Below are 57018 nucleotides of genomic sequence, written 5' to 3'. Positions count from 1 at the left end.
AATCACTCGACCCGACCCCGTACTGTGGGACCCGTGACCGTGAACGCTGATTCCCAAGCCGTCGCCGCCCAGGCGAGCTGGCGAGACCTGCCCGCGGCGCAGCAGCCCGAGTACCCCGACGCCGAGGCGCTGCGCAAGGTTGTCGCGGAGCTTGAGTCGTATCCGCCGCTCGTCTTCGCCGGCGAGTGCGACCAACTGCGCAGCCGGCTGGCGGCCGTCGCCAAGGGGGAGGCGTTCCTCCTCCAGGGCGGCGACTGCGCCGAGGCGTTCGACGCCGTGGGCGCCGAGCAGATCCGCGCCAAGCTGAAGACGCTGCTCCAGATGGGCGCCGTCCTCACCTACGCGGCGTCGGTGCCGGTCGTGAAGGTCGGCCGGATCGCCGGGCAGTACTCCAAGCCCCGCTCGAAGCCGACCGAGACCCGCGACGGCGTGACCCTGCCGACGTACCGGGGCGACTCGGTCAACGGCTTCGACTTCACCGAGGCGTCCCGCGTCCCGGACCCCGAGCGCCTCAAGCGGATGTACAACGCGTCCGCCTCGACGCTGAACCTGGTGCGCGCCTTCACCACCGGCGGGTACGCGGACCTGCGCCAGGTGCACGCCTGGAACCAGGACTTCGTCAAGTCCTCCCCGTCCGGCCAGCGTTACGAGCAGCTGGCGCGCGAGATCGACAACGCCCTGAACTTCATGCGGGCCTGCGGGACCGACCCGGAGGAGTTCAAGACGGTCGAGTTCTACGCCTCGCACGAGGCGCTGCTCCTGGACTACGAGTCCGCGCTCACCCGCGTCGACTCCCGCACGGGCCGGCTGTACGACGTCTCCGGGCACATGGTGTGGATCGGCGAGCGCACCCGCCAACTGGACCACGCGCACATCGAGTTCGCCTCGAAGATCCGCAACCCGATCGGCATCAAGCTCGGTCCGACGACGACGGCGGAAGAGGCGCTCCAGTACGTCGAGCGGCTCGACCCCGACCGCGAGCCGGGCCGGCTGACGTTCATCGTCCGCATGGGCGCCGACAAGGTCCGCGACAAGCTGCCGGAGCTGGTCGAGAAGGTGACCGCGTCCGGTGCCGTCGTGGCGTGGGTGACCGACCCGATGCACGGCAACACCTTCGAGGCGGCCTCCGGCCACAAGACGCGCCGCTTCGACGACGTCCTGGACGAGGTGAAGGGCTTCTTCGAGGTCCACAAGGGGCTCGGCACGCACCCCGGCGGCATCCACGTCGAGCTGACCGGTGACGATGTCACCGAGTGTGTGGGCGGCGGGGACGAGATCTTCGTCGACGATCTGCACCAGCGGTACGAGACCGCCTGTGACCCTCGGCTGAACCGGAGCCAGTCGCTCGACCTGGCGTTCCTGGTGGCGGAGATGTACCGGGACCAGTAGATCTTGCGGGTCTTGCCGAGCGGGGCTCGGCTTGACCGGTTGGCTTGAGCGCGGTTGGGGCGCGGTTGGGGCGCGGATCACACGATCCGCGCCCCTTCGCCCTTTTGCGCCACCTGGCCGACGGGTAAGGTTAGGTTAGCCTCACCGATTCTGCGGGACGGCTTCAGCTAACGATCCCGTCGGGAGGTGTGTCCGCGTGTATGTGTGCAGCTGCTTCGGGGTGACCGAGGCGCAGGTCAAGCAGCATGCTGCGGACGGTGCCTGCACTCCCCGCCAGATCGCCTCCGCCTGCAAGGCGGGGACGGACTGCGGGTCCTGTGTGCGCCGGATCCAGGCGCTGCTGGGGCGGGGGGCCTGTCCGCGGCGGGAGATGGCGGAGGAGGGGCGGGCGGTGCTGTCGGCTCTTGAGCCGCTTGAGCCGCTTGAGCCGCTTGAATCTCTTGAGTCGCTTGAGGAAGCGGCTTAGACCGGCCTGGTCCGACAATCAGCTTTCCGGCTGCTCGATGAGCTGCGCGAGGTAAAGGGCCTCACCGAGCTTCTCGACCAGTTCCAGCTGGGTGTCGAGGTAGTCGATGTGGTGCTCCTCGTCCTCCAGGATCGACTCGAAGATGTTCGCGGACGTGATGTCGCCCTTCTCGCGCATCACCTTGATGCCCCGCTTCAGCCGGTCGATCGCCTCGACCTCGACCTGCCGGTCCGCCTCGAACATCTCCTTCACGGTCTGCCCGACCCGGACATGGAACAGCCGCTGATAGTTCGGCAGCCCGTCCAGGAAAAGAATCCGGTCGGTGAGCACTTCCGCGTGCTTCATCTCGTCGAACGACTCGTGCCGGGTGTACTTCGCGAGCTTCGTCCAGCCGAAGTTCTCCTGCATCTTCGCGTGCAGAAAGTACTGGTTGATGGCGGTCAGCTCACCCGTGAGCTGCTCGTTGAGGAATTCGATGACTTCCGGGTCGCCCTGCATCGTCAAGGCTCCTTCCGTACGGATATGGGGGGGGAGGTCCTGCGGCGGCATGATTGCACCGGTGTGGAAGATCGTCCAGTAAGTGCGGGCTTAGTAAGTAAGTGCACACTTAGCGGAATTTGCCGGAATTGGCAGAAGTCGTGGTGGTCGATTCGGGTGCACCCTTCCCGGTCTGTCAGGATGGGCGGGTGGAGCGGGAATCAGCAGAGGGGTCCGGGCTGCCGCCGGGGCAGCGGCTCCAGCGGGGCTGGCCGGTCACGCATTACGGACCCGTCCCCAAGTTCCGCCCCGACCGCTGGGACTTCCGCGTCTTCGGCGCCACCGCCGACGGGGAGAAACACAGCTGGACCCACGAGGAGTTCACGGCGCTGCCGTACGCGAGCGTCGTCGCCGACCTCCACTGCGTGACCAAATTCAGCATGCTCGGCGCGGAGTGGGGCGGCGTACCGTCGTCGGTCCTGCTGGACCTGGCGCCGCCGGCCGGACCGGTCACCCACGTCATGATCTGGGCGGAGTACGGCTACAGCGCGAACATCCGGCTGGCCGACTTCACCTCCGACCGCACACTTTTCGCCACCCACAAGGACGGCGAACTCCTGACCGCCGAACACGGGTTCCCGCTCCGGCTGATCGTTCCCCACCTGTACGCGTGGAAGGGCCCGAAGTGGGTCCGGGGCATCGAGTACATGACGGCGGACCGGCGGGGGTTCTGGGAGGAGCGGGGCTACCACAATGTGGGCGACCCGTGGAAGGAGCAGCGGTATTCGTACCAGGAGGGGGTGGGGGAGGGGCCGGAGCTGTAGTTGTGTGGGGGGCTTTTCTGAAAAGTCAGCCGTCCCGCAGCTTCTTCAGCCGGGCCACGTCCCCCGCGTGCCCTTCCTTCCCGCCCGGGGTCTCGATGATCAGCGGTACGCCCTCGGTGGCGGGGTGGGTCATCAGCAGCCGGAAGGGGTCCTCGCCGATGTGACCGGTGCCGATGTTCTCGTGCCGGTCCTTGTGCGCGCCGACGACGTCCTTGGAGTCGTTGGCATGGATCAGTTTCAGCCGCCCCTCACCGACCGTCCCGACCAGCAGATCGAGGGTCTGGTGCATCCCGTCGGGGCCGGTGAGGTCGTGCCCGGCGGCGAAGATGTGGCACGTGTCGAGACAGACCCCGAGCTTCGGATGGGCGTCCAGCGCCTCGAAGTACGGCCCGAAGTCCCAGGTCCGCGAGCACAGCGAGGAGCCCTGCCCGGCCGTCGACTCCAGCAGCAGGAACGGGTCGTCGTCGTGCGTCAGCTCCTCCAGCAGCGGCAGCATGTGCGTGCGCACCTGCTCCAGCGCCACCTTCCGCTCCCGGCCGCCGGTCGCGCTGCCGGTGTGGACGACGACCCCGAGCGCCCCGATGTCCCGCGCCCGGCGCAGCGAGTGCCGCAGCGACTCCACCGACTTCTCCACGGTCGCCTCGGTGTGCGAGCCGAAGTTGATCAGGTAGGGCGCGTGGACGTAGGCGGGGATGCCCCGCTCGGCGCACGCGGCCCGGAACGCCTCGTCCTGGGCCGGGTTCCCGGCCGGCGTGGCCCATCCGCGCGGGTTCGCGACGAAGACCTGCACGGTCTCGGCGGCCAGCTCGTCGGCGTACGAAAGACCGACGGAGTGCAGCCCGCCGGCCACGGGGACATGACCGCCTACGGGGTTACGGGAGGGGAGGTTCACGCTGTTCAGGGTGTCATGCCGGGGGAGGGGGGCCGGACACCGGTCCCTCGGCGGACGGTCCCGTACCGGAGGGTGCCGCTCACCGGATGGTGATCGTGATCGTCGACCCCTTGGGCGCGCTGTCCCCGGCCTTCACCGACTGGCTCTTGACCGTGTCGCCGAAGAGGCCCAGCAGGCCGCGGTCCTCCTTGACCTTGAAGCCGGACTGCTCCAGGAGGGACTTGGCGTCGTCGACGTTCGCGCCGACCACGTTGGGGACCTCGACCTGTTCGGGGCCCTTGGAGAGGGTCAGGGTGACGGTGTCGCCCTCGGCGGCCTGCGTGCCGGCCTCGACGGACTGGGCGGCGACCTGGCCCTTGTCGAACGCGGAGTTGACCTGCTCGGCGGAGACGGTGACCTTCAGCCCGGCGTCCTGGAGCTGCTGCGTCGCGGCGTCGAGGTCCTGGCCGGTGACGTCGGGGACCTCGATGGGGCTGCCCTTGCTGACGACCAGCGCGACGGCGGAGTCCGCGTGCCGCTCGCTGCCCGCCTCCGGCGCCGTACGGATCACCATGCCCTTGCCGACGAGGGTGCTGAACTCGGAGGTCACGGCGCCGGGGGAGAGGCCGGCGGCGGTGAGCTGCTGTTTGGCCTGGGCCAGCGTGCGGCCGGTGACGTCGGGGACCTGGACGGTCTGGGGGCCGTCGGAGACGGTCAGGGTCACCGAGTCGTTCTTGCGGATGCGCTTGCCGGGCTCGGGGTCGGTGGCGATGACCGTGCCCCGCTTCACCGTGTCGCTGTACGCGTGGTCCACCGACTTCACGGCGAGCCCGGCGTCCTTCAGCCGCTCCTTGGCCGTCGCCTCGGTCTGCGCCAGCACCGTCGGGACCGTCGTGAACTGGCCGGAGTTGATGTACCAGATGCCCGTACCGGCGCCGAGGAGCAGCAGCACGCCGAGGACGGCGCCGAACAGCCCGCGCCGCCGCCGGGCCGCGGACCGGCGCGGGGGCGCCTCGAAGCGGGCGGTGTGGTGGTCGTCGTCGTTCACCGGCAGCAGGCGCGGCACGGTCAGCGACCGGGGGATGACACTCGTACGGTCGCCCGCGTGGTCGTGGTCCGCCGCGCGGGACTGCGGCGGCACCGCGTCGAGCTGCGCCTCGCTGAGCGCCGCGCGGGCGGTGCGGGTCTGCCCGAGGAGGGCCACGGCGTCGTGGGGGCGCACATCAGGGGTGCGCGCGGTCGCCGACGCGACCAGTTCGTCCAGCTCGTACGCGAGGCCCGGGACAGCCGCCGAGGGCGGGGGCACGTCCTCGTGGAGGTGCTTGTACAGGACGATCGCCGGGGACTCGCCCTCGTGCGGCTGGCGGCCGGTGAGCATCTCGTACAGCAGGACGCCGCACGCGTACACGTCCACGCGCGCGTCGGCGCCCTGCTGCTCGATCTGCTCCGGGGCCAGGTAGGCGACGGTGCCGAGGACGGCGCCGCTGTCCTGGGTGGCGGAGTCGACGGAGCGGACCAGTCCGAAGTCGGCGACCTTGACCCGGCCGTCGTCCCCTATCAGGACGTTCTCCGGCTTCATGTCGCGGTGCACGAACCCCGCGCGGTGCGCGGCGCCGAGCGCGGCCAGGACGGGTTCGAGGATGTCGAGCGCGGCCCGGGGCTGGAGGGCGCCCCGGTCGCGCAGCACGTCCCGCAGGGTGCAGCCGGCGACGTACTCCATCGCCAGATAGACGTACGGGCCGTCGGCCCCCTGGTCGAAGACCTGCACCACATTGGGGTGCGCGAGCCGCGCGACGGACTTGGCCTCGCGGATGAACCGCTCGACGAAGTTGCCGTCGGCGGCGAGCGCCGGGTGCATCACCTTGACGGCGAGCACCCGGTCAAGACGCATGTCCACGGCCCGGTAGACCGTGGCCATCCCGCCGACCGCGATCCGTGCGTCGACGCGATAACGCCCGTCGAGCACCTGCCCGACGAGAGGGTCCTGAAGGGTCGTATCCACACCGCCGAGTCTACGAGGCCCCACTGACACCACGAGGCCTGGTCAGAAGACTGAGGGGTGGCTGTGACGCGCCGGTGACGGGGAGGGGGCCGGGGAGTCTTCTCGCGGCGGCGGTCCGGCTCAGAAGGCCGGGCGCTCCGGGTCCAGCTCCGCCATCCCTTCCGTCGGGGAGGACGCCTCCGCGTAGTACCGGCGTGGCATCCGGCCCGCCAGCCGTGCCAGGCGGCCCGCCTCCACGCCCGCGCGCATGGCGGACGCCATCCGCTCCGGGTCGTGCGCCCGGGTCACCGCCGAGGCGAGCATCACACCGGCGCAGCCCAGCTCCATCGCCAGGGCGACATCGGAGGCGGTGCCCGCGCCGGCGTCCAGGATCACCGGCACGTTGGATCGTTCAACGATCAGCTGGAAGTTGTGCGGGTTCCTGATGCCGAGGCCGGAGCCGATCGGCGACCCCAGGGGCATGATCGCGGCGCAGCCGGCGTCCTCCAGACGGCGGGCCAGGACCGGGTCGTCGTTGGTGAACGGCAGCACGGTGAAGCCGTCGTCCACCAGGATCTCCGCCGCCTCCAGGAGTTCGACCGCGTCCGGCAGGAGGGTCCGTTCGTCGGCGATCACCTCCAGCTTGATCACCGACGTCCCCAGGGCCTCGCGCGCCAGCCGCGCGGTCAGCACGGCCTCCCCGGCGGTGAAGCAGCCGGCCGTGTTGGGCAGCACCTTGATGCCCAGCCGGTCCAGGACCGACAGCACCGACCCCTGGGTCTCGGGCTTCACCCGCCGCATGGCGACCGTGGTCAGCTCGGTCCCCGAGGCGACCAGGGCCCGCTCCAGGACGTCGAGGCTGGGCGCGCCCCCGGTGCCCATGATCAGCCGGGAGGAGAACGTCGTACCGGCGAGCAGAAACGGATCGTCAGCCATGGTTCAGCCTCCCTGGACGGCGGTGAGGATCTCGACGCGGTCGCCTTCCGCCAGCGCGGTCGCGGACCAACGCGCGCGCGGGACGACGGTCTCGTTGAGGGCGGCGGCGACCCCGGAAGGGGCGGCCGTCAGGGTGCGCACGACGCCGTCGAGCGCCGTCCCTGCGGCGAACTCGCGCCGCTCGCCGTTGACCGAGATGTTCATGCGTGCGGCTCCACGAGTACGGCGGCGCCGAAGCGCCGGGGGGTGAAGGGGCGGGCCTCTTCGGGCAGTTCGCCGGTGGTCAGCGCGTGCGCGAGGGCGTCGCCGGTGACGGGCGTCAGCAGGACGCCGTTGCGGTGGTGGCCGGTGGCCAGGAGGAGCCCGTCCAGACCGGACGGGCCGAGGAGGGGCGCGTTGTCGGGGGAGCCGGGGCGAAGTCCCGCGCGGGTCTCCGTCAGCGGCAGCTCGGTGATCCCGGGCACCAGCTCGTGCGCGTCGCGCAGCAGCTCGTACACGCCGCCCGCCGTGACCGTCGTGTCGAAGCCCTGCTCCTCGCTGGTCGCGCCGACGACGAGCTCCCCGTCGGCGCGCGGCACGAGGTACACATGGCTGCCGCGCACGACCGCCCGGACCGTGCGGCTCAGGAACGGCGCGTAAGGGCCCGGGACGGCCAGCCGCAGCACCTGGCCCTTCACGGGCCGCACAGGCGGCCGTACGGCCTCTGGGACCCCTTCCAGGTGCCCGCTGAGACTGCCGGCGGCCAGCACGGTCTGGCCCGCGCCGAGGAAGGCGCCGCTGTCGGTGTGCACGCCGGTGGCCCGCGCCCCGGCGACCTCCAGGCGCGCCGCCCGCTCCCGGTGCAGGACCACCCCGGTCCGCTCGCAGGCCACGACCAGGGCGGCGGCCAGCTTGCGCGGGTCGATCTGGTGGTCGCCGTCCACCCGCAGCCCGCCGCGCACCCCGGGCGCCAGCATCGGCTCCAGACGCCGGCACTCCCGCCCCGACAGCCACTCCGAGGACAGCCCCGACTGCCGGTGCAGGGCGTGCAGTTCGCGCAGGTGCGCGCGGTCGTCGGCGTCCAGGGCGACCGCGAGGGTGCCGCAGCGCCGGTAGCCGAGGTCGTGCCCGGTCAGCTCCCCCAGCTCCGCCGCGAACGCCGGATAGCGCCGCGCGGAGGCCAGGTTCAGCCCCAACAGGGTCTGTTCCCCGTGATGCAGTTCGGTGACGGCGGCCAGCATCCCGGCGGCCACCTGTGCGGCCCCGCCGCCGGGCACGGGATCCAACAGGGCCGTTCTGAGCCCCCGTTGGGCAGCCCGCCAAGCGGTCACCAGCCCGATGATCCCGCCCCCCACGACGAGGACGTCTGACGTACGCGCAGGCATGGGCGTCCAGCCCCTCCCTTCGCCGGCATGACCCGGATCAGGTTCGTACGGTCGGAGGCCGCCCAGCCTCCCTCTCAGCCCGGTGCGTCCGGGCTCCCGCGGTTGCTTTACGTTGACGGCCACCCTAGCCCGCCGCACCCGTCCGCCGTAAGAGAGCCTCTGCCAGGCGCCTTTGCCGGGCCGCCCTGAAGGCGCGCTGTGGAGCAGGTCACGGCCCGGTGCCCCTGACTGACCGAGCGTCACGTGTCTATGGTGATCGAGTGAGCGAGCAGACACCGGGATCAGGGGCGGGCCAAGGGCGGCGCGTGGTCGTCGTCGGGGCGGGGATGGCCGGCGTGCAGACCGCCGTCGCCCTGCGCGAACAAGGGTTCACGGGAACCGTCACCGTCATCGGCGCCGAACCCCACCAGCCCTACGACCGGCCCCCGCTCTCCAAGGCCGTCCTGCTCGGCAAGTCCGAGGGCTCCGCCTTCGACATCGACTTCGAGTCCCTCGGCATCGACCTGGCACTCGGCCGCGAGGCCCTGGCGGTACGCCCCGGGGACCACGTCCTGGACACCGACGCGGGCCCGGAGGCGTACGACGTCCTGGTGCTCGCGACCGGCGCGCGGCCCTTGCTGCTGCCGGGCACCGAGGGCGTCCCCGGAGTGCACCTGCTGCGCACCCTGGACGACGCCGAACGCCTGCGGCCCGTCCTCGCCGCCCAGCACGACATCGTCGTCGTCGGCGCCGGCTGGATCGGCGCCGAGTTCGCGACCGCCGCGCGGGAGGCGGGCTGCGCGGTGACGGTCGTCGAGGCCGCCGACCGCCCCCTGGCGGGCGCCCTGCCCGCCGACGTCGCCGGCCGCATGACCGCCTGGTACGCCGACAACGGCGTCGAACTGCGCACCCACGCGCGCGTGGAGCGCGTCGACCCCGGGGAGGTCGTCCTCGCGGACGGCACCCGGCTCCCCGCCGGCGCGGTCGTCGTCGGCATCGGCGCCCGTCCGGCGACGTCCTGGCTGACGGGCTCCGGGATCGAACTGGGGCACCAGGGGGACGTCGTGACGGACGCCTGCCTGCGGACGTCGGCGGCCGACGTGTACGCGGTCGGCGACTGCGCGTCCTTCCCGTCGGCCCGCTACGCCGAACGCCTCCTGGTCCACCACTGGGACAACGCCCTCCAGGGGCCGCGCACGGTCGCCGCGAACATCGTCGGCGCCGCCACCGGCGAACCCCCGGTGGTCTACGACCCGGTCCCGTACTTCTGGTCCGAGCAGTTCGGCCGGTTCGTCCAGTACGCCGGGCACCACGCGCACGCGGACACCACCGTCTGGCGCGGCGACCCCTCAGGATCGGCCTGGTCGGTGTGCTGGCTGCTGGAGGGGCGCCTGGTGGCCCTGCTGGCGGTCGGCCGGCCCCGGGACCTGGCCCAGGGACGGCGGCTGATCGAGGCGGGGGCGGTGATGGACGCGGGGCTGCTGGAGGACGCGGGGAGGCCGCTGAAGGGGGCTACGGCGGGGTAGGGGGCAGTCGCGGGGCGGGGGCTTGCGGGGGGTTTTCCGGGGGCTCGGCGTCCCGTTCTCAGGGTCGGATCAGGGGTCGGTCAGGGACCGGTCCGGGTGGTCCCGGCTTCCGAGTGTCAGTCCCAGGTGGCAGGCTTGTTCCCGTGACCGAGATTGACACCAACACCGACGCTCTTGTCCCCGCATGGCTGACCCTGCCCGACATCGCCGAGCAGATGGACGTGGAGGTGACCCGCGTCCGGCAGCTCGTCAAGGACGGCCAGCTGATCGCCGTACGCCGCGGCGAGAACCGCGCGCTGCACGTACCGGCGGCCTTCATCGACGGCGACAAGGTCGTCAAGGGCCTCGCCGGACTCCTGACGCTCCTGCGGGACGACGGCTTCACCGACGAAGAGATGCTCGAATGGCTCTTCACCCCCGACCCGACCCTCCCCGGCACCCCGGCCCAGGCCCTCGTCGAGAACCGGGGCACGGAGGTGAAGCGCCGGGCCCAGGCGCTCGCGGTCTGAGGCCGGCGGTGAGGTGAGACACCGACGGTGATGGGTGGCCGTACGGCCGTGGCCCGGGAGGTTCGCCGGGGCGTGGCCGTCCGGCTCCGGGGGCCGGGAGGTTCCGCCGGGGCGCGGGTTCGTCCGGCTTCGAGGCGGCGCCGGCTTCAGGGCGGCGCCGGCTCCGGTAACGGCGGCTTGCGGACCAGGGCCCTCTGTCCCGGCACCCCTCACCCACGTACCGTTCCCTTCGCCAGCGCCCCACCAGCACCCGCACCCTCACCCTCACCTGAAGGGAACCCCATGCCCCCCACCCCCCGCGCCCTCCTCGCCGACGCCCGGCTCTACCTCTGTGTGGACGCCCGGAAGCGGCAGGGCGACCTCCCGGAGTTCCTGGACGCGGTGCTGGGCGGCGGGGTGGACATCGTGCAGCTGCGGGACAAGGGCATGGAGGCGGCCGAGGAGCTGGAGCACCTTGAGGTGTTCGCCGAGGCCTGCGCGCGGCACGGCAAGCTGCTCGCGGTGAATGATCGCGCGGACGTGGCGCACGCGTCCGGCGCCGGAGTGCTGCACCTCGGACAGGGCGACCTCCCGGTCCCGGCGGCGAGGGCGATTCTCGGCCAGGATGTGCTGATCGGACGGTCGACCCACGCGGACGCGGAAGCCGCCGCAGCGGCCGTACAGGAAGGCGTCGACTACTTCTGCACCGGACCCTGCTGGCCCACCCCCACCAAGCCGGGCCGGCCCGCCCCCGGACTCGACCTGGTCCGTCACACAGCGTCACTGAAGACGGGCCGTCCGTGGTTCGCGATCGGCGGCATCGACCTCGGCAACCTCGACCAGGTCCTGGCGGCGGGCGCCCGCCGCGCGGTCGTCGTACGCGCCATAGCCGACGCCGACGACCCGGGCGCGGCCGCGGCGGAGTTCACCAAACGGCTGCGCGCCGCCTAGCGGCCCGCCCCCCTTTCCGCCGTCCGATAGCTGGACACCGCACTGGGAAAACCGGGCAAATGTCCGGCGCTCTGTTGGGGTGGCGCCCCCACCCTGGCTAACCTGCGGGTATGGCCCTCGGAACCGCATCCATCAGGACCGACCGCGCGCGGACCGTGCGCGACATCCTGGCGACCGGCAAGACCACCTACTCCTTCGAGTTCTCCGCGCCCAAGACCCCCAAGGGGGAACAGCTCCTGTGGAGCGCGCTGCGCAGGATCGAGGCGGTCGCGCCGGACTTCGTCTCGGTGACCTACGGCGCGGGCGGCTCGACCCGCGCGGGCACGGTCAAGGAGACCCAGCAGATAGTCGCCGACACGACCCTCACCCCGGTCGCCCACCTGACCGCGGTGAACCACTCGATCGCCGAACTGCGCAACATCATCGGCCAGTACGCCGACGCCGGCATCCGCAACATGCTCGCCGTCCGCGGCGACCCGCCCGGCGACCCCATGGGCGAGTGGATCGCGCACCCCGAGGGGCTGACGTACGCCGCCGAACTCGTCGCGCTCATCAAGGAGTCGGGCGACTTCTGCGTCGGCGTCGCCGCCTTCCCGGAGCTGCACCCGCGCTCCCCGGGCTGGGACGAGGACGTCGCGCACTTCGTCGCCAAGTGCCGGGCCGGCGCCGACTACGCGATCACCCAGATGTTCTTCCAGCCGGAGTCCTACCTCCGGCTGCGCGACAAGGTCGCCGCCGCCGGCTGCGACACGCCGGTCATCCCGGAGATCATGCCGGTCACCACCGTCCGCATGCTGGAGCGGCTTCCGCAGCTCAGCAACGCCGCGATCCCCGCCGGGCTGAAAGAGCGCATCCTCACAGCGAAAGACGATCCGGCCGCTGTACGCTCCATTGGCATCGAATGCGCCACGGAGTTCTGCGCGCGGCTGCTCGCCGAGGGAGTGCCCGGTCTGCACTTCATCACGCTCAACAACTCCACGGCTTCGCTGGAAATCTACGAGAACCTGGGCCTGCATCACCCCCCGCAGGCCTAGACCGGTCGCCCCGTAATAGGACACACTGCGTAGCGGCCACTGGGAGAGGGGCGTACATGGGCTGGACGGTCCTCTACATCGCGTTCGGCGTCGTCGCGCTCTGGCTGCTCGGCGAAGTGCTGTTGCAGTACAAGGCGCGGCTGCGCTGGCGGCTGCTCGCGTTCGCCGGGTTCCTGGGCGTCGTCTTCGGTGTCCTGATTCCATCGGTCCCCGTCATCGCCGTCGGCGCGATCGCCTTCGCGATCGGCCAGACCTACGTGACGCTGTCCTTCCGCCGCGGCTTCGAGGCCGGCTGGGCGGTCAGCCGCCCCGGCGAGGGCGAGGAGGAACCCGGCGGCTTCGCGGGCAAGTTCGGCAAGGGCAAGCTCGCCAAGCGGCGCGGCAAGGGCGACGACGCCCCCGAGCCCGGCAGCGCCGCCGCGGCCCTCGGCGAGACCGCCGCCTTCGCGGCCGTCACCCCCGACGGCTTCGCCCCGGACGGCTTCCCGGCGGGCGGCCCCGACGGCTTCGCCCAGGACCCCGCCTACGGCCACGAGTCCGACCCCGCCTACGACGCGGCGGCCACCGCGGCCTACCAGCGGGCGAGCGCCCCCTACGACGACGACTACGACCGCGACGACGTCTTCACCCCCGCCCGTCCCATGGCGTCCACCGACGGCACGGGCGCGGTCTACGAACCCCAGCCGATGCCCGACGAGACCGGCACCTACGGCGTCTACAGCGACACCGCCTACGCCACCGCCGCCGGCCAGCCCCAGGACCAGTACGCCACCCAGGGCACCGACGGCTACGGCTACGACTACGCCGCCTACGGCCAGCAGGCCTACGGCTACGACGCCACCGGCGAGCAGCAGTACGCTGCCTACTCCGACCCGTACATCGGCACCCAGACCTACGGCGGCGGCACCTACGACCCCCCGTACGACCAGCAGTACCCGCAGCAGCAGTACCCCCAGGAGTACGGCACGGGCACCTACGGCGAGACGCCGCCCGGCGGGGTGTGGGTCCCCCAGCAGCGCAACACCGACGACCCGAACGACCCGTCGTACTACCAGGGCGGCGGGCAGCCGCCGGCGAACAATGGGTACGACGAGCAGCAGTACCGGTTCTGAACGGGTGAACGGGGCTTCGGCGCAGGGGAGTTGCGGGCCGGGCCGGGGTTCAGCCGTCGCTCAGCGCGCTCTCACTGGGACCCCCTGAACTCCGGGCCCTCCACGATCAGGCCGGTCGTCAGGGCGCCCGACATGCCCGCGTGGGGGAGGCCGCCGCCGGGGTGCGCCCAGCCGCCCGCCGTGAACAGGCCTTGCAGGGCTGTGGAGTTGGCCGGGTGCAGCAGCCGTCCTGCCGCGCCCGCGAGGGACGGCGCCGGCACCGCGCCGCCCGGCGCGCCCGTCGTCCGCGCCACGTCGGCCGGGGTGCGGACCTCCCGCCACAGAACGCGCTCACGCAAGCCCGGGACGGCACGTTCGGCGGCGCTGAGGACGGCTTCGACGTGCGCGTCCTGGATGTCGGCCCCGGAAGGGACGGTCGCCGTCAGGACCACCGCCTCGTGTCCGTCGTCCGGGACCAAGGTGGGGTCGCCGGGGCGCAGGACGGTCACCGTGGGGGCCGTGACCTCACCTCGGCTTCCGCTTCCGCCGTCCCCGAAGAGAGCGGTCAGCTCGGCCTCGCGGTCCTGAGTGTGGACGACGGTCCGGTGCGCCGTGCCCTCGGGGCGTCCGCCGCGCAGGGCCAGCAGGACCGACAGGCGGCTGGGCAATGCCTGTTGGGGCCGGACCTCACCGGGGGCGGGCGCGGGGACACCGGCGAGGCCGGGGGCGGCGCCGGAGACCACGAAGTCGGCCTCGACGAAGCTGCCCCCATCGGAGCCGGAAGCCCCCTCGGCCAGCTCCACCCCCACCGCCCGGCCGTCCTTCTCCACCACCCGCACGACCTCCGCGCCGAACACGAACTCGACCCGCCGCGCGAGACACCGCTCGTACACCGCGCGCGCCAGCTCCCGCAGCCCGCCGCGGACGTACCACGTGCCGAACGCGTGCTCCATGTACGGCAGGACGGCCGCCGCCGCGGGGGCCGTACGGGGGTCGAGGCCGTACGCCAGCGCGTGGCTCTCCAGCAGCGCCGTCAGCCGCGCGTCCCGCAGCTCCCAGGCGCCGACCTCCGCCAGCGTGCCCGCCCGGCGCGTGCGCAGCAGCCGCTTGTGCGGCACCGACGGGTACGGCTCCCGGTCGGCCAGCACCCGCCAGTTCGGCCACAGCGGCTCCTCCAGCAACGGCCGCCGGGTCCGGTCCCAGGCCTCGCGGGCCCGGACCAGGAAGTCACCCCAGCGCGCGCCCGCGCCCGCGCCGAGCGCTTCGTCCAGCGCCGAGACGACGCCCGCGCGCGAGGCGTTCGGCAACAGGGCCTCGGTGCCGTCCGCGAACACGTGCCGGGCCGACGGGTCGACCTGGACCAGCTCGACGCAGGACTCCAGCGGCTCCTTGCCGGTCTTGAGGAACAGGTCCCGCCACACCGCCGGCAGCGTCAGCACCCCGGGCCCCGAGTCGAACCCGAACCCGTCCCGCTCGACCCGCCGCAACGCCCCCCCGTACGTCTCCCCCCGCTCGTACACCACGACCCGATGCCCGGCGACCCCCAACCGCGCCGCCGCCGCCATCGCGCCCATCCCGGCGCCGATCACCACGATCCGTCCCATGCCCGCGACTTTATCGGCCGGGACTGACAACGCCGGTGGGGCGGGGGTGGGGGTGCCGGGGGAGGGAGCCTGGCGGCTGGGCGAGGTGGGCGAGCGGCGGTGCGTGGTCGCTGTCGCGCTCCGGGGCCCGGGCGCTCAACCCGCCGGGCCCTGCCGGGTGTTCTCAGCCGCCCCTGCCCGCCGGGTGCGCTCAGCCCCCGCCCCTCCCCGCCAGCCTGCGTTCCTCCCGGCGCTGTGCTCTGCGGCGCAGGAAGCGGCGGATGCGGGAGGCCAGGAAGAGCAGGGTGGCCGCGCCCAGGAGCAGGAGGGCGGCCGCGATCGCCGCCGCCGCTCCGGGGTGGAACATCGCGAAGGTGACGATCCCGCCGACGCCCAAGTCCTCCGCCAGGCTGACGATCAGGTTGGAGAAGGGCTCGGGGGAGGTGTTGACGGCCATCCGGGTGCCGGCCTTGACCGTGTGGCTCGCCAGCGCCGTCGAACCGCCCAGGAGAGCCGCCGCCATGTCGGAGACCGAACCGCTCTGACCGGCCAGCAGGGCGCCCACCCACGCGCCCGCGAGCGGACGGATCACCGTATGGACGGCGTCCCACACGGAGTCGACGTACGGGATCTTGTCCGCGACCGTGTCGCACAGGAACAGCACACCCGCGATGACCAGCACCTCGGGGCGCTGCAAGGTCTGCGGGACCTCGTCGCTCCAGCCGGCCGCGCCGAACAGGCCGAGCAGCAGCACCACCGCGTAGGAGTTGATGCCGCTGGCCCAGCCGGTGCTGAAGACCAAGGGGAGTACGGACACGCCCGCGATCGTAACCACTCGCCCGCGCGCGGGCCTGGGGATGAGCGCGCTGCCTTGAGTATCCGTACCTAGCCACGGAGATGAGTACGCGCGCGGATGGGGGCCGACCTGCGCGGACGGGAGAGTAGGGGCACGGAAAAGGGGCCCGGCACCGGCACCGCCGACACGGGGCGGCGGAACGGCACCGGCCCCCGGACCGCTCCTTCCGCCGGCCTGGTCGGCGGGAGCGAGGCACGGGGGACCCCACGGGGGGACGACCGTACGGGGGACCATCGGGGGAAACAGGGGGACAGGGAGCGCCGGTTCGACGGTGGCCCGCGGGGGACGCGGCCACCTCGGACCGGCGCTCCCGCTGTCTGCGTACCCGCGCGGGAGCCCCTACCTCCCCCCGCTCACCCTCCCCTGCAACAGCCGTGACAGCGCCGCGTGGACCTCGTCCAGGGAGCGCTCCGGCTGGAACGCCTTCCAGTCCAGGGCGGCCACCAGGACCATGCCCACGAGGGCCGCGGCGGTCAGCTGGACGTCGATCTCGGTGCTGAACTCGCCGCCCTCGATGCCGGTGCGCAGCACGCCCTCGACGACGGCCACCGCCTCTTGGCGGACGACCAGGAGGGTGGACTGCCAGGCGCGGTTGGTGCGCCACAGCTCGGCCACGTAGAGCTGGGTGAACGCCGGGTAGCGGTCGATGAAGACGAGGCCCGCGCGGATCATCGCGTCCAGGGCGTCGACCTTGCTGCCGCCCTCCCGCGCGGTGCGCTCCGCCGCCTGGCTCAGGGAGGCGGTCAGGAGACCCACGCCGTGCCGCAGCAGCTCCTCGAAGAGGACGGACTTGCTGGCGAAGTTGTAGTAGACGGTCCCCTTCGCGACGCCGGCCCGTTCGGCGATCTCGTCCACCGTGGTGGCGGAGAAGCCCTGTTCGGCGATGAGGGTGACGGCCGCCTCGTAGAGCTTCTGCCGTGTGGCCTCGCGGCGGGTGCCGTAGCCCGGCGTGGTGCTGCTTTCCATGCGGACGATTCTCACAGCATCCGGCCCGCCGAACGGCCGTTCCGCAGAGGGTGGGAGATCTCGTCCATGAACGCCGGATCGAACCCATGATCGACGTAAAAGGCCAGGTCAGGACGGATTGTCAGTGCCGTGCCCCATGATGTGCCCATACGGCGACCGCGCTGAGGGGGGCGCGGAGGCCGGGGGTACGGGGAAGGGCGGCGTCGGCGACTTGGTCCCTGCCCAGGCCATAGGCTGGACCCGCTTGATGGCTCCCCTCCGGTCGGGGTGGGAGGCAGCCCGTTCGCTCCGTCGTGGAAAGGCGGGGCCGCGTTGAGGAGTCAGCTCGTGTCGGACCCGTTGCGCCCCCGTGCCTCTCTGCGTACCGCCGTGGTCTGGGAGGTGCTCCAGGAGGCGCTGGAGCGCCGGGTGAAGGCCACGGGGCGGGACGTCCTCGATGTGCTCGACAGCGGGGGCGGCAGCGGCAACTTCGCGGTGCCCGTCGCCCGGCTCGGCCACCGGGTCACCGTGGTCGACCCCAGCCCCAACGCCCTGTTCGCCCTGGAGCGCCGCGCCGCCGAAGCCGGCGTCGCCGAGCGGGTGCGCGGGGTGCAGGGCGACGCCGGCGGGCTGTTCGACGTCGTCGAGCGGGGCGGCTACGACGCCGTCCTGTGCCACGGCGTCCTGGAGTACGTCGACGAACCCGCCGCCGCCCTGCGCAACGCCGTCGCCGCCCTGCGCGGTGAAGGCGTCGTCAGCCTCCTCGCCGCCGGTCTCGGCGGAGCCGTCCTCGCGCGGGCCCTCGCCGGGCACTTCAAGGAGGCCCGGCACGCCCTCGGCGACCCCAGCGGCCGGTGGGGCGACGGCGACCCCGTCCCCCGGCGCTTCACCGCCGAACAGCTCACCGGGCTCGTCGAGGAGGCGGGGCTCGGCGTGACCTCCGTGCACGGGGTGCGGGTTTTCGCAGACCTCGTCCCGGGCGTCCTCGTCGACACCGAGCCCGGCGCCCTGGAGGCCCTGCTCAAGCTGGAGGAGGCGGCGGCGCAGCTGCCCGCGTTCCACTCCGTGGCGACCCAGCTGCACGTATTGGGTGAGACCCGGGTGGGCTGAGCGGCCCACGAAGCCTTCTGCGGCGCTGGCTTGATCATGGTCCTGGGCGTGATGGAGTACGCCACAGGCCCTCCGTTCGGGCGCTGTCCGCCGTATGATCGAGGGAGACCGTCCGGCATGACGGGCCGGTCGCTGGGGAATGGAAGCCTCAGCGAGCCGGAGCGTTCATGACGGGTTCCGGTTGGCCAATTGGCGTAGAGGGGCGGGTTTCACGGGGGCGATTCCCTGCCTATCCTGAAGGGACCCCCCGGGTCGCCCCGGCGACTGCACGATGAGGAGGACGCCGTGCCGCTCTCGGAGCACGAGCAGCGAATGCTTGAGCAGATGGAGCGAGCGCTGTACGCCGAAGACCCCAAGTTCGCGACAGCGCTTGAGGGAAACGGGCTGCGGACGTACACCCGACGTCGGGTCTACCAGGCGGTCGCGGGCTTCCTCGCGGGTATCGCGCTCCTCATGTCCGGCATGGTCGCCCAGCAGGTGTGGCTCAGCGTCGTGGGTTTCCTCGTGATGCTGGGGTGTGCCGTGCTCGCCGTGACCGGCTGGCGCAAGGCCCCCAAGCCGGGTGAACGCCCCGCGAGCGGCGGCCAGCCCCGGCAGCAGCCGCGCCGCTCGATGATGGACCGCATCGAACAGCGCTGGCAGCGCCGCCGCGACGAGCAGCAGGGCCAGTGAGGCCCACCGCTTGAGGCCTCGCGGCCACTGAAGGACAGACGAGACGTACGAGAGAGGGGACCGCCCAGGTGGGCGGTCCCCTCTCTCGTACGTCGGCCCCCGCAGAGCCCGGCCCCCGCAGAGCCTGCCCCAGCAGAGCCGGCCCCCGTGAGAGCCGGCCCCGCAGGGCTCACCCCTGCTGCCGCCAAGGCATCCGCCCCCGAGGCAGCCGTCGTTCCACCCCGGCCCAGCGCTGGGTCCAGCCCGCCTTCGTGGCCGTCCAGCGGTCCATCAGGTCCCACACCGCCCGTACGGCCGAACGCGGTGCCACCAGCGCCCGCAGCCGGACCGCGCGGCCCGCCCGGTCCCGCAGCGCCGCCCGGACCGCCCGCACCTCGTCCGGGAGCCCCGCCTCCGCGCGCGGCTCCGGCGCGTACAGCACCTGCTCGACCGCCCCGGCCACCCGGTGCACCGACCGGGCCGCCGCCTCCTCCAGCTCCCCGAGCCGTACGATCCGCTCGGCCGCCCGGCGCGGGGTCAGCGCCTCGTCCGGCGCGACGCCGTAGTCCCAGGCGGTGTCGGTCAGCTCGCGCCACACCGCCAGCACATGCCCGGCGGCGGCCTCACCGGCGTCCGCCGCCGACTCCAGCACCACCGCACCCTGCGGACCAGACCGCTCCCCGGAAGCACCGGCCGAACCGGCCGCGCCAGAAGCACCAGCCCCGGCCGCCCCCGCGACACTGTGCCGCCCCGACGCCAGCCGTACCGACCGCCGCCGTATCCGCCACAGCATCGGCAGCAGCGGCACCGCCACCGCCAGCAGCCCCAGCAGCGTCCACCAGGCCGCCCGGTACCACGCGGTGCCCCCGGCGCCGCCCTGCGCCTGGTCGACGGGGAGCGCGTTCGCGCAGCCGCCGTCGTCCTTCATCTGCTGCGCCGAGCAGCTCGCGTTCGACGAAGGCGCCGCCGTGGGCGCCGCGCCCGCCGAGGACGGCGACTCGGGCTGGGCCGGCACGGTCGTGCTCGACGTGTCCGGGACGGTGTACGACGGGGTCGAGCCGCGCGTCGGGGTCGGCTCGAAGCGGGTCCAGCCGACGCCCTCGAAGTACAGCTCAGGCCAGGCGTGGGCGTCCTTCAGGGTGACCGCCACCGAGCCGTCGCCCTGCGCGGTGCCCGGCGCGAAACCGACCGCGACACGGGCCGGGATGCCCAGCGTGCGCGCCATGGCCGCCATCGCGAACGAGTAGTGCACGCAGAAGCCCCGCTTGTCCCGCAGGAAGCGGGCGATCGCGTCCGGGCCCGTGCCGGCGTCGACCTGGGTGTCGTACTGGAAGCCGCCCGTCACCGCGAAGTAGTCCTGGAGCGCGACCGCCTTCGCGTAGTCCGTGTCCGCGCCCCGGGTGATCCGGCGGGCCTGCTGGGCCACCACGGCGGGCAGGGAGGCGGGGACCTTCGTGTACGTGCGGCGGATGGACAGGGGGGCCTGCGGGGCGTCGGCCAGCTGCTCGGCCGTCGGCTGCACGTTCAGGCTGCGCACCTGGTAGGTCAGGCCCCGGGTGTTCTGGCCGTGGTCGCCGACGAGGGTCATGCCCTCCGGCTCGTACCGCCAGTTCCCCCTGATCGACACGTCGCTCGGCGGGTACGGCATCGGCAGCCAGTCCTGCGCGTACCACTCGGCCGCCGACACCCGCGTGGTGATCTGCGCGCGCTTCACGTCCGAGCGCAGGCCCGCCGGGGCCGGCAGGGCGTCCGGGACGGCCTGGATACGGCGCTTGGAGGGGCGCCACGTCGTGCCGTCGAAGTCGTCCAGGGAGACGATCCGCAGGTACAGGTCGGAGACGTCCGTGGAGTCCGTGCGCAGCGTCAGCGCCGTGCGGTCCTGGTCGACGTTCAGGCTGTCGCGCAGGGACACCAGCGGGTTGACCGCCGAGATCGTGCCCCCGCCGCCGCCTCCCGCGCCCACCCCGCCCGTCGCGCTCGCCAGCAGGCCGCCCTCGATCGCGGGCAGCGGCAGCAGCGGGACGACCAGGGCGACGCCCAGCGCGGCCAGGCCGATCCTGCGGCCCGTGCGCACCGGCGCCACCGGGCCCTCCGGGCCGCCCGGCACCCGCGCGGGGCCGCCGAAGACCCGGCCCCACTGGGAGAGCCGCTCCCGGCCCTCGGCGAGCAGCAGCATCAGATAGCCGGCCGCGGCGGCCAGGAACCACATCCAGTCCGTACCGCCGTCCGACAGGCCCGCCGCCACCGAGTACAGCGCCAGCAGCGGCAGCCCGGCCGGGGCCGCGTTGCGGAACGTCACCGCCAGCGTGTCCACCAGCAGGCCGATGACCAGGACCCCGCCGATCAGCATCAGCCGGATGCCGTCGGACAGCGGGGCCGGGATCGCGTACTGCCCCACGTCGTCACCGCCCGCGCGCAGCAGCAGCGCGAACCGTTCGAAGACGTCAGGGCCCGGGACGAACCCCGCCAGTGCCTGCTCGCGGGCGAAGGCCAGCGTCAGCAGGAGCAGCAGCGCCACCGCCTGCACGGCCACCGTCACCGGCCGGGCCAGCGGCACCCGGCGGGCCACCGCGCCCACCGCGCACTGCACGCCCAGCAGGAACGCCGCCTGCACGAACCAGCTGCCCGGCTCGACCAGCGGCAACAGCGCGGTCGCCGCCAGCAGCGTGGCCACCATCGACCACAACGTCAGCCTCAGCCTCCCGCTCACCGCCCCGCCCTCCCGTCCGGTCGCCGTCCGCCGATCGCCCCGCCGGACCCCGCCCGGCGGCCGAGAAGTCCCGCACCCGCTCGCCTCCCGCTCACCGCCAAGCCCTCCCCTCGCCCGGTGCCCTTCGCCTCATCGCCCCGCACCCCCGCCCGCCGCGACCACCCCGGACCGGTCCCGGTCCGCCTGGCGCCACAGCTCCTCCAGGGAAGCCCCGCGTGTCACGCTCACCGCCGTCCAGCCCCCGTCCCGCAGCATCCTCAGCCGCTCCTCCTGACCCCTCATCGGATCGGACCCGCCCATCGGTTCACGGCCGTGCGCACCGGCTTCCCGGCTCCACGAGTCGTTGTCGATCAGGAACGCCACCGCCGCCCCGCCGCGCCGGCGCACCTTCGCCGCCACCGCCGCCTGCTCCTCGTCGAGATCCCCGAGGAACGCCACCAGCAGCCCCTCGTTCCCGCCCCGCAGCGCGTCGTACGCCCGCGAGAAGCCCGCCCCGTCGGAGTGGTCGACGACGGCCAGGGTGTCCATCATCAGGCCCGCCGCCTCCGCCGAGCCCTGGCCGGCGGCCGAGAAGCCGTCGCCGCCCTCGCCGGGCACCGAACTGCCGGTGTCGGTCAGCAGCCGCACCGAGAAACCGCGCTCCAGCATGTGCGTCAGCACCGACGCGGCGCCCGACACCGCCCACTCGAAGGGCGCGTCGGGGCCGACGCCGTCGTAGGCGATGCCCCGGGTGTCCAGCAGGACCGTGCACCGCGCGCGCTGGGGCTGTTCCTCGCGGCGGACCATCAGCTCGCCGTAGCGGGCCGTCGAACGCCAGTGGACGCGGCGCAGGTCGTCGCCGTAGCGGTAGCCGCGCGGGATCACGTCGTCGTCCCCCGCCAGCGCCAGCGAACGCTGCCGGCCGTCGCCGTACCCCTTGGCCTCGCCGCTGAAGCGGACCGGGGGGAGCGGGTCGACGCGGGGGATCACCGTCAGGGTGTCGTACGAGGAGAAGGACCGGGTCAGTTCGCACATGCCGAAGGGGTCGGACAGGCGCAGCTGGAGGGGGCCCAGGGGGTAGCGGCCCCGCAGGTCGGAGCGGACCCGGTAGGAGACCTCGCGCCGGCCGCCCGCCTCGACGCGGTCCAGGACGAAGCGGGGGCGCGGACCCAGGACGTACGGCACCCGGTCCTGGAGCATCAGCAGGCCGGTCGGCATCCGGGAGACGTTGTCCATGCGCAGGTGCACGCGCGCCTCGCTGCCGGCCGGTACGCGCGCGGGCGCGAGCCGGCGGCTGCCGGCCACCCGGTAGCGCGTGCGGTACAGCACCGCCGCGCAGATCAGCGGCAGCACCGCCAGCAGCAGCCCCACCCGCAGGAGGTCCGGCTGGCCGAGGACGTACGCGCAGACCGCGGCGGCGATCCCGGCGGCCAGGAAGGACCGCCCCCGGGTCGTCAGCCCCGCCAACGCGGTCCGCACGGCCCCCTTGCCGTCCTGCCCGCCCTCGGCGGCGGGCCCGGCGGCCCCGGAAGAACCGGCGGCCCCCGCAGAGCCCCCCTCCCCGCTCATCACACCCCCCGAGGCTGGCGCCCGAACGCCTGCCCGTATCCCTGCTGCTGCGGGGTCGCCGGGACCGGTGTGCGCTGGAGGATCTCCTCGACCACCTGTTCCGACGTGCGGCGGTTCAGCTGGGCCTGGGCCGTGGGCAGGAGGCGGTGGGAGAGGACGGCGATGGCGAGGTTCTGGACGTCGTCGGGGAGCGCGTAGTCCCGTCCCGCGAGGGCCGCGGACGCCTTCGCCGCGCGCAGCAGATGCAGCGTCGCGCGCGGGGAGGCGCCGAGTCTGAGGTCGGTGTGGGTGCGGGTGGCCGAGACGAGGTCGACGGCGTAGCGCCGCACCGACTCGGCGACATGCACCCCGCGCACGGCCTCGACGAGCTTCACGATCTCGTGCGCGTGCGCGACCGGCTGGAGGTCGTCCAGCGGGCTCGCCCCGCCGTGCACGTCGAGCATCTGCAACTCGGCCTCGGGGCTCGGATAGCCCATGGAGACCCGGGCCATGAAGCGGTCGCGCTGCGCCTCCGGCAGCGGATAGGTGCCCTCCATCTCGACCGGGTTCTGGGTCGCGACGACCATGAAGGGGCTCGGCAGCTCGTAGCTCTGCCCGTCGATGGTGACCTGCCGCTCCTCCATGGACTCCAGCAGCGCGGACTGCGTCTTCGGCGAGGCGCGGTTGATCTCGTCGCCGATCACGATCTGGGCGAAGATCGCGCCCGGCTTGAACTCGAAGTCCCGGCGCTGCTGGTCCCAGATGGACACGCCGGTGATGTCCGACGGCAGCAGGTCGGGCGTGAACTGGATGCGCCGCACCGAACAGTCCACCGACTTCGCCAGCGTCTTGGCGAGCATCGTCTTGCCGACGCCCGGGACATCCTCGATCAGAAGATGCCCCTCGGCGAGCAGGACGGTCAGCGCCAGCCGTACGACCTCCGGCTTGCCCTCGATCACGCTCTCCACCGAATCGCGGACCCTGTCCGCGATGGCGGTCAGATCTGTCAGGCTCGCTCGTTCGTCATAGGTGGTCACCCGGCCCTCCTCGGCCCCTGCGTTTCCGGGCCGCCGCGCTGTTCCGCGAGACCGGCCCACCCCGAATCAACGGACGCCGTCCGCGGAATGTTCGCGGTCTTCAGTACGGCGTCCTCACCGCATTCTTGCCGCCGTTACCGATTCGTGTCACTCGGGTGCGGGTAACTGCCCGCGATAAGCCGGGGTTTGCGGCTTATGCCGGGTCGATCTCCCGCAGCAGACCCGTCCTGACGTCGAAGACGAAACCCCGTACGTCGTCGCTGTGCAGCAGGAACGGCGAGGTCCGCACCCGCTGCATGGACTGGCGGACGTCCTGGTCGACGTCCCGGAACGCCTCGACCGCCCACGCCGGGCGCTGGCCGACCTCGTCCTCCAGCTCGGTGCGGAAATCCTCTGTGATCTGCTCGAGGCCGCAGTTGGTGTGGTGGATCAGGACGATCGAGCGGGTGCCCAGCTTGCGCTGGCTGATGGTGAGCGAGCGGATCACGTCGTCGGTGACCACACCGCCCGCGTTGCGGATGGTGTGGCAGTCGCCCAGCTCCAGGCCGAGCGCCGCGTGCAGGTCGAGGCGGGCGTCCATGCAGGCGACCACGGCGACGCGCAGGACGGGCTTGGCGTCCATGCCGGGATCGGTGAACTCGGCGGCGTACTGCCCGTTCGCCGCGACCAGCCGGTCGGTGACGGTGCCGCCGGTTATGGCGCCCTGGGACTCGACGGGTACGGATGCAGAAGTCGTCATATTGACGACGGTACTGGTCACGGCCGTTCCGGTCCCGTCGTGAGGAGGGAAAAAGACCGCCATCACGTCCCCCGTGTGAGGTAACCCACACGGGTGAAGTGCAAGCCGCTGAACGAGCGGTTTCCGGGGTGTGACGATCGCGCGCGCGGGCCGGGCCGCGCCGCGCAGTCCGGTTGATTGACCGCGGGACAGCGTGCATTAAAGTGACGCGAAGCGGGAGGCGCGGTGGTACTCCCCGCTGGACATCCCGTGAGACCCCCGGCGTGGCCGCCGGAGGTCTCCCCGCGTGCGCGGCGCGTACGTACGGCTCGGCCTCCTCCCGCTCCCGGTCGGCTGACGCCTCTGGCGCCGGCGGACCCCCTATTTCCCGGCGGGCGGTGACCCGGCGCGTACGGACGGGCCCGCCGGTATCTGAGAGGGCCCCTTGAGCGACAGCGGCAGCCGACACGTCCCCGTGATGCTCCGGCGGTGCCTGGACCTCCTGGCACCCGCCCTGAAGGAGCCGGGCGCGGTCGTCGTCGACTGCACGCTCGGGCTCGGCGGGCACAGCGAGGCCCTGCTCACCGAGTTCCCCGAGGCCCGCCTCGTCGCCCTCGACCGCGACAAGGAGGCCCTGCGGCTCTCCGGCGAACGCCTCGCGCCCTTCGGCGAGCGCGCCACCCTCGTCCACGCCGTCTACGACGAACTCCCCGAAGTCCTCGCCCGCCTCGGCCACCCCCGCGTCCAGGGCGTCCTCTTCGACCTCGGCGTCTCCTCCATGCAGCTCGACGAGGCCGGCCGCGGCTTCGCCTACGCCCAGGACGCGCCCCTCGACATGCGCATGGACCAGACGACCGGCATCAGCGCCGCCGAGGTCCTCAACACCTACCCCGCCGGGGAGTTGGTGCGCATCCTGCGCGCGTACGGCGAGGAGAAGCAGGCCAAGCGGATCGTCTCGGCGATCGTGCGCGAACGCGCCAAGGAGCCGTTCGGCAACAGCGCGCGGCTCGTCGAACTGATCCGGGACGCGCTGCCGCAGGCCGCCAAGCGGACCGGCGGCAACCCCGCCAAGCGGACCTTCCAGGCGCTGCGCATCGAGGTCAACGGCGAGCTGTCGGTGCTGGAACGGGCGATCCCGGCCGCCGTCAAGGCACTTGCCGTCGGCGGGCGGATCGCCGTCCTGTCGTACCACTCGCTGGAGGACCGGCTGGTCAAGCAGGTTCTCGCGGCCGGGGCCGCCACCACCGCGCCGCCCGGGCTGCCCGTCGTGCCCGAGCGGTACCAGCCGCGGCTCAAGCTGCTCACGCGGGGTGCCGAACTTCCCACCGAGGAAGAGATCGCCGAGAACCGCAGGGCGGCCCCCGCCAGGCTGCGGGGCGCGGAGCGGATCAGGGAGAGCATCGAGTGACAGAGCGTGAACGGAGGGGCAGTGGGCGATAAACCCCAACTCGCCGCCCGGCTGGCCCGGTTCCTGCCGAACACGGGCGGGGGGCAGGCCGCGCGGGCACCGTTCGTGCTGCTCGTCGTCCTGCTGCTGGGCGGCGGACTGATCGGACTGCTCGTGCTCAACTCGGCGGTCAGCGAAGGGTCGTTCAAGATGGACGACTACCAGAAGGAGACCAAGAGTCTCACCGACGAACAGCAGGCGCTCCAGCGGGACATCGACTCCTACTCGGCGCCGGACGCCCTTCAGCGCCGGGCCCGGGAACTCGGCATGGTCCCCGGCGGCGACCCCGCCTTCCTCGCCCCCGACGGCACCGTCAAGGGCGTCCCCTCCCCGGCCGAACAGTCCGCCGCCCGCAAGGACACCGTCGTGCGGCCGCCCGAGGCGATCACGCTCTCGCAGACCATGCACGGGAGCCCGAGCGCCCCGCCGGCCCCCCGGCACAGCACATCCCCCTCCCCGACGACCCCCGGCAGGTGACGGAAGTGTCCGACAGGGAACCGCCCCGCCGCCGGGTGCCAGGGCCCGCCCGGCAGGCCCGGCCCGCCGCCCGGCAGGCACCGCGCAAACCCGCCCCCGCCCGCCCGGCGCGCCGCCCCGCCCCCGCGCCCAAGGCCCTCAAGCTCGGCAGCCCCCGCCCCCGGCTGCGCCTGGTCGGCGTCGCCTTCGCGCTGGTCCTCGCCGCGTTCGTGGTCCGCCTCCTCCAGGTCCAGGCCGTCGACGCGAGCACCTACACCGCGAAGGCTGAACAGAACCGCTACGTCGGACAGGTCCTGGCCGCCGAACGCGGCGAGATCACCGACCGCTCCGGCATCGCCCTGGCGACCAGCGAGGACGCCTACGACATCACCGCCGACCCGACGATGTTCTCCGCCGCCCAGCTCAAGGTCGACGACGGCCCCGAGCAGGCCGCCGCGCTGCTCGCGCCGATCCTCGGCCAGGACCAGGCCGGCCTGGTGAAGAAGCTGCGGCCGAAGAACCCCCAGTCCCGCTACGCCAAGCTGGCCTCCCGGCAGACCCCGCAGGTCTGGAAGCAGATCCGCGACCTGCGCGCCACCCTCGCGACCAAGGCGAGCGCCGACAAGACGACCGTCAACCCGCTCGCCGGGGTCTTCGCGGTCCCCAGCAGCAAGCGCGTGTACCCCAACGGCGACCTCGCCGCCGGGATACTGGGCTGGGTCAACGCCGAGGGCAAGGGCGGCGGCGGGGTCGAGCAGCAGCTCAACACCCTCCTCGCGGGCAAGGACGGCAAGATCCGCTACGCCCAGTCCGGCGGCCGGCAGGTCCCGACCGCCGGGTCCACCGAGACGCCCGCCGTGCCCGGCACCGACGTCGAGCTGACGATCGACCGCGACATCCAGTGGGCCGCGCAGAACGCGATCACCGAACAGGTCCAGAAGTCCAAGGCCGACCGGGGCTACGTCATCGTCCAGGACACCCGCACCGGCGAGATCCTCGCCATGGCCAACTCGCCCGGCTTCGACCCCAACGACCTCTCCTCGGCCGTCCCGGCGAACCTCGGCAACCCGGCCGTCCAGGACGCCTACGAGCCCGGCTCCACCGCCAAGGTGATCTCCATGGCGGCGATCCTCCAGGAGAACGCGGCGACCGCGCTGACCCGGGTCACCGTCCCCAACCGCCTCCACCGGGGCGACCGGCTCTTCCAGGACGACATCGACCACCCCACCTGGTACCTCACCCTCAACGGCGTCCTCGCCAAGTCGTCCAACATCGGCACCATCCTCGCCGCCGGACAGCTCGGCAAGACCCAGCCCGAGGCCAACCAGGTCCTCTACACCTACCTCCGCAGGTTCGGCATCGGCAGCCCGACCGGGCTCGGCTTCCCCGGCGAGACCCCGGGCATCCTCGCCCCCGCCGCCAAGTGGTCCACCTCGCAGCAGTACACGATCCCCTTCGGCCAGGGCATGTCCGTCAGCGCCCTCCAGGCCGCCTCCGTGTACTCGACGATCGCCAACGGCGGCGTACGCGTCGAACCCACGCTGGTGCGCGGCACCAAGGGCCCCGACGGCCGCTTCACCCCCGCCGAGACCCCGCCCGGCACCCGGGTCGTCAGCGCGCAGACCGCCAGGACGCTGAGCCAGATGCTGGAGTCGGTCGTCGACGACCAGGAGGGCACCGGCACCAAGGCCCGCATCCCCGGCTACCGCGTCGCCGGCAAGACCGGCACCGCCAACCGAGTCGATCCGGCCACCGGCACGTACAAGGGGTACACCTCCTCCTTCGCCGGCTTCGCGCCCGCCGACAACCCCCGGATCACCGTCTACTGCGCCATCCAGAACGCCACCAAGGGCAGCTACTTCGGCGGCCAGATCTGCGGCCCGATCTTCAAGCAGGTCATGGAGTTCTCCCTGAAGACCCTCCAGGTCCCGCCCACCGGGACCAAGTCCCCCAGCCTCCCGGTGACCTTCACCCCCTGACCCCGACTCGTTCAGCGCCGAACAGCCAGGAACCCGCCCGTGACCATGATCACTCCCGGTCCCGGTGACCCCACCCGGTCACCCGCCTCGCTTCGCTCCCAGGGCGATCGGCCCGGTACGCTCACCGCCGTGCCACAAGCCGATCAGCCCCGAACCACCCGGAAAGGCGAGTCCGTGACCCACCCGGGACCGCCCCGCCCGGCGCAGCCGCCCGCGACCGCCCTCGCGGACCTCGCCCGGCAGCTGGGGGTCCAGCCGCCGCAGGGCGCCGCCGAGGTCACGGGCATCACCCACGACTCGCGCGCCGTCCGCCCCGGCGACCTCTACGTCGCCCTCCCCGGCGCCCGCGCGCACGGCGCGGACTTCACCGCCCAGGCCGCCGAACGCGGCGCGGCGGCCGTCCTCACCGACCCGGCGGGCGCCGAACGGGCCGCCGCGAGCGGACTGCCCGTCCTCGTCACCCCCGACCCGCGCGCCCGCACCGGCGAACTCGCCGCCACCGTCTACGGCCGCCCCGCCGCCGCGCTGCGCACGATCGGCATCACCGGCACCTCCGGCAAGACCACCACCGCCTACCTCGTCGAGGGCGGCCTCGCCGCGCTCGGGCCGACCGGGCTCGTCGGCACCGTCGAGACCCGCATCGCCGGCGAGAGCGTCAAGTCCGAGCGCACCACCCCCGAAGCCACCGACCTCCAGGCCCTGTTCGCCGTCATGCGCGAACGCGGCGTCACCTCGGTCGCCATGGAGGTCTCCAGCCACGCGCTGGTCCTCGGCCGCGTCGACGGCTGCGTCTTCGACGTCGCCGTCTTCAACAACCTCAGCCCGGAGCACATGGAGTTCCACTCCGGCATGGAGGACTACTACGCGGCCAAGGCCCAGTTGTTCACCCGCGCCCGCAGCAGACGCGGTGTGGTGAACCTCGACGACACCTACGGCCGCCGGCTCGCCGCCGAGGCCGAGATCCCCGTCGTCACCTTCTCCGCCGCCGGCGACCCGGCCGCCGACTGGCGCGCGCAGGACGTCCGGACCGGCCCGCTGGACTCCGAGTTCACGGCCGTCGGCCCCAACGGCGAGCGGATTCCGGCCCGTTCACCGCTGCCCGGCCCCTTCAACGTGGCCAACAGCCTCGCCGCGATCGTCGCCCTCGTCGAGGCCGGCGTCGACGCGCGGGCCGCCGCCGACGGGGTCGCCGCGGTGCCCGGGGTGCCGGGGCGGCTCGAGCGGGTCGACGCGGGGCAGCCGTACCTCGCCGTCGTCGACTACGCGCACAAGACGGACGCCGTCGAGTCGGTCCTCAAAGCGCTGCGGACCGTCACCAAAGGGCGGCTGCACGTCGTCCTCGGCTGCGGCGGCGACCGGGACGTCACCAAGCGGGCCCCGATGGGCGCCGCCGCCGCCCGGCTCGCCGACACCGCCGTACTGACCTCCGACAACCCCCGCTCCGAAGCCCCCCTCGCGATCCTCGCGGCGCTGCTCGGCGGGGCCGTCTCGGTCCCCGCCGGCGAGCGCGGCGAGGTGCTCCTGATGGCCGACCGGGCCGCCGCGATCGAGGCCGCCGTGGCCCGCGCGCACGCCGGGGACACCGTCCTGGTCGCGGGCAAGGGCCACGAGCAGGGCCAGGACATCGCCGGGGTGGTCCGGCCCTTCGACGACCGCCAAGTGCTTCGCGAAGCTATCCAGAAGACCCAGGGATGAACTTGTGATCGCCCTCTCCCTCGCCGAGATCGCAGCAGCCGTCGGCGGGCAGACCCACGCCATACCGGACACGTCCGTGCAGGTCACGGGACCCGTCGTCCGTGACTCCCGGGAGGCGGGGCCCGGCAGCCTCTTCGTCGCCTTCGCCGGCGAGCGCGCCGACGGCCACGACTTCGCCGAGCAGGTGGTCGCCGCGGGAGCGGTGGCGGTCCTCGCCGCGCGGCCCGTGGGGGTGCCCGCGATCGTCGTGGACGACGTCCAGACCGCGCTGGGCGCCCTCGCCCGCCATGTCGTGCGCAAGCTCGGCGCGACCCTCGTCGCCCTCACCGGATCGGCCGGCAAGACCAGCACCAAGGACCTCATCGCGCAGGTGCTCGGGAGCAAAGCGCCGACCGTCTACACACCGGGCTCGCTCAACAACGAGATCGGGCTGCCGCTGACCGCGCTGAGCGCCACCGAGGAGACGAGGTACCTCGTCCTGGAGATGGGCGCGCGCGGCATCGGTCACATCCGCTACCTCGCCGGTCTCACGCCTCCTCAGATCGGCCTCGTCCTCAACGTCGGCACCGCCCACATCGGCGAGTTCGGCGGCCGGGAACAGATCGCACAGGCAAAGGGCGAACTCGTCGAGGCACTTCCCCCGGAGGGCGCGGCGATCCTCAACGCCGACGACCCATTGGTACGGGCCATGGCCTCCCGTACGAAGGCGAAGGTGCTCTTTTTCGGCGAGAGCGACGAAGCGGACGTGACGGCCGAGAACGTGCGACTCACGGACAGCGGACAGCCCCGCTTCAGGCTCCGCACACCCTCCGGTGCAAGCGACGTGACCATGCGCCTGTACGGTGAGCACCACGTGTCGAACGCGCTCGCCGCCGCCGCCGTCGCCCATGAGCTGGGCATGTCCGCAAGTGAGATCGCCACCGCGCTCTCCGCCGCGGGCTCCCTCTCCCGCTGGCGGATGGAGGTCACCGAGCGCCCGGACGGCGTGACGATCGTCAACGACGCCTACAACGCGAACCCCGAGTCCATGCGAGCCGCTCTGCGCGCGCTGGTGGCCATGGGCAAGGGGGGACGGCGGACCTGGGCGGTGCTCGGCCAGATGGCCGAACTCGGGGACGAGGCGCTCGCCGAGCACGACGCGGTCGGACGGCTCGCCGTCCGGCTCAATGTCGGCAAGCTCGTCGCGGTCGGGGGCAGGGAAGCCGCCTGGCTGCGACTGGGCGCATATAACGAGGGTTCGTGGGGTGAGGAGTCGGTGCACGTGTCCGACGCACAGGCGGCGGTCGACCTGTTGCGCAGCGAGTTGCGCGCGGGAGACGTCGTCCTCGTGAAGGCGTCCCGTTCGGTCGGCCTGGAGAGGGTCGCCTCGGCGCTCCTCGGCGAGGGCGAGGTAGCCGCCCGATGATGAAGCAGATCCTGTTCGCAGGCGTCATTGGTCTGTTCCTGAGCCTGCTCGGCACCCCGCTGCTGATCAAGCTGCTGGCCCGCAAGGGCTACGGGCAGTACATCCGCGACGACGGCCCGCGCGAGCACGCCAGCAAGCGCGGTACGCCGACGATGGGCGGTATCGCCTTCATCTTCGCGACGGTCGCCGCCTACTTCCTGTCCAAGCTCATCACCGGCAAGCCGCCGACGTACTCGGGCCTGCTGGTGCTCGGCCTGATGTGCGGCATGGGCCTGGTCGGGTTCCTGGACGACTACATCAAGATCGTCAAGCGGCGTTCGCTGGGCCTGCGGGCCAAGGCGAAGATGGCCGGCCAGCTGATCGTCGGCATCGCCTTCGCGGTGCTGTCCCTCCAGTTCGCCGACAACCGGGGCAACACCCCGGCGTCCACGAAGCTGTCGTTCATCACGGACTTCGGCTGGACGATCGGCCCGGTGCTGTTCGTCGTCTGGGCGCTGTTCATGATCCTGGCGATGTCCAACGGCGTGAACCTGACGGACGGTCTGGACGGCCTGGCCACCGGCGCCTCGGTGCTGGTCTTCGGCGCGTACACGTTCATCGGCGTGTGGCAGTACCAGGAGTCCTGCGCCAACGGCGAGACGCTGACCAACCCCAACGCCTGCTACGAGGTGCGCGATCCGCTCGACCTCGCGGTCGTGTCCGCCGCCCTGATGGGTGCCTGCCTGGGCTTCCTGTGGTGGAACACCTCGCCGGCGAAGGTCTTCATGGGCGACACCGGCTCGCTGGCGCTCGGCGGTGTCCTCACCGGCCTCGCGATCTGCTCGCGCACCGAACTGCTGGTCGCCATCATGGGCGGTCTGTTCGTCCTCATCACCATGTCGGTGGTCATCCAGGTCGGCTCGTTCCGGCTGACCGGCAAGCGCGTCTTCCGGATGGCGCCACTCCAGCACCACTTCGAACTCAAGGGCTGGTCCGAGGTCTTGATCGTGGTCCGCTTCTGGATCATCCAGGGCATCTGCGTGATCGTCGGACTGGGCCTCTTCTACGCGGGATGGGCAGCGGACAAGTGACCGACTGGCAGGGCAGGCATGTCGTCGTCGCCGGACTCGGCGTCTCGGGCGTCCCGGCGGCCAAGGCGCTGCGCGAACTCGGCGCGGCCGTCACGGTCGTGAACGACGGGGACGACGCCCGCGCGCAGACGCAGGCGGCGCAGCTGCGCGAACTGGGCGTCACCGTCCGCCTCGGCGACGGCGCTTCCCTGCCCGACGGCACCGACCTCGTCGTCACCGCCCCCGGCTGGCAGCCCGACAAGCCCCTGTTCACGGCGGCCCGCGCGGCCGGGGTGGAGATCTGGGGCGACGTCGAACTGGCCTGGCGGCTGCGCGGCCCCGACGCGCCCCCCTGGCTCTGCGTCACCGGCACCAACGGCAAGACGACGACCACCCAGATGCTGGCGTCCATCCTGAGGGCGGCGGGCCTGCGCACGGCCGCCGTCGGCAACATCGGCGTCTCCCTCCTGGACGCGGTGAACGGCGCCTACGACGTCCTCGCCGTCGAACTCTCCAGCTACCAGCTGCACTGGGCGCCTTCCCTGCGCGCCCACTCCGCGGCCGTCTTGAACCTCGCCCCGGACCACCTCGACTGGCACGGCTCGATGGAGGCGTACGCCGCCGACAAGGGCCGTATCTACGAGGGGAACCAGGTCGCCTGCGTGTACAACGCGGCCGACCAGGCGACCGAGGACCTGGTGCGGGCGGCGGACGTCGAGGAGGGGTGCCGGGCGATCGGCTTCACCCTCGGCACCCCCGGACCCTCCCAACTCGGCGTCGTGGACGGCATCCTGGTCGACCGGGCGTTCGTGGAGAACCGGCGGCAGAACGCGCAGGAGCTGGCCGAGGTCGCGGACGTGAACCCGCCGGTGCCGCACAACATCGCCAACGCCCTCGCGGCGGCGGCCCTCGCGCGGGCCTTCGGGGTCCCGTCGCAGGCCGTGCGCGACGGCCTGCGGGCCTTCACCCCGGACGCCCACCGCATCGCCCATGTGGCCGACGTCGACGGCGTCTCCTACGTGGACGACTCCAAGGCGACCAACACCCATGCCGCCGCCGCCTCGTTGGCGTCGTACGCGTCGGTCGTGTGGCTCGCCGGCGGGCTCGCCAAGGGGGCCGCCTTCGACGAACTCGTCGCCGGATCGGCCAAGCGGCTCAAGGGTGTTGTGCTGTTCGGCGCCGACCGGGCGCTCATCCGGGAGGCCTTGGCGCGACACGCCCCGGAAGTACCCGTCGTGGACCTCGACCGGACCGACACTGGGGCGATGCTCCAGGCGGTGCGCGAGGCCCGGCAGCTCGCCTCCGAGGGCGACACGGTGCTCCTCGCCCCGGCCTGTGCCTCCATGGACATGTTCACCAACTACAACCAGCGCGGCGACGCGTTCGCGGAGGCCGTCCGCGGACTCGGCGGCTGACCGGGCCGCCGCCGGGCGACTCGGGAGGGACACGTGGGACCGTCGAGGACCAGCCCCGGAGCACACGATGCCCGGTAGCCGCACCGGGCGCCCGCCCGTCCAGCGGTCCGTCAGGCGGATCACCGTACGCACCCCCGGCGGCGGCCGGGACAACCCCTTCGTACGGCTCTACACGCGCGCCCAGAAGGCCTGGGACCGGCCGCTGACCGCCTACTACCTGATCCTGGGCGGCAGTCTGCTGATCATCGTGCTGGGGCTCGTGATGGTCTACTCGGCCTCGCAGATCACCGCGCTCCAGAAGTCGCTGCCGGGGAGCTTCTTCTTCCGCAAGCAGTTCCTGGCCGCCTCCATCGGCGCGCTGCTGCTGCTCGCGGCCTCCCGGATGCCGGTGAAGCTGCACCGGGCGCTGGCGTATCCGCTGCTGGCGGGCGCGGTGTTCATGATGGCGCTGGTGCAGGTGCCGGGGATAGGGAAGACCGTCAACGGCAACCAGAACTGGATCGCGCTCGGCGGCTCCTTCCAGATCCAGCCCAGCGAGTTCGGCAAGCTCGCGCTCGTCCTGTGGGGCGCCGACCTGCTGGCCCGAAAGCAGGACAAGAAGCTGCTGGCCCAGTGGAAGCACATGCTGGTGCCGCTGGTGCCGGTCACCTTCCTGCTGCTCGGGCTGATCATGCTGGGCGGCGACATGGGCACGGCGATGATCCTCACGGCCGTGCTGTTCGGGCTGCTGTGGCTGGCCGGGGCGCCCACGCGGATGTTCGCCGGGGTGCTGTCGGTGGCCACCGTGATCGGGGTGATCCTGGTACGGACCAGCCCCAACCGGATGGCCCGCCTCCAGTGCATCGGCGCCACCGACCCCAAGTCGGGCCCGGTCGACTGCTGGCAGGCCGTGCACGGGATCTACGCGCTGGCCTCCGGCGGGATCTTCGGCTCCGGACTCGGTGCGAGTGTGGAGAAATGGGGCCAACTCCCCGAAGCGCACACCGACTTCATCTTCGCCGTCACCGGTGAGGAACTGGGCCTCGCGGGGACTCTGTCGGTCCTCGCCCTCTTCGCGGCTCTAGGCTATGCGGGTATCCGCGTGGCCGGTCGCACGGAGGACCCCTTCGTGAGGTATGCCGCGGGAGGCGTGACCACCTGGATCATGGCCCAGGCCGTGATCAACATCGGTGCGGTGCTCGGCCTGCTGCCGATCGCCGGTGTCCCGCTCCCGCTGTTCTCCTACGGGGGTTCCGCCCTGCTGCCGACCATGTTCGCCATCGGGCTCATGATCGCCTTCGCGCGCGACGAGCCCGCCGCACGGGCGGCGCTGGCGATGCGGCAACCCCGCTTTGGTAGAAAACGGGGCGGGAGTCCCCGGGAACCCCGGAGACGGAACACGATGAGACGGCGGGCGCCAGCGGCGCGGCCGTCCGGAGAGCGGTGAATTTCGGTGCATGTCGTACTCGCAGGCGGAGGGACCGCCGGCCACATCGAGCCCGCGCTCGCCCTCGCGGACGCCCTGCGCAGGCAGGACCCGTCCGTGGGCATCACGGCCCTGGGCACGGAGCGCGGCCTGGAGACCACGCTCGTCCCGCAGCGGGGCTACGAGCTGGCGCTGATCCCGGCCGTCCCGCTGCCCCGCAAGCCCACCCCCGAGCTGATCACCGTCCCGGGCCGGCTGCGCGGCACCATCAAGGCGACCGAGCAGATCCTGGAGCGCACCAAGGCGGACTGTGTGGTCGGCTTCGGCGGCTACGTCGCCCTGCCCGGCTACCTCGCGGCCAAGCGCCTCGGCGTGCCGATCGTCATCCACGAGGCCAACGCCCGCCCCGGCCTGGCCAACAAGATCGGCTCCCGCTACGCCGCCCAGGTCGCCGTCTCCACGCCCGACAGCAAGCTGCGGGACGCCCGCTACATCGGCATCCCGCTGCGCCGCTCCATCGCCACCCTGGACCGCGCCGCGGCCCGCCCGGAGGCGCGCGCGCTGTTCGGCCTCGACCCCAACCTGCCGACCCTGCTGGTCTCCGGCGGCTCCCAGGGCGCCCGCCGGCTCAACGAGGTCGTCCAGCAGGTCGCCCCCTGGCTCCAGCAGGCCGGCATCCAGATCCTGCACGCGGTCGGCCCGAAGAACGAACTCCCGCACGTCCAGCAGATGCCGGGCATGCCCCCCTACATCCCGGTGAGTTACCTCGACCGGATGGACCTCGCCTACGCCGCCGCCGACATGATGCTGTGCCGCGCGGGCGCGATGACCGTCGCCGAACTCTCGGCCGTCGGCCTGCCGGCCGCGTACGTCCCGCTGCCCATCGGCAACGGCGAACAGCGCCTGAACGCCCAGCCGGTGGTCAAGGCCGGCGGCGGACTCCTCGTCGACGACGCCGAACTGACCCCGGAGTGGGTGCGCGGCACCGTCCTGCCGGTCCTCGCCGACCCGCACCGCCTGTACGAGATGTCCCGCGCGGCAAGCGAGTTCGGCCGCCGCGACGCCGACGAACTGCTCGTGCGCATGGTGTACGAGGCGATCGCCGCGCGCCGCTGATCACTTCGGGCCCCGGAGTCCCCTTAGGGTGCTGGCGAACCCAGATACGACGAAGGGCAGGGCAGCGTGGCCGGAGGACCCGGTACCGCCGAGCGCGGTACGCGTCAGCAGGGGTCTTCCGGCCCGCCCCTCCTCGCCCGCCTGGGCCCGCGCAGACTCCGCCTGGCGATCGCCGTGGCCCTGGCCGCAGTCGCTCTGGCGGGCGGCGGCATCTGGGTGCTGTACGGCTCCTCGTGGCTGCGCGTGGAGCGGGCCACGGTCTCCGGTACGGACGTCCTGACGCCCGCCGAGGTCCTCGCCGCCGCCCAAGTCCCGCTCGGGCAGCCGCTGGTGTCCGTCGACACCGACGCCATCGAGGCCCGTTTGCGCCGTCAGCTGCCGCGGATCGCCGACGTGGACGTGGTCCGCTCGTGGCCGCACGGAATCGGCCTGAAAGTGACCGAGCGAACTCCCGTGCTGCTGCTGCGCAAAGGCGGCGCCTTCACCGAAGTCGACGGCGGGGGAGTGAAGTTCGCGACGGTCACCGCCGCCCCCAAGGGCGTCCCCCTGCTGGAGTTGTCCCTTTCGCCCACCGGTTCGACCACCGCGAGCCTGCGCCGCTTCGGCGAGGACCGTCTGGTGCGCGAGGCGGTGCGCACGGCGGGCGACCTCCCGGCGACGGTCCGTCAGTCCACCCGCACCGTCAAAGTACGTTCGTACGACGATATTTCGCTGGACCTGACGGACGGCCGGACCGTCTCCTGGGGCAGTTCGGAGCAGGGAGTTGTGAAGGCCCGTGCGCTCAGCGCACTCCTGAAAGCGGCTTCAGGCGCCCGGCACTTCGACGTCAGCGTCCCCACCGCCCCTGCCTCGGCGCCGAGTTGACGCACATCAGTGCAGGCCAGCACCCTGGTTGGGCAGCGACATGGCTGATCACATAGGGTGAAAAGAAAAACGGGAGGTTCGGCGTGTTCGTTGAACGGCCGCCACTTGTCGACTTAGTGTCCTGTTCAGAAGACTTCAAGGAACAGGCACACTGGTAACCCTAAACTTCAGGGTTAGGGTTCGGGTCGGCGCTACGGACCGTCCCATTCGGCATCCGCCGTCGCGGCACAGACAACTGGGCTCGACGGCAACGTAATTCGAGGCGAGAGGCCTTCGACGTGGCAGCACCGCAGAACTACCTCGCAGTCATCAAGGTCATCGGTGTCGGCGGCGGTGGTGTCAATGCCATCAACCGGATGATCGAAGTCGGTCTCAAGGGCGTCGAGTTCATCGCCATCAACACGGACGCGCAGGCGCTGTTGATGAGCGACGCCGATGTCAAGCTCGACGTCGGCCGCGAACTCACCCGCGGACTCGGCGCCGGCGCCAACCCGGCCGTCGGCCGCAAGGCCGCCGAGGACCACCGCGAGGAGATCGAGGAGGTCCTCAAGGGGGCCGACATGGTCTTCGTGACGGCCGGCGAGGGCGGCGGCACCGGCACCGGCGGCGCACCCGTCGTCGCCAACATCGCCCGCTCCCTGGGCGCCCTCACCATCGGCGTGGTCACCCGCCCGTTCACCTTCGAGGGCCGGCGCCGCGCCAACCAGGCCGAGGACGGCATCGCGGAGCTGCGCGAAGAGGTCGACACCCTCATCGTCATCCCCAACGACCGGCTGCTGTCCATCTCGGACCGCCAGGTCTCCGTCCTCGACGCCTTCAAGTCGGCCGACCAGGTCCTGCTCTCCGGCGTCCAGGGCATCACCGACCTCATCACCACCCCGGGTCTCATCAACCTCGACTTCGCCGACGTCAAGTCCGTGATGTCCGAGGCCGGTTCGGCCCTCATGGGGATCGGCTCGGCCCGCGGCGACGACCGCGCGGTGGCCGCCGCCGAGATGGCCATCTCCTCCCCGCTGCTCGAAGCCTCCATCGACGGCGCCCGCGGCGTCCTGCTCTCCATCTCCGGCGGCTCCGACCTCGGCCTGTTCGAGATCAACGAGGCCGCCCAGCTGGTCTCCGAGGCCGCCCACCCCGAGGCCAACATCATCTTCGGCGCCGTCATCGACGACGCGCTCGGCGACGAGGTCCGCGTCACCGTCATCGCCGCCGGCTTCGACGGGGGCCAGCCCCCCGCCCGCCGCGACAACGTGATCGGCTCCGCCACCCGCCGCGAGGAGCCCGCCCCGGTCCAGCGGCCCGAGTCCCGCCCGTCCTTCGGCTCGCTCGGCAGCGTCACGCCGAAGGAGGACTCGGCGCCCCACCCGGAGCCGGTCAACGAGACCCCGCTGAGCCCGCCGGTCCCGCCGTCGCGGACCTACTCCGACAGCGCCGCCGAAGAGCTGGACGTACCGGACTTCCTGAAGTGATAGGACAGCGCGAGAGCGTGCGCGGCGCGCACTTCGCCTTCACCGACCGGTGGGGCGGGGTGAGCGCCGCTCCGTATGAGGAGCTCAACCTCGGCGGCGCGGTCGGCGACGACCCGGACGCCGTGCTCAAGAACCGTGAACTGGCCGCCCGGGAGCTCGGGTTGGACCCGGCCGAAGTGGCCTGGATGAACCAGGTCCACGGCGCCGAGGTGGCGGTCGTCATGGAGGCGTGGGGCGGCCGGCCCGTGCCGGAGGTCGACGCGCTCGTCACCACCCGGCGCGGGTTCGCGCTCGCCGTCCTCACCGCCGACTGCGTCCCCGTCCTCCTCGCCGACCCGGTCGCCCAAGTCGTGGCCGCCGCCCACGCGGGCCGGCCGGGCATGGCCGCCAGGGTCGTCCCCGCCGCCGTGCGCGCGATGACGGACCTCGGCGCCGACCCCGCCCGCATCGTCGCCCGCACCGGCCCCTCGGTCTGCGGCCGTTGCTACGAAGTCCCCGCCGCACTGCGGGAGCAGGTCGCCGCCGTCGAACCGGCGGCGTACGCCGAGACCAGCTGGGGCACTCCCGCCGTCGACGTCGCCGCCGGAGTGCACGCGCAGCTCGACGCGCTCGGGGTGCGCGACCGGGAGCACTCCCCGGTGTGCACGCTGGAGTCGCACGACCACTTCTCATACCGCCGCGACCGCTCCACCGGGCGACTCGCGGGATATGTCTGGCTGGACTGATGGGGCATGACGGACCGTAAGGACGAACTCGCCGAGAACCTGGCGAGGGTGCAGGAGCGCATCGCCCGCGCGTGCGCGGACGCGGGGCGCGCACAAGACGACGTGACCCTGATCGTCGTCACCAAGACCTATCCCGCGAGCGATGTGCGGATCCTGTCGGAACTCGGTGTGCGTCATGTCGCCGAGAACAAGGACCAGGACGCCGCGCCCAAGGCCGCCGCATGCGCGGACCTCCCGCTGAGCTGGCACTTCGTCGGGCAGTTGCAGACCAACAAGGCGCGCTCGGTGGCCGGTTACGCGGACTGCGTGCAGTCCGTCGACCGGGACCGGCTCGTCGGCTCGCTCTCCAAAGAGGCCGTCAGGGCCGGGCGTGAACTGGGGTGTCTGATCCAGGTCGCGCTCGACGCCGGGGCGGACGGGCGGGGGGAGCGCGGCGGGGTCGCGCCGGGCGGGATCGAGGAGTTGGCCGGCCTCGTCGCCGGCTCGCCGGGGCTGCGGCTCGACGGACTGATGACCGTCGCCCCGCTGAGCGGGGAGTACGCGGGGCGCGAACGTGCCGCGTTCGGGCGGTTGATGGATTTGTCGACCCACCTGCGCCGAGCCCATCCGGCTGCGAACATGGTGTCAGCAGGGATGAGCGCGGACCTTGAGCAGGCCGTTGCTGCCGGGGCGACACATGTGCGCGTCGGGAGCGCGGTACTCGGAGTCCGTCCCAGGCTCGGGTAACGTCGCCAGGAAGTCGGACCACAGCAGAAAATATGGTCATTACCCGCCACGAGGCGGACACAAGGGCCACGTGGATCGCAGGACTTGGCAGTCGTCAGCCGATCCACCACAGAGCGGAGGACTCAGAGCATGGCCGGCGCGATGCGCAAGATGGCGGTCTACCTCGGCCTCGTGGAGGACGATGGGTACGACGGCCGGGGCTTCGACCCCGACGACGACTTCGAACCCGAACTGGACGAACCCGAGCGCGACCACCGGCGCCATGAACCGGCGCATCAGTCGCACAACGCACATCAGTCCCAAAGGGACGAAGAAGTGCGAATCGTCCAACCCCCCGCGCCCCGCGAACCGGTGGCGCGGGCGGTCTCGTCCGCGGTGGATTCCGGGCGCCCCGCGCGCATCGCGCCCGTGTCATCCATCACACAAGAACGCCAGTCCCTGGAGAAGAGCGCACCGGTGATCATGCCCAAGGTCGTGTCCGAACGAGAGCCTTACCGGATCACGACACTTCACCCGCGGACCTACAACGAGGCCCGTACCATCGGGGAACACTTCCGTGAGGGCACTCCGGTGATCATGAATCTGACTGAGATGGACGACACAGATGCGAAGCGACTTGTCGACTTTGCGGCCGGTTTGGTGTTTGGTCTTCACGGCAGCATCGAGCGGGTGACCCAGAAGGTGTTCCTGTTGTCTCCTGCTAACGTCGATGTCACGGCGGAGGACAAGGCCCGCATCGCAGAAGGCGGGTTCTTCAACCAGAGCTGAGACGCAGCGTCGGAAAAAGCAGTACAACAGGGCTCGAACTGGAGCAGGGGAGAGGGAAGCACCGAACATGGGCGTGGTTCTGAACATCATCTACATCGCGCTGATGGTCTTCCTCATCGTGCTCATCTTCCGACTGGTCATGGACTACGTCTTCCAGTTCGCCCGCTCATGGCAGCCCGGCAAGGCGATGGTGGTCGTTCTGGAGGCCACCTACACTGTCACCGATCCACCGCTCAAGCTTCTTCGGCGATTCATCCCGCCGTTGCGTCTCGGGGGCGTGGCGCTCGACCTGTCCTTCTTCGTACTGATGATCATCGTCTACATCCTGATCTCGATCGTGATCCGGCTGTGAACGATGTGACCGACCGTCTTGCCGATTGCCGAAGACTACGTTGAGGTGAAGAGATGCCGTTGACCCCCGAGGACGTGCGGAACAAGCAGTTCACGACCGTCCGCCTCCGAGAAGGCTATGACGAGGACGAGGTCGATGCCTTCCTCGACGAGGTCGAAGCCGAACTGACGCGTCTGCTGCGGGAGAACGAGGACCTGCGCGCCAAGCTGGCCGCGGCCACGCGCGCCGCCGCGCAGAACCAGCAGAACATGCGCAAGCCCCCGGAGCAGGAGGCCCCGCAGCAGCAGGGCATGCCGCCCCAGCAGCAACAGCAGCAGGGGATGCCGCCCCAGCAGCAGGGCATGCAGCAGCCCGGGATGCCCCAGCAGGGGATGCCCGGCCAGGGCATGCCGCAGCAGGGAATGCCCCAGCAGGGGATGCCGCCGCAGGGCATGCGAGGTCCCGGCGCCCCGGTCCCCGCAGGGATATCGGGCCCGCCGCAGCAGCAGATGGGCGGCCCCATGGGCGGCCCGCCCCAGCTGCCGAGCGGTGCCCCGCAGCTTCCGGCAGGCCCCGGCGGACAGGGCCCCCAGGGTCCCGGTCCGATGGGCCAAGGCCCCATGGGCCAGGGTCCGATGGGCCAAGGCTCGATGGGCCAGGGTCCGATGGGCAACCCGATGGGCGGTCAGCTCGGTGGCCAGCCCCCCATGCAGCAGCAGATGGCCCCGATGGGCGGCCCCATGGGCAACCCCATGGGCGGCCCCGGTCAGGGCCCCGGCGGCGACAGCGCCGCGCGCGTCCTCTCGCTGGCCCAGCAGACCGCCGACCAGGCGATCGCCGAGGCCCGCTCCGAAGCCAACAAGATCGTCGGCGAGGCCCGTTCGCGCGCCGAGGGCCTGGAGCGCGACGCCCGCGCCAAGGCCGACGCCCTGGAGCGGGACGCGCAGGAGAAGCACCGCGTCGCCATGGGCTCCCTGGAGTCCGCGCGCGCCACGCTGGAGCGCAAGGTCGAGGACCTGCGCGGCTTCGAACGCGAGTACCGCACCCGCCTGAAGTCCTACCTGGAGTCCCAGCTGCGCCAGTTGGAGACCCAGGCCGACGACTCCCTCGCCCCGCCGCGCACCCCCGCGACGGCCTCCCTGCCGCCGTCCCCGGCGCCCTCCATGGCCCCGGCCGGCGCGAGCGCCCCGTCCTACGGCGCCGGCGGCCCCGGTATGGGCGGTATGGGCGGCTCCGGAATGGGCGGTTCGGGCATGGGCGGCTCCGGTATGGGCGCGCCGAGCCCCGCGGGCCCGTCCTACGGCGGCCAGCAGCAGATGTCCCCCGCCATGACCCAGCCCATGGCTCCGGTCCGCCCTCAGGGCCCCTCCCCGATGGGTCAGGCGCCCTCTCCGATGCGCGGCTTCCTCATCGACGAGGACGACAACTGACGGCCCACAAAAGCCTCTACGGCACGTAGTACGCCGCAGACGCCGACAGCGTTCAGGGCGCGGCCCCGGATTCGTCCGGGGCCGCGCCCTTTTTACGCGAATTGGCGGGGAGTTGCTCCGCGGGCGTACGGCAAAGGCCCGGCTCCCTGAGCGGGAAGCCAGGCCTTCGGCGTTCGTACGGGTTATGCCTTGCGCAGGCGGAACGTCAGGCTCAGGCCCTCGTCCGTGAACGGCTCGCCGTAGCCGTCGCCGGCCGCTCCCTCGGCGAAGTCGGTCGCCAGGACCTCGTCCGCGATCAGGCCGCTGTGCCCGGTGAGGGCGGCGGTGACCGCCGGGTCCGCCGACTCCCAGCGCAGGGCGATGCGGTCGGCGACGTCGAGGCCGCTGTTCTTGCGGGCCTCCTGGATCAGGCGGATCGCGTCACGGGCGAGGCCCGCGCGGCGCAGCTCCTCGGTGATCTCCAGGTCGAGGGCGACCGTCGCACCCGAGTCGGAGGCCACCGACCAGCCCTCGCGCGGGGTTTCGGTGATGATGACCTCGTCCGGGGCGAGCGTGACCGTCTCGCCGTCGACCTCCACCGACGCCGTGCCCTCGCGCAGCGCCAGCGACAGCGCGGCGGCGTCCGCGTCCGCGACGGCCTTCGCGACCTCCTGGACGCGCTTGCCGAACCGCTTGCCCAGCGCGCGGAAATTGGCCTTCGCCGTGGTGTCGACGAGGCTGCCGCCGACCTCGGACAGCGACGCCAGCGCCTCGACGTTCAGCTCCTCCGTGATCTGCCCGTGCAGCTCACGGTCGAGCGCGTCGAAACCGGCCGCCGCGATCAGCGCCCGGCGCAGCGGCTGACGGGTCTTCACCCCCGACTCCGCGCGCGTGGCCCGGCCCAGCTCGACCAGCCGGCGGACCAGGACCATCTGCTGCGACAGCTCCGGGTCGATCGCCGCCAGGTCCGCCTCCGGCCACGCCGACAGGTGCACCGACTCCGGGGCGTCCGCGCTCACCGGCACGATCAGGTCCTGCCAGACCCGCTCGGTGATGAACGGCGTCAGCGGGGCCATCAGCTTCGTGACCGTCTCGACGACCTCGTGCAGCGTGCGCAGCGCCGCCTTGTCGCCCTGCCAGAAGCGGCGCCGGGAGCGGCGTACGTACCAGTTGGACAGGTCGTCGACGAACGCCGACAGGAGTTTGCCGGCGCGCTGGGTGTCGTAGGCCTCCAGGGCCTGGGTCACCTGGTCGGTCGTCGCGTGGAGTTCGGACAGCAGCCAGCGGTCCAGGACCGGGCGGTCGGCCGGGGACGGGTCCGCCGCCGACGGGGACCAGCCGGACGTACGGGCGTACAGGGCCTGGAAGGCGACCGTGTTCCAGTACGTCAGGAGGGTCTTGCGGACGACCTCCTGGATCGTGCCGTGGCCCACCCGGCGCGCGGCCCAGGGGGAGCCGCCGGCCGCCATGAACCAGCGGACCGCGTCGGCGCCGTGCTGGTCCATCAGCGGGATCGGCTGGAGGATGTTGCCCAGGTGCTTGGACATCTTGCGGCCGTCCTCGGCCAGGATGTGGCCCAGGCAGACGACGTTCTCGTAGCTCGACCTGTCGAAGACCAGCGTGCCGACCGCCATCAGCGTGTAGAACCAGCCGCGGGTCTGGTCGATCGCCTCGGAGATGAACTGCGCCGGGTAGCGGGACTCGAAGAGTTCCTTGTTCTTGTACGGGTAGCCCCACTGCGCGAACGGCATCGAACCCGAGTCGTACCAGGCGTCGATGACCTCAGGGACGCGCGTCGCGGTCTTCGCGCACTGCGGGCAGGCGAAGGTGACGTCGTCGATGAACGGGCGGTGCGGGTCCAGGGACGACTGGTCGGTGCCGGTCAGCCCGGTCAGCTCCGCGCGGGAGCCGACGCAGGTCAGGTGGTTGTCCTCGCAGACCCAGATCGGCAGCGGGGTGCCCCAGTAGCGGTTGCGGGACAGCGCCCAGTCGATGTTGTTGGTGAGCCAGTCGCCGTAGCGGCCGTGCTTGACCGTGTCAGGGAACCAGTTGGTCTTCTCGTTCTCCTGGAGGAGGCGGTCCTTGACGGCCGTCGTGCGGATGTACCAAGAGGGCTGCGCGTAGTAGAGGAGCGCGGTGTGGCAGCGCCAGCAGTGCGGGTAGCTGTGCTCGTACGGGATGTGCCGGAAGAGGAGGCCGCGCTGCTGGAGGTCCTCGGTGAGCTTTTCGTCCGCCTTCTTGAAGAAGACCCCGCCGACCATGGGCACGTCCTCGGCGAACGTGCCGTCCGGGCGGACCGGGTTCACGACCGGGAGGCCGTAGGAGCGGCAGACCTTGAGGTCGTCCTCACCGAAGGCGGGCGCCTGGTGGACGAGGCCGGTGCCGTCCTCGGTGGTGACGTAGTCGGCGTTGACGACGAAATGTGCCTCGGCCGGGAACTCGACGAGCTCGAACGGACGTTGATACGACCAGCGCTCCATCTCGGCGCCGGTGAAGGTCTGGCCCGTGGTCTCCCAGCCCTCGCCGAGCGCCTTGCCGACCAGCGGTTCGGCGACGACGAGCTTCTCCTCGCCGTCCGTCGCGACCACGTAGGTGACCTCGGGGTGCGCGGCCACGGCCGTGTTGGAGACCAGCGTCCAGGGGGTCGTCGTCCACACCAGGAGGGCGGCCTCGCCGGCCAGCGGACCGGAGGTGAGGGGGAAACGGACGTACACGGACGGGTCGACGACCGTCTCGTAGCCCTGGGCCAGCTCGTGGTCGGAGAGGCCCGTGCCGCAGCGGGGGCACCAGGGGGCGACGCGGTGGTCCTGGACCAGCAGGCCCTTGTCGAAGATCTCCTTCAGCGACCACCAGACGGACTCGATGTACTCGGGGTCCATCGTGACGTACGCGTCGTCCAGGTCGACCCAGTAGCCCATGCGGGTCGTCAGCTCGGAGAACGCGTCCGTGTGGCGCAGCACCGACGCGCGGCACTTCGCGTTGAACTCCGCGATGCCGTACGCCTCGATGTCCTTCTTGCCGGAGAAGCCCAGCTCTTTCTCCACGGCCAGCTCGACCGGGAGGCCGTGGCAGTCCCAGCCGGCCTTGCGGCCGACGTGGTAGCCGCGCATCGTGCGGAACCGGGGGAAGACGTCCTTGAAGACGCGGGCCTCGATGTGGTGGGCGCCGGGCATGCCGTTGGCGGTGGGCGGGCCCTCGTAGAACACCCACTCCGGGCGGCCCTCGGACTGCTCCAGGGACTTGGCGAAGATCTTCTGCTCACGCCAGAAGTCGAGCACTGTGTGCTCCAGCGCGGGCAGGTCGACCTGGGCGGGGACCTGGCGGTACGTCGGCTCTGTCATCTCCGAGCTTCCTCCAACGGACTTGCTGCCTTCCGTCGGAGGGACGAGAGCCGTTTCGCTCCCGCGGTACCACCCTCCTTGGCCCACCGGTCTGCCGGTCGGCCCCCTCATTGGGGTCGCGAAACCGGGTCTACTCGCCTCTCGGCTTTCTTCCGGCGGCTCCGGGGTGATCTTCGCGTCGCGCTCGCCCCCGGGCTTCCACCGTCCCCAGGTCGCTCTCGGCCGCTCTCGGCGCTACTCGTCCCCATCATCGCTTCTCGCTGCGGCCAGTGTACGGCGCGGGGCGGACATCGGCCGACCGGGTTTACGGGGGCCGGGCGCCGGGTGACGGGCGCGGGGTTCGTCCTGTTGCCATGCGGCTTGAGGCGATTTATCGTCCCAGAACGATTTACGTGCAAGATCACCATATGTGAGGTGTCTCGGCCATGGTGGCGAAGAAGAGCGCGGCTGGAAAGGACGCCGAGGGGAAAACTCAGACGGGGGTGGCGGGCGGGGCGAAGAAGGGGGCCGCCAAGAAGGCGGCTTCCAAGGGTGCTGCGCGCAAGAAGGCTGTGGCGGGTCGGACGGGAGGTACGGCGGTGGTCGGGAAGGTCGGGAAGGTCGGGAAGGGGAGCGCCGGGGCGGCTACGGCGGCCAAGGGGGTGCCCAAGGCGCGGGTCGGGGCCGGGGAGCTGGCCGTGCGGGCCGGGGAGGATCCCTGGACGGACGAGGAGGTCGCCGAGGCGCGGGCCGAGCTGATGGGGGAGGTGCTGCGGCTGGGCGGGGAGATCAGTTCGTCGGAGGCGTCGCTTGCCGGACTGATGCGGGATTCCGGGGACGGGGCGGGGGACGACGAGGCGGACACCGGGACGAAGAACATCACTCGGGAGCATGAGATGGCGTTGACCGCGAACGCGCGGGAGATGCTGTCGCAGACCGAGCGGGCGCTCGGGCGGCTGGATGCCGGGACGTATGGGCTGTGCGAGAACTGTGGGCAGGCCATTGGGAAGGCCCGGATGCAGGCGTTTCCTCGGGCGACGCTTTGTGTGGAGTGCAAGCAGCGGCAGGAGCGGCGGTACTGAGGGGGCTTCGCGCGGGTGGGTCGGCTTTCCGCGGGTGGGTGGGATGCCGGCCCTGCACGGGCCTTGTCCTCAGACGCCGGACGGGCCGGTGGTGGGCGGGCCTTGTTCTCGAACCCCGGCCCGGCTGGTGTGTGGCGTAGGCTCGTGTTCGGTCTTGTATCTAGGTTGAGGGACTTACGTGGCAGAGGCGGAGCAGGTCATCGAGACGCCGGAGCCTTCTGAGGCGGAGCAGCCGGCGCGTGGCAAGCGTCGTATCGCTGTGCTCTTTTTTGTTGCCTTGCTCGCTTACGCGCTTGATCTGGGGAGCAAGCTGCTCGTTGTCGCGAAGCTCGAGCATCATGGGTCCGTCGAGATCTTCGGGGACTGGCTGAAGCTGGACGCCATCCGCAACGCGGGCGCCGCGTTCGGGATGGGGGAGGCGTACACCGTCGTCTTCACCGTGATCGCCACCGGTGTGATCGTCGTCATCGCGCGGCTGGCCCGCAAGCTCTACAGCCTGCCCTGGGCCGTCGCCCTCGGGCTGCTGCTCGGCGGGGCGCTCGGGAACCTCACCGACCGGATCTTCCGGGCGCCCGGGATCTTCGAGGGCGCCGTCGTCGACTTCATCGCGCCCAAGCACTTCGCGGTGTTCAATCTCGCCGACTCCGCGATCGTCTGCGGCGGCATTCTGATCGTGCTGCTTTCGTTCAAGGGACTGGACCCGGACGGGACCGTCCACAAGGACTGACATACTCGACGGGTGAGCACGATTCCCGAGATCCGCACCCTGCCCGTGCCCGACGGCCTGGAGGGCGAGCGTGTCGACGCCGCCATCTCCCGGATGTTCGGCTTCTCCCGCACCAAGGCCGCCGAGCTGGCCGCCGCCGGGAAGGTGTCGGTGGACGGCTCGGTGGTCGGCAAGTCGGAGCGCGTGCACGGCGGCGCCTGGCTGGAGGTCGAGATGCCCCAGGCCCCCGCGCCGGTGCAGATCGTCGCCGAGCCGGTCGAGGGCATGGAGATCGTGTACGACGACGACGACGTCGTGGTCATCGTGAAGCCGGTCGGCGTCGCCGCCCACCCCTCCCCCGGCTGGACCGGGCCCACCGTCATCGGCGGGCTCGCCGCCGCCGGGTACCGCATCTCCACCTCCGGCGCCGCCGAGCGCCAGGGCATCGTGCACCGGCTCGACGTCGGCACGTCCGGTCTGATGACCGTCGCCAAGTCCGAGCGGGCGTACACCTCGCTGAAGCGGCAGTTCAAGGAGCGCGTCGTCGACAAGCGCTACCACACGCTGGTCCAGGGGCACCCGGACCCGACGAGCGGGACCATCGACGCGCCCATCGGCCGCCACCCGCAGCACGACTACAAGTGGGCCGTCACCGCCGAGGGCAAGCCCTCCGTCACCCACTACGACCTGATCGAGGCGTTCCGCTCGGCGTCCCTGCTGGACGTCAAGCTGGAGACGGGCCGCACCCACCAGATCCGCGTGCACATGTCCGCCCACCGCCACCCCTGCGTCGGCGACCTCACCTACGGCGCCGACCCCACCCTCGCCAAGCGGCTGCGCCTCACCCGCCAGTGGCTGCACGCCGTCCGCCTCGGCTTCGAGCACCCCGGCGACGGCGAGTGGGTCGAGTTCTCCAGCGACTACCCCGAAGACCTCCAGCGCGCCCTCGACCTGGTCCGCGAGGAGACCTACGGGTGAGCTTCGCCCTGCGCGCGGCCGACGGCCCCGCCGACCTCGAAGCCTGCTTCGCCGTCCGCAAAGAGGTCTTCGTCACGGAACAGGCCGTTCCCGAAGAGCTTGAGTACGACGCGTACGACGCCGGCGCGCTGCATGTGCTCGCCGTGCGTGAGGACGGGCTGCCGCTCGGGACCGGGCGGCTGCTGACCGGAGCTGACGGTGTCGGGACCCTCGGGCGGCTGGCCGTCGTCCGGGAGGCTCGCGGGCTCGGGGTCGGGGGCGCGCTCGTGCGGGCGCTGGAGGAGGGGGCCCGGGGGCTGGGGCTCGCGATCGTCGAGTTGCATGCGCAGACTCATGCGCTCGGGTTCTATGAACGGCTCGGTTACACGGCGTACGGGCCGGAGTTTCTGGAGGCAGGGATTCCGCATCAGTCCATGCGGCGTTCGCTTTGAGCCGTTGCCGGGCGTGCGAGGCTTGTTCTTGATCGCTTTTGTCTAGAACGCCGGAGCGCCTGCCGTGGATCAGTTGGCCCTGTTGTTCGTCCTGCTGCTCGGGGCCGTGGTGAGCGTTCCGATCGGGGACCGGTTCGGGCTTCCCTCGCCGGTGCTGATGACGTTGCTGGGCGTGGTGCTCGCGGTTCTGGACTTTGTCCCGAATGTCAATATTCCGCCCGATCTGATCCTTCCGGTGCTGTTGCCGCCGTTGTTGTACGCGGCGGTGCGGCGGACTTCCTGGCGGCAGTTCGCCGCGAATCGGCGGCCCATTTTTCTGCTGGCCGTCGCTCTTGTCTTCGTCACCACCTTCTCCGTCGCCGTCGTCGCGCATTCCGTGGTGCCTGGATTGCCGGTCGCCGCCGCTGTGGCGCTGGGCGCGCTGGTCGCTCCGCCCGATCCGGTCGCCGCCACCGCCGTCGCCGGGCAGTTGGGGTTGCCCCGGCGGCTTGTGTCGATTCTTGAGGGGGAGGGGCTGTTCAACGACGTCACCGCGATCGTGCTTTATCACGTGGCTATCGCGGCTGTGGTGAGCGGGGAGTTCGCGGTTCAGGAAGCCGCGCTTCAGCTGGTGCTGTCGGCTGTGGTCGCCGTGGTGGTGGGGGTTGTGCTGGGGTGGGGGGCCAATAAGCTGCTCGATCTTCTTGGGGATTCGACGCTTCAGGTCAGCGTTACGCTGCTGGTTCCTTTCGCCGCTTATGTGCTGGCCGAGGAATTGCATGGGTCTGGGGTGCTGGCCGTGCTCACTTGTGCGCTTTTCCTCGCCGAATACGCCACCGATCCCGATGACGTCGTCACCCGGCTCGCCGGGCATACGTTCTGGGACATCATCGACACGTTGGTGACCGGGGTTGCCTTCGGGCTTATCGGGCTTGAGCTGCACAACGCCATCCGGACCGCTTCCGGGCGGTGGGGGGAGATGCTCGGGTGGGCCGGGATCATCGCCGGGGTCGTCATTGTGGTGCGGTTGTTGTGGCTTCTGCCCGCGAGTTGGCTGGCCCGGAGGTTGCACGCTCGGCGGGATGTCGAAGAAGAGATTCCTATGAGCTGGCAGGAGACCGTCATCATGTGGTGGTCCGGAATGCGGGGGGTGGCCTCTGTCGCTCTTGCTCTCGCCATTCCGTTGAAGACCGATTCCGGTGGGGCTTTTCCGGATCGGGACGAAGTCGTTTTCATCGCCTTCGGGGTGATCATGGTGACGCTTGTGCTTCAGGGGCTCACTTTGCCCTGGCTCGTGCGGCGGCTGGGGGTGCGGGCCGATACCGAGCGGGAGAAGGTCTATGAGCGGGAGCTCGCCGTGCGGGCCGCCAAAGCCGCCAAGCGGCGGTTGCGGGAGATCGAGGCCGTCGAGGAATTGCCGGAGGAGGTGTCCGAGCAGTTGTTGCGGCGGGCCTTCGAGATCGGGGTGCGGATCTCGCCGGATCTGGGGGAGGAGGAGCGGCGGGAGGCGTACGAGCAGCGGGTGCGGCGGCTCAAGCGGGTGCGGCGGATCCAGGGGGAGATGATGAGTGCGGCGCGGCATGAGGTGGTGGCCGCGCGGAGTGAGGCGGGGGCTGATCCGGAGGTGGTGGACCGGGTTTTGCGGCAGCTGGATGTGCGTAGTCTGCGTTAGGGGTGATTTTCGTGGTTCTCGTGGTTCTCGTGGTTTTCGTAGAGCCAGCGGATCATCTTTTCGCGGACCTTCACTCTTAGTTTCCAGATGTCGTCCGCGTCTTTTGCCGTCATCAGGGCTCTGACTTCCATCGTGTTCGGGGTGCTGTCCGTCACCGCCAAGCCGTAGTCCCTTCCGTCCCATTCCTCGCAGGTCCGCAGAATGTCCCTCAGGTGTGTGCGCATTTCGTCCAGCGGGGCCGAGTGGTCCAGCTGGAAATACACCGTTCCGGTGAGCTGTGTTCCTCCTCTCGACCAGTTCTGGAACGGTTTCGAGGTGAAGTACGACACCGGCATCGTGATTCTGCGGTCGTCCCAGGTCCTGACGGTCAGATACGTCAGCGTGATGTCCTCCACCACGCCCCATTCGCCGTCCACCACCACCGTGTCGCCCAAGCGGACCATGTCGCCGAACGCGATCTGGAAGCCGGCGAACATGTTGCTGAGCGTCGATTGGGCGGCTACGCCGGCCACGATGCCGATGATTCCCGCCGACGCCAGGATCGAGGCGCCGGCCGCTCTCATCTCCGGGAAGGTCAGGAGCATCGCGGCTGCCGCGACCACTCCTACGATCGCCGCGACCACCCGCATGATCAGGGAGACCTGGGTGCGGACTCTGCGGACTCTCGCGGGGTCTCTTCGGGTGTGGGAGCTGGCGTAGCGGGTGAACGTCGTTTCCACCACGGCCGCGGTGATGCGGACGATCGGCCAGGCGGCTGAGCCGATGAGGGTCAGGGTGAGGGTGCGGGCGATGGCTGTGTGCCGTTGGTGGAACAGGTCGGTGCTGGTGTATGCGGCTCGTAGCAGGGCTGCGCAGAGGAGGAGTTGGTAGGGGAGCCGGGTGCGGCGGAGCAGGGACCAGAGGGGGGTTTCCGGGTGGTGGGTGTCTGCTTTGCGGAGTAGGTGGTCTGTTGTCCAGGTGAGGAGGAGGGTGAGGGTGATTGCGGTGGCTATGGCGATTGTGGGGCGGAGCAGGGTCTCCATGGGAGGGAACGTAGCCGGGTGGGGGTGGGGCTGAACATCGGCTCGGGCCGGGGCTGGCACGATGAAGTCATGAACATCATGCTTTTTCACTCGACCTACGGGCTGCGGCCCGCCGTGCTGGATGTCGCCGAGCGGCTGCGGGGCGCCGGGCACGTGGTGTGGACGCCCGACCTCTTCGAGGGGCGGACGTTCGGGTCGGTCGAGGAAGGGACGGAGTTCAAGGAGATGGTGGGGAAGGAGGAGCTGCTGAAGCGGGCTGTCCTCGCCGCCGCTCCCTACTCCGGGCGCGGGCTCGTCTACGCCGGGTTCTCGCTGGGAGCCTCCGTCGCGCAGACCCTCGCGCTCGGGGACGAGAAGGCCCGCGGGCTGCTCCTGCTGCACGGCACGTCGGACATCGCGCACAACGCGTCCGTCGATGAACTGCCCGTGCAGTTGCACGTCGCCTCGCCTGATCCGTTCGAGACGGACGACTGGCTGAACTCCTGGTATTTGCAGATGGGCCGGGCGGGCGCCGATGTCGAGGTCCACCGGTACGCCGGGGCCGGGCATCTCTACACCGACCCCGGCCTCGACGACTACGACGCGGAGGCCGCCGAGACCACCTGGCGGGTGGCGCTCGGCTTCCTCGATTCGCTGTAGGTCAGGTCAGCACGCCTTCGGCGGGTGCACCTGGGACGGGAAGTGGCCCGACCACACCCAGGCGGTCGGCAGGGAGTCGTAGATGCGGAACCACATCGCGCCGGACGGCGTGTTCGTGGTGGAGCACTGGATACGCAGGGTCGTGCCGGCCGGCTCCGTGCGGTACCGCGTCGAGGACGAGGTCGGCTGGGAGTAGATGGGCGAACTGTTGGCGGTGGTCAGGTTGACGAACGCCGGGGCCGCCGCGTGCGCGGACGTGGCGGTGAGCCCGGCGAGCACCAAGGCGGAGGCGAAGACAGCTGACTTGGTCAGGACGCCACGCAAAATGGTCATGGGTATCCCCCGTATGGATATTCGATGACTGGTCGTCACGACCGTAGCCCGCTTGCGTGTTCGAAAAGGTCAAGGAATGGTAAATGATCGAGTGGGCGTTACACCGGATCGTAGGTCCGCTCGACCTTCTGACTGCCCGTCAAAGTGCGGTAGGAGCGCGACCAGGCGGACGTCGCGCTCTGCTTCGTCTTGTCCGAGAGCGTGTAATAGTCCATCTGCGCGCGGGCCGGCGTGAGGTCGAGGACGCCGTACCCGTGGCGGTCGGTGTCCACCCAGTGGACATGGCGGTTGGCCGCGCGGATGACCGGTGCGGCCAGGGCCGAGATGACACCCTCGGGGGCGTTCGTCAGGTCGTCCAGGTTGTCCGAGGTGACCGAGGTGATGACGAACTCGGTGGCGGCGGAGGGGGAGAGGGGGTAGGTGCCGGCGTCCACGGGGACGTCGTTGGCCCAGGACATGTGGATGTCGCCGGTGAGGAAGACGGTGTTGGTGATGGCGTTGGTGCGGAGGTGGGCCAGGAGTTCGCGGCGGTCGTCCGTGTAGCCGTCCCACTGGTCGGTGTTCAGGGCCAGGCCCTCCTGGGGGAGGCCGAGGAGTTTCGACAAGGGTTTCAGGAGGTCCGCTGCCAGGGAGCCGATCGCGAAGGGGGCGATCATCACCGAGTTGCCGACCAGGCGCCATGTCGTGTCGGAGGACTTCAAGCCGGCCTTGAGCCAGTCGAGTTGGGCCCGGCCTGTGATCGTGCGGTCGGGGTCGTCGACCTTGCCGCTGCCCGCCTTGGCCTGCTGGGAGCGGAAGGAGCGCAGGTCCAGGAGGGAGAGGTCGGCCAGTTTGCCGAAGCGCAGGCGGCGGTAGGTCGTGCCCTCCAGGGCGGGGCGGACCGGCATCCACTCGAAGTAGGCCTGTTTCGCGGCCGCCTGGCGGGCCGTCCAGGTGCCTTCCGCGCCCTCGGTGTGGTTCTCGGCGCCGCCGGACCAGGAGTTGTCGGCGAACTCGTGGTCGTCCCAGATCGCGATGACCGGGGCTTTCGCGTGCAGGGACTGGAGGTCGGTGTCCGTCTTGTAGTTGCCGTGGCGGGCGCGATAGTCGGCGAGGGTGATGATCTCGTGGGTGGGGACGTGCGGTCTCACCACCGTGCCCCGGGTGCCGTACTCGCCGGTGCCGTACTCGTAGATGTAGTCCCCGAGGTGGAGCCAGGCGTCCAGGTCGTTCCGCGCGGCGAGGTGCCGGTACGAGGAGAAGTACCCCGCCTCCCAGTTGGCGCAGGTGACCACACCGAACCGCAGGCCCGCGACGGACGCGTCGGCGGCCGGGGCCGTACGGGTGTGCGCGACAGGGGAGTCCGTGCCGCCTGCCGAGAAGCGGAACCAGTAGTCGGTGGCCGGGGTGAGGCCGCGGACATCCGCCTTGACCGTGTGGTCGGAGGCGGCGGTGGTGGTGACGGTGCCCCGCGCGGCGATGTCCGTGAGGGCCTTGTCACGGGCTATCACCCACGTGACCTCGGTGTCCGGGCCGAGCCCTGAGCCGGGGAGCGCCTCGGCGGTGGGGGTCACGCGGGTCCACAGCAGGACGCCGTCGGCGAGCGGGTCGCCGGAGGCGAGGCCGTGCAGGAACGCGGGGGCCGTGTCGGCGGCGCGTGCCGGGAGGGCGGCGGCCAGCGGACCGGCTAGGACGGCGGTCGCCGCCGCGGCCTTGACGACAGTGCGGCGGCGAGGGGTGAGGGACTCGTGGGTGGCTCTCTGCGGTGTGGTCACGAACCCTCAGGTTACTGATGGGTATGAACGCAGGCGGGCGGACTGGTGAAGTCCGCCCGCCAGTTGTTCACCGGTTACGCCTTGAGCGCCGCGTCGACCACGCTGTTGAAGTCGGCCACCGTCAGCATCGGCGAGCCGTTGTTGAGCTGCTTGCCGTCCATGACGAAACCGGGGGTGCCCTGCACACCCTCCTTGTTGTCGTCGAACGTCTTCGACATGGCCATCGCCCAGGCGTCGTACGTGCCCTTCTTGACGGCGTCCTGGAACGCCGTGTTGCCCTTGAGCGCGGGGACCGTGTCGGCTATCTCCAGGAGGTAGCTGTCGTTCTTGAACTTGTCGCTGGTCTCGTCCGGGTGCCACTTCGTCGAGTACATCGCGGTCTTGTACTCAAGGAACGCCTCGGGGCTGACGTTCAGCGCGGCGCCGAGGGCGCTGAGGGCGTTCTTGGAGCCCTCGCCGTTGTCCTTGTTGTCGATGAAGGTGGCGCCGACGTACTGGAACTTGAACTTGCCGTCGTCGATGTCCTTCTTCAGCGTGGTGCCGACGGTCTGCTCGAACCGGGCGCAGACCGGGCAGCGAGGGTCCTCGTAGATCTTGAGGGTCTTCTTCGCGGTGTCCTTGCCGATGACGACCGTCGTACCGTTCTTGCCGCTGGTGTTGGCCGGGGCGACAACCGTGCCGCTCTTCGCGGCCTCCCAGTGGTCGGGCTTGTTCGCCTGGATCACCGCATAACTGATCCCCCCGGCCGCCGCCAGCACGGCTATCGCCGACGCGCCGACTATCAGCTGGCGCCTGACCTTCGCCTTCTGGGCCTGGCGGGCGCGCTCCTCGCGCAGTCGTTCGCGGGCCGCGTTCTTCGCCGCCTGGCTGTTGCGCTTGCTCATGGTTCTTGGTCTCCCTGTGGGTGCGCCCAGCCGGAAGCCGGAAGGGGGCGCTCAATGGTCTGTGGGGTGCCTTGTGGCTCGCGCTCAGATCGCGTGGGCCAGTGCTCCGCGCGGGGGTCCCCTTCGGCCCAGGGAGTGGGACAGGAGGAGGTCGCGGATCCGGCGGGTGCGGCGGGGGGTGTGCGGGCGGCGGGGGGTCTGCGACTTCGGGCGGGGGTGGCTCGTCGCCGCCACCGCCAGCAGCAGGGGGCGGAACGTCGTCGCCGTGGCCGCCCTCAGGAGCTGGGTCAGGGCTCGTTCGCCCTTGCGCAGCCAGGCCGCCGCCGTCAGGCCCACCGTTATGTGCGCGGCCAGCAGGAGCCAGGCCGTCGTCGGGTTCGTGTCGGCCAGGGCGCGGGTGACCTGTTCCGGGTTCGTTCCCGTGACGTGGGCCAGACGGGTGCCGACCGTGGTGCCGTCGCCGCACAGGACGTTCCAGCCGACCGAGCGCAGCGGGCCGGTGACCGGGCCGCCGGCGGGGCCGTAGCAGATGTGCTGGCCGGTGGTGAAGACCGTGTCGGCCGCCAGCTCCAGGGGGATCAGGAGGGCGGCTATGCGGCCGAAGCCCCGCTCGCGGCCCGCCAGGGCGTAGGCGAGGAGGAAGACGGTGACCGCCACGGCGGCCACCGTGTTCAGCGGGAGCGGGGCCCGGGACAGCAGGACGTGCGACGCGGTGCTGAGCGTCACGACGAGTGCCGTGAACAGCGCCGCGCGCACGGCTCTGAGTCGGGTCCCGGATATGTCCATAGCACAGGCAGTGTGTCACGCGGCGCCGTAAGGCACCCCTAAAGGGTGACTGTGAGCGGCCCAGGTTTACAGACCCGGTATCCGGCCGTTGCGGAACAGGTCCACGAAGATCTGGTGGTCGGCCCGCGCGCGGGTGCCGTAGGTGTGCGCGAAGTCCACCAGGAGGGGCGCGAAACCCTCCTCGTCGGCCGCGATCGCCGCGTCGATGGCGCGTTCGGTGGAGAACGGGACCAGGGACTCGCCGGAGGTGTCGTCGGCCGCCGCGTGCATCGCCGCCGTGGCCCTGCCGAGGTCCGCGACGACCGCCGCGATCTCCTCGGGGTCGTCGATGTCGCTCCAGTCCAGATCCACCGCGTACGGCGACACCTCCGCGACCAGCTGGCCCGCGCCGTCCAGCTCGGTCCAGCCCAGCCACGGGTCGGCGTGCGCCTGGAGGGCGCGCTGGGAGATCACCGTGCGGTGCCCCTCGTGCGCGAAGTACTCCCGGATCGCGGGGTCGGTCACATGCCGGGAGACCGCCGGGGTCTGGGCCTGCTTGATGTAGATGACGACGTCGTTCTCCAGGGCGTCGCTGTGGCCCTCCAGGAGGATGTTGTACGAGGGGAGTCCGGCCGAGCCGATGCCGATACCCCTCCTGCCGACCACGTCCTTCACGCGGTACG

General features: G+C 71.4%; 52 protein-coding genes and 1 riboswitch (1 of these 53 only partly in view). Of the genes, 32 read left to right on the top strand and 20 right to left on the bottom strand.

Going from position 1 to position 57018, the window contains the following annotated elements:
* Window positions 1-33: 33 nt before the first annotated feature.
* Together ACYUD3_RS17650 and ACYUD3_RS17645 are read left to right on the top strand one after the other, a co-directional pair.
* On the top strand, window positions 34-1389 hold the full coding sequence (locus ACYUD3_RS17650; RefSeq protein ID WP_470970597.1) for a class II 3-deoxy-7-phosphoheptulonate synthase: 1356 nt from the start codon (window positions 34-36) through the stop codon (window positions 1387-1389).
* Between the two features lie 196 nt (window positions 1390-1585).
* On the top strand, window positions 1586-1855 hold the full coding sequence (locus ACYUD3_RS17645) for a (2Fe-2S)-binding protein (protein WP_470970594.1): 270 nt from the start codon (window positions 1586-1588) through the stop codon (window positions 1853-1855).
* 18 nt (window positions 1856-1873) lie between these two features.
* On the opposite strand, the gene bfr is transcribed toward ACYUD3_RS17645, so the two are convergent.
* The gene (gene bfr, locus ACYUD3_RS17640; protein ID WP_314222655.1) at window positions 1874-2353 is read right to left on the bottom strand and encodes a bacterioferritin; all 480 of its coding nucleotides are present in this window, start codon (window positions 2351-2353) and stop codon (window positions 1874-1876) included.
* Window positions 2354-2541: 188 nt separating this feature from the next.
* Here bfr and ACYUD3_RS17635 point away from each other — a divergent pair, with 188 nt between their 5' ends.
* Window positions 2542-3156 (top strand): sulfite oxidase-like oxidoreductase, encoded by a 615-nt coding sequence (locus ACYUD3_RS17635; RefSeq protein ID WP_470970591.1) that lies wholly within the window; start codon window positions 2542-2544, stop codon window positions 3154-3156.
* A 25-nt stretch (window positions 3157-3181) separates the two neighbouring features.
* Here the strand turns inward: ACYUD3_RS17635 and ACYUD3_RS17630 are convergent, their stop codons facing one another.
* From ACYUD3_RS17630 to thiO, 5 genes are all read right to left on the bottom strand, one after another.
* Window positions 3182-4057 carry a deoxyribonuclease IV gene (locus ACYUD3_RS17630; RefSeq protein ID WP_470970968.1) on the bottom strand — a complete coding sequence of 292 codons (876 nt, stop codon included), beginning with the start codon at window positions 4055-4057 and terminating at the stop codon, window positions 3182-3184.
* A gap of 70 nt (window positions 4058-4127) precedes the next feature.
* Entirely contained in the window at window positions 4128-6029 is a 1902-nt protein-coding gene (gene pknB, locus ACYUD3_RS17625; protein ID WP_470970589.1) for a Stk1 family PASTA domain-containing Ser/Thr kinase, read from the bottom strand.
* A 120-nt stretch (window positions 6030-6149) separates the two neighbouring features.
* The gene (locus ACYUD3_RS17620; protein ID WP_470970586.1) at window positions 6150-6944 is read right to left on the bottom strand and encodes a thiazole synthase; all 795 of its coding nucleotides are present in this window, start codon (window positions 6942-6944) and stop codon (window positions 6150-6152) included.
* 3 nt (window positions 6945-6947) lie between these two features.
* On the bottom strand, window positions 6948-7148 hold the full coding sequence (gene thiS, locus ACYUD3_RS17615; protein WP_470970584.1) for a sulfur carrier protein ThiS: 201 nt from the start codon (window positions 7146-7148) through the stop codon (window positions 6948-6950).
* Window positions 7145-8308, bottom strand: a complete 1164-nt coding sequence (gene thiO, locus ACYUD3_RS17610) for a glycine oxidase ThiO (RefSeq protein WP_470970581.1) — start codon at window positions 8306-8308, stop codon at window positions 7145-7147. Before thiO ends, thiS begins: the two co-directional genes overlap by 4 nt.
* Window positions 8306-8418: riboswitch (TPP riboswitch) on the bottom strand. Its footprint overlaps the gene before it by 3 nt.
* Window positions 8419-8568: 150 nt before the next feature.
* Here thiO and ACYUD3_RS17605 point away from each other — a divergent pair.
* The 5 genes from ACYUD3_RS17605 (at window position 8569) to ACYUD3_RS17585 (ending at window position 13398) form a co-directional block, all read left to right on the top strand.
* Window positions 8569-9813, top strand: coding sequence for an NAD(P)/FAD-dependent oxidoreductase (locus ACYUD3_RS17605; protein ID WP_470970579.1), 1245 nt, complete (start codon window positions 8569-8571; stop codon window positions 9811-9813).
* A 143-nt stretch (window positions 9814-9956) separates the two neighbouring features.
* Window positions 9957-10322 (top strand): Rv2175c family DNA-binding protein, encoded by a 366-nt coding sequence (locus ACYUD3_RS17600; protein WP_470970577.1) that lies wholly within the window; start codon window positions 9957-9959, stop codon window positions 10320-10322.
* Between the two features lie 282 nt (window positions 10323-10604).
* Window positions 10605-11252, top strand: coding sequence for a thiamine phosphate synthase (thiE, locus tag ACYUD3_RS17595; RefSeq protein WP_470970574.1), 648 nt, complete (start codon window positions 10605-10607; stop codon window positions 11250-11252).
* Between the two features lie 110 nt (window positions 11253-11362).
* A complete protein-coding gene (gene metF / locus ACYUD3_RS17590) occupies window positions 11363-12286 on the top strand; it encodes a methylenetetrahydrofolate reductase [NAD(P)H] (RefSeq protein WP_470970572.1) in 924 nt (307 codons plus the stop codon).
* Window positions 12287-12342: 56 nt separating this feature from the next.
* Complete coding sequence (locus tag ACYUD3_RS17585) at window positions 12343-13398, top strand: hypothetical protein (RefSeq protein WP_470970570.1); 1056 nt, start codon at window positions 12343-12345, stop codon at window positions 13396-13398.
* Between the two features lie 71 nt (window positions 13399-13469).
* On the opposite strand, the gene ACYUD3_RS17580 is transcribed toward ACYUD3_RS17585, so the two are convergent.
* From ACYUD3_RS17580 to ACYUD3_RS17570, 3 genes are all read right to left on the bottom strand, one after another.
* Entirely contained in the window at window positions 13470-14981 is a 1512-nt protein-coding gene (locus ACYUD3_RS17580) for a phytoene desaturase family protein (protein WP_470970567.1), read from the bottom strand.
* Between the two features lie 190 nt (window positions 14982-15171).
* Window positions 15172-15777: a DUF4126 domain-containing protein gene (locus ACYUD3_RS17575; RefSeq protein WP_470970565.1), complete on the bottom strand. Its 606-nt coding sequence runs from the start codon at window positions 15775-15777 to the stop codon at window positions 15172-15174.
* Window positions 15778-16155: 378 nt separating this feature from the next.
* Entirely contained in the window at window positions 16156-16782 is a 627-nt protein-coding gene (locus ACYUD3_RS17570; protein ID WP_470970563.1) for a TetR/AcrR family transcriptional regulator, read from the bottom strand.
* Window positions 16783-17109: 327 nt separating this feature from the next.
* On the opposite strand from ACYUD3_RS17570, the gene ACYUD3_RS17565 reads away from it, so the two are divergent.
* Both ACYUD3_RS17565 and ACYUD3_RS17560 read left to right on the top strand, forming a co-directional pair.
* Window positions 17110-17871: a methyltransferase gene (locus tag ACYUD3_RS17565; RefSeq protein ID WP_470970560.1), complete on the top strand. Its 762-nt coding sequence runs from the start codon at window positions 17110-17112 to the stop codon at window positions 17869-17871.
* Between the two features lie 285 nt (window positions 17872-18156).
* Entirely contained in the window at window positions 18157-18543 is a 387-nt protein-coding gene (locus ACYUD3_RS17560) for a DUF3040 domain-containing protein (RefSeq protein WP_470970557.1), read from the top strand.
* A gap of 169 nt (window positions 18544-18712) precedes the next feature.
* Here the strand turns inward: ACYUD3_RS17560 and ACYUD3_RS17555 are convergent, their stop codons facing one another.
* The 4 genes from ACYUD3_RS17555 to ACYUD3_RS17540 form a co-directional block, all read right to left on the bottom strand.
* Complete coding sequence (locus ACYUD3_RS17555; RefSeq protein ID WP_470970555.1) at window positions 18713-21232, bottom strand: transglutaminase TgpA family protein; 2520 nt, start codon at window positions 21230-21232, stop codon at window positions 18713-18715.
* Window positions 21233-21361: 129 nt separating this feature from the next.
* Window positions 21362-22780: a DUF58 domain-containing protein gene (locus ACYUD3_RS17550; protein ID WP_470970553.1), complete on the bottom strand. Its 1419-nt coding sequence runs from the start codon at window positions 22778-22780 to the stop codon at window positions 21362-21364.
* Window positions 22780-23796, bottom strand: coding sequence for an AAA family ATPase (locus tag ACYUD3_RS17545; protein WP_470970550.1), 1017 nt, complete (start codon window positions 23794-23796; stop codon window positions 22780-22782). Before ACYUD3_RS17545 ends, ACYUD3_RS17550 begins: the two co-directional genes overlap by 1 nt.
* Window positions 23797-23989: 193 nt before the next feature.
* The gene (locus tag ACYUD3_RS17540) at window positions 23990-24535 is read right to left on the bottom strand and encodes a beta-class carbonic anhydrase (RefSeq protein ID WP_470970548.1); all 546 of its coding nucleotides are present in this window, start codon (window positions 24533-24535) and stop codon (window positions 23990-23992) included.
* A gap of 424 nt (window positions 24536-24959) precedes the next feature.
* Between ACYUD3_RS17540 and rsmH the strand changes: the two genes are divergently transcribed.
* The 16 genes from rsmH to ACYUD3_RS17460 all read left to right on the top strand — a co-directional run bounded on the left by rsmH (window position 24960) and on the right by ACYUD3_RS17460 (window position 42791).
* Entirely contained in the window at window positions 24960-25922 is a 963-nt protein-coding gene (gene rsmH / locus ACYUD3_RS17535; protein ID WP_470970546.1) for a 16S rRNA (cytosine(1402)-N(4))-methyltransferase RsmH, read from the top strand.
* Window positions 25923-25943: 21 nt separating this feature from the next.
* Window positions 25944-26438 (top strand): cell division protein FtsL, encoded by a 495-nt coding sequence (gene ftsL, locus ACYUD3_RS17530; RefSeq protein WP_470970544.1) that lies wholly within the window; start codon window positions 25944-25946, stop codon window positions 26436-26438.
* 5 nt (window positions 26439-26443) lie between these two features.
* The gene (locus ACYUD3_RS17525) at window positions 26444-28396 is read left to right on the top strand and encodes a peptidoglycan D,D-transpeptidase FtsI family protein (RefSeq protein ID WP_470970541.1); all 1953 of its coding nucleotides are present in this window, start codon (window positions 26444-26446) and stop codon (window positions 28394-28396) included.
* Window positions 28397-28435: 39 nt separating this feature from the next.
* A complete protein-coding gene (locus ACYUD3_RS17520) occupies window positions 28436-30091 on the top strand; it encodes a UDP-N-acetylmuramoyl-L-alanyl-D-glutamate--2,6-diaminopimelate ligase (RefSeq protein ID WP_470970539.1) in 1656 nt (551 codons plus the stop codon).
* A gap of 4 nt (window positions 30092-30095) precedes the next feature.
* Window positions 30096-31496, top strand: coding sequence for a UDP-N-acetylmuramoyl-tripeptide--D-alanyl-D-alanine ligase (locus ACYUD3_RS17515; protein WP_470970537.1), 1401 nt, complete (start codon window positions 30096-30098; stop codon window positions 31494-31496).
* Window positions 31493-32566, top strand: coding sequence for a phospho-N-acetylmuramoyl-pentapeptide-transferase (mraY, locus tag ACYUD3_RS17510; RefSeq protein WP_470970534.1), 1074 nt, complete (start codon window positions 31493-31495; stop codon window positions 32564-32566). The genes ACYUD3_RS17515 and mraY overlap by 4 nt, the downstream gene beginning before the upstream one ends.
* Window positions 32548-33960: a UDP-N-acetylmuramoyl-L-alanine--D-glutamate ligase gene (murD, locus tag ACYUD3_RS17505; protein ID WP_470970532.1), complete on the top strand. Its 1413-nt coding sequence runs from the start codon at window positions 32548-32550 to the stop codon at window positions 33958-33960. Before mraY ends, murD begins: the two co-directional genes overlap by 19 nt.
* A 67-nt stretch (window positions 33961-34027) precedes the next feature.
* Complete coding sequence (gene ftsW / locus ACYUD3_RS17500) at window positions 34028-35386, top strand: putative lipid II flippase FtsW (RefSeq protein ID WP_470970530.1); 1359 nt, start codon at window positions 34028-34030, stop codon at window positions 35384-35386.
* 6 nt (window positions 35387-35392) lie between these two features.
* On the top strand, window positions 35393-36481 hold the full coding sequence (murG, locus tag ACYUD3_RS17495; RefSeq protein WP_470970527.1) for an undecaprenyldiphospho-muramoylpentapeptide beta-N-acetylglucosaminyltransferase: 1089 nt from the start codon (window positions 35393-35395) through the stop codon (window positions 36479-36481).
* Window positions 36482-36547: 66 nt separating this feature from the next.
* Entirely contained in the window at window positions 36548-37345 is a 798-nt protein-coding gene (locus ACYUD3_RS17490) for a cell division protein FtsQ/DivIB (RefSeq protein ID WP_470970525.1), read from the top strand.
* 278 nt (window positions 37346-37623) lie between these two features.
* Window positions 37624-38811 (top strand): cell division protein FtsZ, encoded by a 1188-nt coding sequence (gene ftsZ, locus ACYUD3_RS17485; RefSeq protein WP_470970522.1) that lies wholly within the window; start codon window positions 37624-37626, stop codon window positions 38809-38811.
* The gene (pgeF, locus tag ACYUD3_RS17480; protein ID WP_470970520.1) at window positions 38808-39536 is read left to right on the top strand and encodes a peptidoglycan editing factor PgeF; all 729 of its coding nucleotides are present in this window, start codon (window positions 38808-38810) and stop codon (window positions 39534-39536) included. The genes ftsZ and pgeF overlap by 4 nt, the downstream gene beginning before the upstream one ends.
* 6 nt (window positions 39537-39542) lie before the next feature.
* On the top strand, window positions 39543-40262 hold the full coding sequence (locus ACYUD3_RS17475) for a YggS family pyridoxal phosphate-dependent enzyme (protein WP_470970518.1): 720 nt from the start codon (window positions 39543-39545) through the stop codon (window positions 40260-40262).
* Between the two features lie 129 nt (window positions 40263-40391).
* Complete coding sequence (locus tag ACYUD3_RS17470; protein ID WP_470970515.1) at window positions 40392-41030, top strand: cell division protein SepF; 639 nt, start codon at window positions 40392-40394, stop codon at window positions 41028-41030.
* Between the two features lie 67 nt (window positions 41031-41097).
* Window positions 41098-41382: a YggT family protein gene (locus ACYUD3_RS17465; RefSeq protein WP_470970513.1), complete on the top strand. Its 285-nt coding sequence runs from the start codon at window positions 41098-41100 to the stop codon at window positions 41380-41382.
* A gap of 53 nt (window positions 41383-41435) precedes the next feature.
* Window positions 41436-42791 (top strand): DivIVA domain-containing protein, encoded by a 1356-nt coding sequence (locus ACYUD3_RS17460; RefSeq protein WP_470970511.1) that lies wholly within the window; start codon window positions 41436-41438, stop codon window positions 42789-42791.
* A 182-nt stretch (window positions 42792-42973) separates the two neighbouring features.
* Here ACYUD3_RS17460 and ileS read toward each other — a convergent pair whose 3' ends face one another.
* A complete protein-coding gene (gene ileS, locus ACYUD3_RS17455) occupies window positions 42974-46111 on the bottom strand; it encodes an isoleucine--tRNA ligase (protein ID WP_470970508.1) in 3138 nt (1045 codons plus the stop codon).
* Between the two features lie 425 nt (window positions 46112-46536).
* Between ileS and ACYUD3_RS17450 the strand changes: the two genes are divergently transcribed.
* The 5 genes from ACYUD3_RS17450 to ACYUD3_RS17430 all read left to right on the top strand — a co-directional run bounded on the left by ACYUD3_RS17450 (window position 46537) and on the right by ACYUD3_RS17430 (window position 50938).
* Entirely contained in the window at window positions 46537-47172 is a 636-nt protein-coding gene (locus tag ACYUD3_RS17450) for a TraR/DksA family transcriptional regulator (RefSeq protein WP_470970506.1), read from the top strand.
* 178 nt (window positions 47173-47350) lie between these two features.
* On the top strand, window positions 47351-47899 hold the full coding sequence (lspA, locus tag ACYUD3_RS17445; RefSeq protein WP_470970502.1) for a signal peptidase II: 549 nt from the start codon (window positions 47351-47353) through the stop codon (window positions 47897-47899).
* A gap of 12 nt (window positions 47900-47911) precedes the next feature.
* The gene (locus ACYUD3_RS17440; RefSeq protein WP_470970500.1) at window positions 47912-48856 is read left to right on the top strand and encodes an RluA family pseudouridine synthase; all 945 of its coding nucleotides are present in this window, start codon (window positions 47912-47914) and stop codon (window positions 48854-48856) included.
* Window positions 48853-49287, top strand: coding sequence for a GNAT family N-acetyltransferase (locus ACYUD3_RS17435; RefSeq protein WP_470970497.1), 435 nt, complete (start codon window positions 48853-48855; stop codon window positions 49285-49287). The genes ACYUD3_RS17440 and ACYUD3_RS17435 overlap by 4 nt, the downstream gene beginning before the upstream one ends.
* Window positions 49288-49351: 64 nt before the next feature.
* A complete protein-coding gene (locus tag ACYUD3_RS17430; protein ID WP_470970495.1) occupies window positions 49352-50938 on the top strand; it encodes a Na+/H+ antiporter in 1587 nt (528 codons plus the stop codon).
* On the opposite strand, the gene ACYUD3_RS17425 is transcribed toward ACYUD3_RS17430, so the two are convergent.
* Entirely contained in the window at window positions 50935-51960 is a 1026-nt protein-coding gene (locus ACYUD3_RS17425; RefSeq protein WP_470970493.1) for a mechanosensitive ion channel family protein, read from the bottom strand. The genes ACYUD3_RS17430 and ACYUD3_RS17425 overlap by 4 nt on opposite strands.
* 69 nt (window positions 51961-52029) lie before the next feature.
* Between ACYUD3_RS17425 and ACYUD3_RS17420 the strand changes: the two genes are divergently transcribed.
* A complete protein-coding gene (locus ACYUD3_RS17420; protein WP_470970491.1) occupies window positions 52030-52599 on the top strand; it encodes a dienelactone hydrolase family protein in 570 nt (189 codons plus the stop codon).
* Window positions 52600-52605: 6 nt separating this feature from the next.
* Here ACYUD3_RS17420 and ACYUD3_RS17415 read toward each other — a convergent pair whose 3' ends face one another.
* The 5 genes from ACYUD3_RS17415 to ACYUD3_RS17395 all read right to left on the bottom strand — a co-directional run.
* Window positions 52606-52932, bottom strand: a complete 327-nt coding sequence (locus tag ACYUD3_RS17415; protein ID WP_470970489.1) for a hypothetical protein — start codon at window positions 52930-52932, stop codon at window positions 52606-52608.
* A gap of 98 nt (window positions 52933-53030) precedes the next feature.
* Entirely contained in the window at window positions 53031-54686 is a 1656-nt protein-coding gene (locus tag ACYUD3_RS17410; RefSeq protein ID WP_470970487.1) for an alkaline phosphatase D family protein, read from the bottom strand.
* A gap of 74 nt (window positions 54687-54760) precedes the next feature.
* The gene (locus ACYUD3_RS17405) at window positions 54761-55570 is read right to left on the bottom strand and encodes a thioredoxin domain-containing protein (protein ID WP_470970484.1); all 810 of its coding nucleotides are present in this window, start codon (window positions 55568-55570) and stop codon (window positions 54761-54763) included.
* Window positions 55571-55654: 84 nt separating this feature from the next.
* Window positions 55655-56356 (bottom strand): hypothetical protein, encoded by a 702-nt coding sequence (locus ACYUD3_RS17400; RefSeq protein ID WP_470970483.1) that lies wholly within the window; start codon window positions 56354-56356, stop codon window positions 55655-55657.
* Between the two features lie 66 nt (window positions 56357-56422).
* Window positions 56423-57018: the final stretch of a DUF2252 domain-containing protein gene (locus ACYUD3_RS17395; RefSeq protein ID WP_470970481.1), read on the bottom strand. Its footprint extends 730 nt past the window's final position; the window shows 596 of its 1326 coding nt (coding positions 731-1326); its start codon lies off the right edge, out of view; it ends in the stop codon at window positions 56423-56425.

The sequence above is a fragment of the Streptomyces sp. AMJ-169 genome, assembly GCF_055597585.1.
The sequence above is the reverse complement of the archived record's forward strand: the minus strand, read 5'-3'. Positions and strand labels throughout refer to the sequence as shown.

What these genes read in the sequence shown, in the direction of transcription:
- bfr (WP_314222655.1), bottom strand. Translation starts at nt 2,353, where the DNA reads ATGCAGGGCGACCCGGAAGTCATCGAATTCCTCAACGAGCAGCTCACG.
- ACYUD3_RS17620 (WP_470970586.1), bottom strand. Translation starts at nt 6,944, where the DNA reads ATGGCTGACGATCCGTTTCTGCTCGCCGGTACGACGTTCTCCTCCCGG.
- thiS (WP_470970584.1), bottom strand. Translation starts at nt 7,148, where the DNA reads ATGAACATCTCGGTCAACGGCGAGCGGCGCGAGTTCGCCGCAGGGACG.
- thiO (WP_470970581.1), bottom strand. Translation starts at nt 8,308, where the DNA reads ATGCCTGCGCGTACGTCAGACGTCCTCGTCGTGGGGGGCGGGATCATC.
- thiE (WP_470970574.1), top strand. Translation starts at nt 10,605, where the DNA reads ATGCCCCCCACCCCCCGCGCCCTCCTCGCCGACGCCCGGCTCTACCTC.
- metF (WP_470970572.1), top strand. Translation starts at nt 11,363, where the DNA reads ATGGCCCTCGGAACCGCATCCATCAGGACCGACCGCGCGCGGACCGTG.
- ACYUD3_RS17585 (WP_470970570.1), top strand. Translation starts at nt 12,343, where the DNA reads ATGGGCTGGACGGTCCTCTACATCGCGTTCGGCGTCGTCGCGCTCTGG.
- ACYUD3_RS17580 (WP_470970567.1), bottom strand. Translation starts at nt 14,981, where the DNA reads ATGGGACGGATCGTGGTGATCGGCGCCGGGATGGGCGCGATGGCGGCG.
- ACYUD3_RS17570 (WP_470970563.1), bottom strand. Translation starts at nt 16,782, where the DNA reads ATGGAAAGCAGCACCACGCCGGGCTACGGCACCCGCCGCGAGGCCACA.
- ACYUD3_RS17550 (WP_470970553.1), bottom strand. Translation starts at nt 22,780, where the DNA reads ATGAGCGGGGAGGGGGGCTCTGCGGGGGCCGCCGGTTCTTCCGGGGCC.
- ACYUD3_RS17540 (WP_470970548.1), bottom strand. Translation starts at nt 24,535, where the DNA reads ATGACGACTTCTGCATCCGTACCCGTCGAGTCCCAGGGCGCCATAACC.
- mraY (WP_470970534.1), top strand. Translation starts at nt 31,493, where the DNA reads ATGATGAAGCAGATCCTGTTCGCAGGCGTCATTGGTCTGTTCCTGAGC.
- murD (WP_470970532.1), top strand. Translation starts at nt 32,548, where the DNA reads ATGGGCAGCGGACAAGTGACCGACTGGCAGGGCAGGCATGTCGTCGTC.
- ftsW (WP_470970530.1), top strand. Translation starts at nt 34,028, where the DNA reads ATGCCCGGTAGCCGCACCGGGCGCCCGCCCGTCCAGCGGTCCGTCAGG.
- ACYUD3_RS17475 (WP_470970518.1), top strand. Translation starts at nt 39,543, where the DNA reads ATGACGGACCGTAAGGACGAACTCGCCGAGAACCTGGCGAGGGTGCAG.
- ACYUD3_RS17470 (WP_470970515.1), top strand. Translation starts at nt 40,392, where the DNA reads ATGGCCGGCGCGATGCGCAAGATGGCGGTCTACCTCGGCCTCGTGGAG.
- ACYUD3_RS17465 (WP_470970513.1), top strand. Translation starts at nt 41,098, where the DNA reads ATGGGCGTGGTTCTGAACATCATCTACATCGCGCTGATGGTCTTCCTC.
- ACYUD3_RS17460 (WP_470970511.1), top strand. Translation starts at nt 41,436, where the DNA reads ATGCCGTTGACCCCCGAGGACGTGCGGAACAAGCAGTTCACGACCGTC.
- ileS (WP_470970508.1), bottom strand. Translation starts at nt 46,111, where the DNA reads ATGACAGAGCCGACGTACCGCCAGGTCCCCGCCCAGGTCGACCTGCCC.
- ACYUD3_RS17450 (WP_470970506.1), top strand. Translation starts at nt 46,537, where the DNA reads ATGGTGGCGAAGAAGAGCGCGGCTGGAAAGGACGCCGAGGGGAAAACT.
- ACYUD3_RS17425 (WP_470970493.1), bottom strand. Translation starts at nt 51,960, where the DNA reads ATGGAGACCCTGCTCCGCCCCACAATCGCCATAGCCACCGCAATCACC.
- ACYUD3_RS17420 (WP_470970491.1), top strand. Translation starts at nt 52,030, where the DNA reads ATGAACATCATGCTTTTTCACTCGACCTACGGGCTGCGGCCCGCCGTG.
- ACYUD3_RS17415 (WP_470970489.1), bottom strand. Translation starts at nt 52,932, where the DNA reads ATGACCATTTTGCGTGGCGTCCTGACCAAGTCAGCTGTCTTCGCCTCC.
- ACYUD3_RS17405 (WP_470970484.1), bottom strand. Translation starts at nt 55,570, where the DNA reads ATGAGCAAGCGCAACAGCCAGGCGGCGAAGAACGCGGCCCGCGAACGA.
- ACYUD3_RS17400 (WP_470970483.1), bottom strand. Translation starts at nt 56,356, where the DNA reads ATGGACATATCCGGGACCCGACTCAGAGCCGTGCGCGCGGCGCTGTTC.